General features: G+C 46.9%; 39 protein-coding genes and 1 riboswitch (2 of these 40 cut by a window edge). Of the genes, 21 read left to right on the top strand and 18 right to left on the bottom strand.

The window, feature by feature from the left end:
• Nucleotides 1-9,317: the 5' portion of a retention module-containing protein gene (locus LRP50_RS08130; RefSeq protein WP_274163961.1), read on the bottom strand. Its footprint begins 982 nt before the window's first position; 9,317 of the gene's 10,299 nt are visible here — the first part of the coding sequence; its start codon is at nucleotides 9,315-9,317; its stop codon lies off the left edge, out of view.
• 478 nt (nucleotides 9,318-9,795) lie between these two features.
• On the opposite strand from LRP50_RS08130, the gene LRP50_RS08125 reads away from it, so the two are divergent.
• Both LRP50_RS08125 and LRP50_RS08120 read left to right on the top strand, forming a co-directional pair.
• Nucleotides 9,796-11,187 (top strand): TolC family outer membrane protein, encoded by a 1,392-nt coding sequence (locus LRP50_RS08125; RefSeq protein ID WP_274163960.1) that lies wholly within the window; start codon nucleotides 9,796-9,798, stop codon nucleotides 11,185-11,187.
• Nucleotides 11,184-11,861, top strand: a complete 678-nt coding sequence (locus LRP50_RS08120; protein ID WP_274163959.1) for an OmpA family protein — start codon at nucleotides 11,184-11,186, stop codon at nucleotides 11,859-11,861. The genes LRP50_RS08125 and LRP50_RS08120 overlap by 4 nt, the downstream gene beginning before the upstream one ends.
• Nucleotides 11,862-12,217: 356 nt before the next feature.
• Here the strand turns inward: LRP50_RS08120 and LRP50_RS08115 are convergent, their stop codons facing one another.
• Nucleotides 12,218-12,553, bottom strand: a complete 336-nt coding sequence (locus tag LRP50_RS08115) for a hypothetical protein (protein ID WP_028025427.1) — start codon at nucleotides 12,551-12,553, stop codon at nucleotides 12,218-12,220.
• A gap of 474 nt (nucleotides 12,554-13,027) precedes the next feature.
• Here LRP50_RS08115 and LRP50_RS08110 point away from each other — a divergent pair, with 474 nt between their 5' ends.
• Complete coding sequence (locus tag LRP50_RS08110; protein ID WP_274163958.1) at nucleotides 13,028-14,311, top strand: DASH family cryptochrome; 1,284 nt, start codon at nucleotides 13,028-13,030, stop codon at nucleotides 14,309-14,311.
• A gap of 68 nt (nucleotides 14,312-14,379) precedes the next feature.
• Here LRP50_RS08110 and LRP50_RS08105 read toward each other — a convergent pair whose 3' ends face one another.
• Nucleotides 14,380-14,973 carry an alpha/beta fold hydrolase gene (locus LRP50_RS08105; protein WP_274163957.1) on the bottom strand — a complete coding sequence of 198 codons (594 nt, stop codon included), beginning with the start codon at nucleotides 14,971-14,973 and terminating at the stop codon, nucleotides 14,380-14,382.
• 229 nt (nucleotides 14,974-15,202) lie between these two features.
• Here LRP50_RS08105 and LRP50_RS08100 point away from each other — a divergent pair, with 229 nt between their 5' ends.
• Nucleotides 15,203-15,436, top strand: a complete 234-nt coding sequence (locus tag LRP50_RS08100) for a hypothetical protein (RefSeq protein ID WP_274163956.1) — start codon at nucleotides 15,203-15,205, stop codon at nucleotides 15,434-15,436.
• Between the two features lie 138 nt (nucleotides 15,437-15,574).
• Here the strand turns inward: LRP50_RS08100 and LRP50_RS08095 are convergent, their stop codons facing one another.
• Entirely contained in the window at nucleotides 15,575-16,945 is a 1,371-nt protein-coding gene (locus tag LRP50_RS08095; RefSeq protein WP_420791207.1) for a YjiH family protein, read from the bottom strand.
• Between the two features lie 294 nt (nucleotides 16,946-17,239).
• Nucleotides 17,240-18,037, bottom strand: coding sequence for a hypothetical protein (locus LRP50_RS08090; RefSeq protein WP_274163955.1), 798 nt, complete (start codon nucleotides 18,035-18,037; stop codon nucleotides 17,240-17,242).
• A 575-nt stretch (nucleotides 18,038-18,612) separates the two neighbouring features.
• Between LRP50_RS08090 and LRP50_RS08085 the strand changes: the two genes are divergently transcribed.
• Nucleotides 18,613-18,933 (top strand): HI1450 family dsDNA-mimic protein, encoded by a 321-nt coding sequence (locus tag LRP50_RS08085; protein ID WP_081796366.1) that lies wholly within the window; start codon nucleotides 18,613-18,615, stop codon nucleotides 18,931-18,933.
• A 79-nt stretch (nucleotides 18,934-19,012) separates the two neighbouring features.
• Here LRP50_RS08085 and napC read toward each other — a convergent pair whose 3' ends face one another.
• From napC to napF, 5 genes are all read right to left on the bottom strand, one after another.
• Nucleotides 19,013-19,624, bottom strand: coding sequence for a cytochrome c-type protein NapC (napC, locus tag LRP50_RS08080; protein WP_274163954.1), 612 nt, complete (start codon nucleotides 19,622-19,624; stop codon nucleotides 19,013-19,015).
• Nucleotides 19,625-19,633: 9 nt separating this feature from the next.
• Nucleotides 19,634-20,068 carry a nitrate reductase cytochrome c-type subunit gene (locus LRP50_RS08075; RefSeq protein ID WP_274163953.1) on the bottom strand — a complete coding sequence of 145 codons (435 nt, stop codon included), beginning with the start codon at nucleotides 20,066-20,068 and terminating at the stop codon, nucleotides 19,634-19,636.
• A gap of 98 nt (nucleotides 20,069-20,166) precedes the next feature.
• The gene (napA, locus tag LRP50_RS08070; protein WP_274163952.1) at nucleotides 20,167-22,653 is read right to left on the bottom strand and encodes a nitrate reductase catalytic subunit NapA; all 2,487 of its coding nucleotides are present in this window, start codon (nucleotides 22,651-22,653) and stop codon (nucleotides 20,167-20,169) included.
• A complete protein-coding gene (locus LRP50_RS08065; protein ID WP_274163951.1) occupies nucleotides 22,650-22,925 on the bottom strand; it encodes a chaperone NapD in 276 nt (91 codons plus the stop codon). Before LRP50_RS08065 ends, napA begins: the two co-directional genes overlap by 4 nt.
• On the bottom strand, nucleotides 22,922-23,404 hold the full coding sequence (gene napF, locus LRP50_RS08060) for a ferredoxin-type protein NapF (RefSeq protein ID WP_274163950.1): 483 nt from the start codon (nucleotides 23,402-23,404) through the stop codon (nucleotides 22,922-22,924). Before napF ends, LRP50_RS08065 begins: the two co-directional genes overlap by 4 nt.
• Nucleotides 23,405-23,588: 184 nt before the next feature.
• Between napF and narQ the strand changes: the two genes are divergently transcribed.
• Both narQ and LRP50_RS08050 read left to right on the top strand, forming a co-directional pair.
• Nucleotides 23,589-25,292: a nitrate/nitrite two-component system sensor histidine kinase NarQ gene (gene narQ, locus LRP50_RS08055; RefSeq protein WP_274163949.1), complete on the top strand. Its 1,704-nt coding sequence runs from the start codon at nucleotides 23,589-23,591 to the stop codon at nucleotides 25,290-25,292.
• A gap of 9 nt (nucleotides 25,293-25,301) precedes the next feature.
• Nucleotides 25,302-25,931: a response regulator gene (locus tag LRP50_RS08050; RefSeq protein WP_274163948.1), complete on the top strand. Its 630-nt coding sequence runs from the start codon at nucleotides 25,302-25,304 to the stop codon at nucleotides 25,929-25,931.
• Between the two features lie 139 nt (nucleotides 25,932-26,070).
• On the opposite strand, the gene LRP50_RS08045 is transcribed toward LRP50_RS08050, so the two are convergent.
• From LRP50_RS08045 to cydH, 7 genes are all read right to left on the bottom strand, one after another.
• A complete protein-coding gene (locus LRP50_RS08045; protein ID WP_274163947.1) occupies nucleotides 26,071-28,746 on the bottom strand; it encodes a calcium-binding protein in 2,676 nt (891 codons plus the stop codon).
• A gap of 30 nt (nucleotides 28,747-28,776) precedes the next feature.
• Nucleotides 28,777-28,868: riboswitch (cyclic di-GMP riboswitch) on the bottom strand.
• 346 nt (nucleotides 28,869-29,214) lie between these two features.
• Entirely contained in the window at nucleotides 29,215-30,609 is a 1,395-nt protein-coding gene (locus LRP50_RS08040; protein ID WP_274163946.1) for a peptide MFS transporter, read from the bottom strand.
• A 235-nt stretch (nucleotides 30,610-30,844) separates the two neighbouring features.
• Nucleotides 30,845-32,047, bottom strand: a complete 1,203-nt coding sequence (gene emrD, locus LRP50_RS08035) for a multidrug efflux MFS transporter EmrD (RefSeq protein WP_274163945.1) — start codon at nucleotides 32,045-32,047, stop codon at nucleotides 30,845-30,847.
• A 327-nt stretch (nucleotides 32,048-32,374) separates the two neighbouring features.
• Complete coding sequence (locus tag LRP50_RS08030; RefSeq protein WP_274163944.1) at nucleotides 32,375-32,974, bottom strand: GTP cyclohydrolase II; 600 nt, start codon at nucleotides 32,972-32,974, stop codon at nucleotides 32,375-32,377.
• A 145-nt stretch (nucleotides 32,975-33,119) separates the two neighbouring features.
• A complete protein-coding gene (locus tag LRP50_RS08025; protein ID WP_274163943.1) occupies nucleotides 33,120-33,677 on the bottom strand; it encodes a DapH/DapD/GlmU-related protein in 558 nt (185 codons plus the stop codon).
• Between the two features lie 95 nt (nucleotides 33,678-33,772).
• On the bottom strand, nucleotides 33,773-34,990 hold the full coding sequence (locus LRP50_RS08020) for a patatin-like phospholipase family protein (RefSeq protein ID WP_274163942.1): 1,218 nt from the start codon (nucleotides 34,988-34,990) through the stop codon (nucleotides 33,773-33,775).
• A 229-nt stretch (nucleotides 34,991-35,219) separates the two neighbouring features.
• Nucleotides 35,220-35,312, bottom strand: coding sequence for a cytochrome bd-I oxidase subunit CydH (gene cydH, locus LRP50_RS08015; RefSeq protein WP_274163941.1), 93 nt, complete (start codon nucleotides 35,310-35,312; stop codon nucleotides 35,220-35,222).
• A gap of 929 nt (nucleotides 35,313-36,241) precedes the next feature.
• On the opposite strand from cydH, the gene LRP50_RS08010 reads away from it, so the two are divergent.
• Nucleotides 36,242-37,741: a sodium-dependent transporter gene (locus tag LRP50_RS08010; RefSeq protein WP_274163940.1), complete on the top strand. Its 1,500-nt coding sequence runs from the start codon at nucleotides 36,242-36,244 to the stop codon at nucleotides 37,739-37,741.
• Complete coding sequence (locus LRP50_RS08005; RefSeq protein WP_155859041.1) at nucleotides 37,738-37,836, top strand: MetS family NSS transporter small subunit; 99 nt, start codon at nucleotides 37,738-37,740, stop codon at nucleotides 37,834-37,836. The genes LRP50_RS08010 and LRP50_RS08005 overlap by 4 nt, the downstream gene beginning before the upstream one ends.
• Nucleotides 37,837-37,959: 123 nt before the next feature.
• On the opposite strand, the gene LRP50_RS08000 is transcribed toward LRP50_RS08005, so the two are convergent.
• Nucleotides 37,960-42,669: a calcium-binding protein gene (locus LRP50_RS08000; RefSeq protein ID WP_274163939.1), complete on the bottom strand. Its 4,710-nt coding sequence runs from the start codon at nucleotides 42,667-42,669 to the stop codon at nucleotides 37,960-37,962.
• A gap of 570 nt (nucleotides 42,670-43,239) precedes the next feature.
• Between LRP50_RS08000 and LRP50_RS07995 the strand changes: the two genes are divergently transcribed.
• The 12 genes from LRP50_RS07995 to LRP50_RS07940 form a co-directional block, all read left to right on the top strand.
• On the top strand, nucleotides 43,240-43,962 hold the full coding sequence (locus LRP50_RS07995; protein WP_274163938.1) for a response regulator: 723 nt from the start codon (nucleotides 43,240-43,242) through the stop codon (nucleotides 43,960-43,962).
• Entirely contained in the window at nucleotides 43,952-45,394 is a 1,443-nt protein-coding gene (locus LRP50_RS07990; protein ID WP_274163937.1) for an ATP-binding protein, read from the top strand. Before LRP50_RS07995 ends, LRP50_RS07990 begins: the two co-directional genes overlap by 11 nt.
• A gap of 10 nt (nucleotides 45,395-45,404) precedes the next feature.
• The gene (locus tag LRP50_RS07985; protein ID WP_274163936.1) at nucleotides 45,405-46,688 is read left to right on the top strand and encodes an ABC transporter substrate-binding protein; all 1,284 of its coding nucleotides are present in this window, start codon (nucleotides 45,405-45,407) and stop codon (nucleotides 46,686-46,688) included.
• 328 nt (nucleotides 46,689-47,016) lie between these two features.
• Nucleotides 47,017-48,321, top strand: a complete 1,305-nt coding sequence (ugpB, locus tag LRP50_RS07980) for a sn-glycerol-3-phosphate ABC transporter substrate-binding protein UgpB (RefSeq protein WP_274163935.1) — start codon at nucleotides 47,017-47,019, stop codon at nucleotides 48,319-48,321.
• A gap of 115 nt (nucleotides 48,322-48,436) precedes the next feature.
• A complete protein-coding gene (ugpA, locus tag LRP50_RS07975) occupies nucleotides 48,437-49,318 on the top strand; it encodes a sn-glycerol-3-phosphate ABC transporter permease UgpA (RefSeq protein ID WP_017009427.1) in 882 nt (293 codons plus the stop codon).
• Complete coding sequence (gene ugpE, locus LRP50_RS07970) at nucleotides 49,318-50,166, top strand: sn-glycerol-3-phosphate ABC transporter permease UgpE (protein ID WP_129492878.1); 849 nt, start codon at nucleotides 49,318-49,320, stop codon at nucleotides 50,164-50,166. Before ugpA ends, ugpE begins: the two co-directional genes overlap by 1 nt.
• 48 nt (nucleotides 50,167-50,214) lie before the next feature.
• Nucleotides 50,215-51,282, top strand: a complete 1,068-nt coding sequence (locus LRP50_RS07965) for a sn-glycerol-3-phosphate import ATP-binding protein UgpC (protein ID WP_274163934.1) — start codon at nucleotides 50,215-50,217, stop codon at nucleotides 51,280-51,282.
• Nucleotides 51,283-51,614: 332 nt separating this feature from the next.
• The gene (locus tag LRP50_RS07960; protein ID WP_274163933.1) at nucleotides 51,615-52,151 is read left to right on the top strand and encodes a hypothetical protein; all 537 of its coding nucleotides are present in this window, start codon (nucleotides 51,615-51,617) and stop codon (nucleotides 52,149-52,151) included.
• Between the two features lie 185 nt (nucleotides 52,152-52,336).
• Nucleotides 52,337-54,016 (top strand): pyridoxal-dependent aspartate 1-decarboxylase PanP, encoded by a 1,680-nt coding sequence (gene panP / locus LRP50_RS07955; protein ID WP_274163932.1) that lies wholly within the window; start codon nucleotides 52,337-52,339, stop codon nucleotides 54,014-54,016.
• Nucleotides 54,017-54,153: 137 nt separating this feature from the next.
• Nucleotides 54,154-55,137, top strand: coding sequence for a LysR family transcriptional regulator (locus LRP50_RS07950; protein WP_274163931.1), 984 nt, complete (start codon nucleotides 54,154-54,156; stop codon nucleotides 55,135-55,137).
• Between the two features lie 216 nt (nucleotides 55,138-55,353).
• Nucleotides 55,354-56,724: a glutamine synthetase family protein gene (locus LRP50_RS07945; protein WP_274163930.1), complete on the top strand. Its 1,371-nt coding sequence runs from the start codon at nucleotides 55,354-55,356 to the stop codon at nucleotides 56,722-56,724.
• Nucleotides 56,725-56,733: 9 nt separating this feature from the next.
• Nucleotides 56,734-57,671, top strand: the 5' portion of a protein-coding gene (locus LRP50_RS07940) for an aldehyde dehydrogenase family protein (RefSeq protein ID WP_274163929.1). It continues 448 nt past the right edge of the window; the window shows 938 of its 1,386 coding nt (coding positions 1-938); it begins with the start codon at nucleotides 56,734-56,736; its stop codon lies beyond the right edge, outside the window.

Below are 57,671 nucleotides of genomic sequence, written 5' to 3'. Positions count from 1 at the left end.
GGCCCATCTGCAGGGTCAACCACGTTTATCGACACGCTTAAGCTTGCAGATTCAGCACTTTCTCCAAGTGTTGTGGTTGAAATGGCAACAATATCAATGTTCGACGCTGATGCCGCGCCCCCAATCACATGCAACTGGCTTAGCTCATCCGCTGTCAGTGTGAGCACGCCCCCAGACGGGCCAATACCTATTGCTGAGCCTTCCGAATCAACGAATGTCAAAGACGAAGGAATATTTCTAATTTCTATTGCGAGCGTTTCAGAAGGGTCAGTCAACGCAGCGGCTAGCCCTAACAGAGGAATGATCGTAGACAGGCTACCAGCGACCGATGCCGTTTGCGCCGTATTCAGTATGAGAGTTGGGATATCAGGTTTCGGCTGAACGTTCACTGTTATTGACTCAGTATCCGTGAGTGCCCCACCGCTGCCGGTGTTTCCGTTATCATTCACCGTCACAGTAATGTTGTCTTGCCCCGAGAAGTTGGTGTCTCCCGTGTAGGTGATATGCGTAGCAAGTACTTGGTTAATCGCGGTAATGTCACCCTTCAACGTCATGCTGCCAGATCCAGCCCCCGTGATGGTCACGCCTGATGGAATGGGAGATGACAGAGACAGATTGATGGTGCCATTTTCTGCACTTAGTCGAACAGTGATCTCACTGCCGCTTGCATCGTTAACATCGACATCTTTGACTTGGATGGACTCAATCAATACCGGTATTTCTTCTTCAGCATGCTGAATAGATGCGGGAACTGTCAGGTCAGGGGAATCATTGACTGGCGATACTGACACGTCGATCACTTGGTTAACCCACAGTCCACTTTCCGCCTCAACGCCGTTATCAACAGCCCGTATGGATACTTCAAGTTGTCCATTCCAATTCAATTCGTTGGCATCACCAGGCGTAAACGTCAAACTCGATAACGTCGTTTGATCAGCAATAACCACCCAACTTCCATCAGGTTGCTTTTGTACCGAACTACCCGTTGATACCCCAGATGGCAAACTAATTGTTGAGCTATCAGGGACATTAGTCAGAACCACCTTGATGGTCTCTGGCGCATTTTCAGTCACAGATAAACCTGTACCATCATACGTACCCGCATTGTCGATAACGCTGATATCGAGCGGAAGAAGGATGTTCTCATCCTCACTGCCAGATACGGACGTGGTGATATCAGCATCGATGCCATCACCAATGGGATTTACGTCAACCGTGACAGTGGTTGAATGCATTTTGGGTATCGTTAATTCATCTTCTTTAGCGTACACCTCAAGTACGACGGTCATTGAGCCGCTAAAATTTTTCGGCGGAACAAAGACTATCTGGTCAAAATCGAGAGATGTACTTCCTGCAGGAACACTGACCGTCCACTCTCCGTTCCCACTGTTCTGTACAAGCTGACTGCCCGTCGAAATCAATTTAAAGTCATCAGGCACACCGATTAACTTCGCTGAGACTATCTGCTCAGAACCGTCTGTATCGTTAAGTTCGGCAATCACACCCGTCAACGGAATATTTTCATCTTCCGTCCCAGAAATAGGTTCGCTAACGCCATCAAAGGTCACAGGATCGTTCACAGGCAATACCTTGAAAGATACCTGTGTAGTGATGGTATCGGTAGCCGTTGAATCCGCTCCCCCCGTATCGTCATTTTCCACAGTATCGATAACCGTGGTATCCATGGTCACAGTGACTTGCCCACTAAAATCTTCGACGGGTTTGAAGTGAATGCTGCCAAGATCGTCCCTGCTCACCGTAATACTACTTTGCGGGTTAGTGCCGTCTGCGTTGACGAAAAAGCCAACATCGGTGTCGACCTTCAACACCACATTGCTGATAGTTTCAACGCCTTTAGTCGGGTCAGTATCCGTATCGACAAGCTGGGTGGAAAAATCCAATTCGATAATGCCATCTTCCAATGCTTGATTTTCAACAGGCACCCACTCAGCACTTTCACTAACAGGTTGCTTATCGCTATTTAACCCATTGGTTTCAATAACGTCGACTGAGGTTGTAATACCGTCCACGACGGGAGTGACCAACACTGAAAGACTGGCATCGGTTTCTTGGGTATCGCCGCTCACTTTGTCCGTGGTTACCAGCTTCACAGGCAGCACAAAATCCCCTGCAAAGTGTTTCGGAAGATTCAGAGCAATACCCGACAAATCCACGGTACCGTCTGCTGCAACATCTACATTGGCGACGTATTCGCTGGTTTCGTAGTTGAATTCCATACCAGAAACCGTTGCGCCCGCCCCAGACAATGCGGCGCTACTGATGACCAATGTCAGTTCATCCGACCCTGCATTCGCCGGCGCGACTTGAATCAAAGACTCAAGCTGTGTGCCGAGGTTTATCTGGGTATCCTCAATACCCGTGATAGGTTGGTCAGTCACCGAAATAACGCCTGCTTCTTGAGCGCTTGCTACACTCCCTGTGAAGTCCATCTCAATGACAATAGGGCTTTGCTCAACTTGACGACTCACATCGTTTTCCCCTGCGTCACCTTGGTCTTGTACCAACGCTGTGACGCTGATAAATACGGGGGAAGTAATGGGTTTGGTCGTTGAGATCGCCAAGTTATCAAGATCACTTTTAGGGATAGTCCAACTGCCATCCCCATTGTTGATACCACCTTGAATGTAGAACTGATCGAAGTAGGCTTGGTCTGCGGCGGTAAATGGTGTGCCGTTCGCATCTTGAACAAAACTTATCACGACTTGCGTAATCACCTCGGCACTCGTTCCGTCGGTGTTAATACCTTCTGGCGTAACAAACGCTAGCCTATGATCATCGGACGCTAGAGAGATAGTACCACTGCCATTATCAGTAATGGGCTGAACGACGGGCTCATTGCCATCGAGCAAGGTCACCTTACCATCGTCTTCTACCGCGGCAACAATACGAACATCCAGCGTACCCGTGATCGTGGCGGAATCCGTCGCACTCGAGTCACTATCCGATTGCTCAACCGTTAACGTAACGGACAAATTCAGATTTTCATCTTCATCAACATTCTCTGGCGCTTTCAAGAATAAATCTGCACCACTCAATAATGCTGCAATTTGCGATGTGTTCAAAACCGCACTTCCACCAGAAAACGTTAGCGGTGACGTGTCGCCCGCAATGGTTAAGGTGTAACCCGCAGTGAGTGCTTCTGATGCAATGTTAAACGTGATGCCGGTGATGGCTTCGTTATTATCAGTAAAACCCTGATCGACCTCGGGGCGCCAATTCACGACAATGTTTGTGTCTTCAGTCCCTTGGCTGTCCAACGTATAATTAACGGCGTCAATCTTTGGCTCTATATGAACGATCACATCTTTGTCGACAGCACGAGAATCCCCATCGTCTTCTGTCACCACAACCGTCACGGTCAATGTTATGTCGTCTGTACTGCCTTTAGGTGGAACCAGTTTTATGTCAGACAATCCATCAACTTTAGCTTGGTACTGGGGTTGTCCATTGTCATCCACCCCCGCATAAACAAGGTTAATCGCATTATTGTTGGTGTCTAGGAGGGTGACGCCTTCAGGAATATTCGTCACCAAAGACGTTAACGTCTCGGAATTATCCCCGGGTAATGATGTCCCATCTTCTCCGGACGCAAGCGTGAATGACAGCGCCACTGAACTGTCTTCTTCAATGGTTGTTTCGATACCCGTATCCACGCCATTTTCAATGATGGGATGCCAAATATCACCCAAATCGGCACTGATCACCGGCACATCAGCGACCCCTTTCAATGCAATCGGCAGTGTTTTAGCACCGGTTTCGAATAACTCGATTTCTGTCTGCGTGACGCCTTGGGCGTTAGTGACAATGGCGGTATCTTTGACAACCCCAGTGACGCTTAGGGAAAAATCGACGTTACTCTGCGGTGGTGGCAATAAGCGCAATCCACCGATATCGTTGTACGCAATTTCGTAAACACCCTCTTGGTCATCGACTTCTGTATCATCAGCAAGCAAAAGTTTGGCACCAATTGGAAGGCCACTAATTCGAACAAACAAGGCTTCAGAGCCATCTAAATCAACCGTACTTGTCAGGCTAATGTGTGAAGACAAGTTAATTAGCTCATCTTCTTCACCGCTGACGCGAGTGATTTTTAACGTCGTGCTATCAGCAACTGGACTCACCGCGATAGTTACCGTTTGTGACACAGATTCTGCTGTTTGTTTAGCGTTAACAAAATTGGCCGTTTCTACGCTTTGAGCCGTCACAGTCAGAGTGATGTCTCCTGAAAAGTTTACATTTGGCTTCACCACGACGTCATTAATGTCTGCCGATGACACCTCATACTGACCATTGTTGGCGGAAAGCGTCTCCCCATTAAGGACTAGAGAACCTTGCCCACTTTCAAACGACAAAAAATAGCGTAATGTTTCAGAACCATCCGTGTCTTGCAGTTCAGCATTCAGACTTAGTGCCGCACCGTCGCTGTCTTCTTCAATGGCGTAGTAGAGCACGGTACTTTCATCCCACTGCGGAACATCTGCAATACCTTCTACGGTGATGGTAAACGTTTGACTCGCTAACTGTCGCTCGGTACCGTCCGTGTTTTCCACATAACCCGTCGCCGTAAACGTGGGCACGCCAGATGAAGCCGAATAGTCTTGATCGGGCACAAATGTCACGCCATTTAATGTCCAAATCTGACTATTTGTATCAGGCACAAACACGTTGCTCGGCAAAACGATTTGGTTCCCCGTGACAGCCAAAATCGTTCCGTTTGCATAGAAGCTACCGTGAGCGTTGGCGGGTAGCTTGACCACAACCCGACTAACACCCTCACCTTGATCGCTATCTCCAATATCAATAGACATCTCGATTGGGATTCCATCAGCGGGATTGGCAACAACATCATCATCAGGGTCACCTTGTCGCCCTTGGTCTTCAATTCCGGCGGCATTGTTTACGACCAACTGCGGCGAACCATCAAGAACAGTGATTTCGGTTGACCCAATGACAACATCGCCATCGCCGTCGACAATTTCATAGGTAAACGTTTCAGTGATCCGATTGTTTTCCGCTCCACTGTGATCCACGTCTTCTGCTGCGGAGAACCTCATGTTACCGTTACTTTGTACCTCTAAGGTGCCAAGTACCTGACCACCCACGCCCTGCGTCACCGTAAAGAAATTCTTAACACCCGGTGTCAATTCATGTTGCTCGCCATTCACCGTGACGGTCTCAACGGTGGCACCATCAGCACCGCGATTTCGTAACGGAATGACTGCCACCTTCCTCGAAGCATCGCCTTCAGTCGTCACCAGCTCCGCACCACCCACACCGACGCCATCAGTTTCAAGCGAGAGAGGAACATCGTCCAACACACTCACCATGATATTACTGGCAGCAGTATCGCCATCACTGTCGGTCACGACAAAAGGAAAGCTGATGGCGAGGCTGTTATTTCCCTCGCCACGAGGGTGATCGAGCGCGCCGAGTAGCGCAAAGGTGTACGTACCATCAGCAAATACGGTCAAGGTAAACACGGGGCGTGATTCAGCCGAGCCGGAATATATTTTGGTGCCATTGCTGTCACTGGCTAACGAGAGAACGACCGGCTCACCGTGGGAACTCAGAGGGATATTGTTGCCTGAAGAATCCTGACTATTATTGCTATTTTGTGATGAGAACGCCGAGATATCCAATGATATATCTTTGATGCTATCACTGCCGGAATCAAGCACGAGCGTTCCTGTCGCAGTATCTTGATCGTTTCCTATGCCGCCAGGGGTTGTGCCCGCATTGTTCTTATTTTCATCCGATCCATTGGTATTGATATCGCTCTCTTCGACTGACAAAGGCGGAGCTTCTGTGATGGAAGGTGACTCACCATCAGTGATCACAAACTCGATAGAACCCAACGAGTGCAACGTGTCGCCATCTGTGTCATTGGTTTGAAGTTCAACCGTGAAGATGATCTTATCGCCGCTAAATTCGACAAAATCGTTAGCTTTGTCGTCAGGAAGATGATCTAAGGGCTTATAAAGCGTCAACAGCGTTGTGACGTCGACAGAGAATCCATCGCTGTTTTGCACCCCAGTTAGCGATATCGTCATGACCAATTCATTATTGGCTTTGCCTGTCAGCGTAGCGGTTGATTCGTCATAGGTGAACACGACCGAGTCACCACTGCTAGTGAGCACGGCATTGAGGTCAGATATCAGTTTAGCGACCACAAGGCTGTCAATTTGAACGTCAGAAGGCAAGAGCCTATCATCCGTCGCCGTCAGCTTTACCGTCACCGAGGACTCATCTGGGTAACCAACTTCCACCCCTTCGGGTGTTAAATCTGGCTCGGTCATTTCCACCGTGCCTAGCACGTCTGCTGAACCTGCAACGCCATCGCTATCATTCAAGGTCACGGTAAATTCACCCGACACACTATCGTTATCAGTGTCGACCACACGTACGCCTATCGGCAGAACAATTGCGCCGTCGCCTTGGTCAATGGCGTAGCGCTGTTCAACGGTATAATTGCCGGTAAGCTCACCTTCTGCGTTCACATCCAAGGTGATAATCAATATGTCAGTATCATTGGCTGGCGTTGACGTACTGGACAAGGAAGGGTCATCGAAGTACACCCGAATGGTGTCAATATCTCCAGAAAAAGGGCTGGGCGAATAAGCGGTTTGATAGCCGCTAGCAGTCAAGCTCTCAAGTAACGCCTCTAGCCCGGGAGGTGCGAATAACGCTATCGATTTAACGGCGTCTGAGCCTTGTGTTAGGCCAAGACTCACCTGTTGAGATTGATTTAGTTCCCCAATAACGGGATCAGTCATGCTGACGTTATCGGGGGAAAGACTAGGCACGTTACCGTCGAGAATGGTGACTTTGAACGTACCTACCACTGAATCGCCATCAGAATCAGTGACTCTTGCTCCCAAAGTGAGCGCAACAGTTTCGCTATCAGGCTGGTCGATCGCTTGTGACAACGTCACGGAATACTGTTCTGTGTTGGGTGTGAATGCTATGGCTAGAACCGTCACGAATTCATCATTGTCATTTTGATAGCCCACAACAATGTCATTCGATGTGCCATTGATATCCGACGGTTCTGACTGTAACGTCAATTCATTGCCGTTGCTGGTCAGCGACGCAATGCTGTTAAAGAACGCTGTCGGTAATTCCCAAACAACTGATTGAATACGGTCACTGCCAGTTTCAAGGCCGAGCTCTCCCATCACAGTGTTTGCCGGTGCATCAAAGCTCGGGTCTGTCACATCTACATCCGTGACTTTGATCGTTGGAGATTGACCATCAACCACTGAATACGTCACATCGATCGGTGCTTCAAGTAAATCGTTATCTGAATCCCGCATTTGAAGTTCAAATTGAATTTCAAAGGACTCCACCAACTCAGATTGTTCGTTGGTGGAAGAAACCAACTTTACCCATTTCGTATTGCTAAACACCGCTTGGTTCGTTTCATCTAGCGGCTGAAACACCTCCAATGAAGAACGAACGTTAATGCCTGTCGCCCCTGCCCCTGCTTCCGAGTCAGCTGTTAAGGTAAATGTCACAACATCTAAGATGCCATTGGGTTCAGTAGAGTCTGGTTGCGTGCCTCGAAGCACAATCACATTGGGCTCAGTACCTGCCTGAATAGCAAAGTTGATCGGTTCACCGTTTGAGCTGAGAAGGTTCAACTCACTGAGTAGCCCCAACACGCCATCGGTGTCTTCCAAATTTGCGATAAACATGGTTGAGGGAATCAGTTTGTCTGAGCCCGCTTCGAGTGTAATTGAACCGCTAGCAACTTGACCTTCCGTGCCTGCATTGCCCTCCACTACCTCAAAGTCCCCAGATATTACCGCCGCCTTTCCACTAGCATTAGTTCCATCATTCAAACTTACAGTGAACTGGCCTGTTGTAGTATCGCCATCTCGATCAACAGCAATAACAGACACAGGAATAACCTCTGAATCTGACGCTGACAATTGGTCGATCGACGCACTCTGTGTCAGCACGTAGCCGTAGCGACTAATATTGTCTGCTGAGCTAGGGAGCGCCACCAGATCAATGGCGAATACAACCTGGGTAGGATCCGAATCTAGCGTGACTGAGATTCGCGAAGCACTAATTGTATAATTTGTTCCCTCCCCATTACTTGTGATGCTTTCAAGTTGCGCAACTAGCTCAGGCGTGGAAATAAAACTCACGCTTGCTAACAGATCGCTATTGGTACCCACATTGAGTGGAATTGGCTCTGAAACATAGTCCAAAAAGTTTTCATTGTGGGTAGTGTTATCAGGGTTAACCGCTGGATTTGCACCATCTTCAATAGCGATATTCACTGTGATGGGTTCGTCCAAGGGTCTGCCTGCAGCATCTTCACCCTGCACAGGCACAGAAATGTCGATGGTATTGCCGCTGATGGTGACCAAGCCACTGTCGTTGCCCGCAATATGATCGAGTGGCCCGTCAAGCGTGATAGTGACGGTTAATTCAACGTTACGGCCAGAAGATTCGGCGGACACTGCAATGGTCACAATCGCGACGCCATCCACCTCGCCCACAATGGTTTTCCCGTCATCAGACACCCGATAACTTATTGCTTTCCCATTGCTTGTTGTGTCGTTGGCTAGTTCAGCAACAAGGGCCGAAAGTGCGTCAGATTCAATAACAAAACTGTCAGCCAAAAGTGGTAAAGAACTAGCGGGGATCAACACAGACGAGGTTGCCGTGGTGGGGTAACCGCTTATTGAATCAACGGGTGTAAGGTCGCCCTCGGCAATGGTTAAGCGAATACTTTCACCACCAACTGGAGGCACGTTGGGAGGATTGTCTTCTTGGAGCAGTATTTCAGAAGGTGGTGTGTAGCTCGTAGCAAAGCCAGCTTCAACTAACACACTGGTGTAGTCGTACTGAATGACAGCAAATCCACCAATGGACGAGCTCAATGCGCCCCCTGCTGCTGGTTCTTCGAAACTCTGTGATGGATCCGCACCCGCTAAAATGGCTTGTTGCAGCGCTGAAATCTCGTCCTCTAACAACGCAATGGCCTGGGTGTTCTGTTGAACATTGATGTTACCAATCAAACCAACTACATCAACGCCACGGTCGTTAATTAGTGTGCACGTGGAACAGGGTTCGTGAACCAATACTGGCTCTCCGTTAACCATCATAACGTATGATGCTTTAGGCTCAGCAAGAATGATATCTCCAGATCCCGCCGTTTCCGAAACCGGTGTAGGAATCGCTACGCCATTTTTAATGACGTAAACTTGGCCACCAGTAACAGAAAGCTGGACATTTTCACCATCAGAGCCAATAACTCGGCTCTCCCTTACTTTTTCTGCCATATCTCACCACCTGAACCATATATAGCGGGCACTTCAGAGTCAGAGAGCCAACATCTTCACTATTGAATAGGAAAGGCGCCTTAACGTGAAAAACAAACAAGGAAAATAGCCTTTGAACAAAGCAATACATACGGATGCATTGATTTAAGACCGTTCTTATCAAAATCGCGTATTTAAGAGAGTTTGGTTGTTAGTTACTTGTCTCCACCTGTCTCATTTGCAATATAAATGCGATAAAACCACCCTTTGGGGGTCAAATTACCTCCAACATGCCCTATTTTTGACTTTACGAGAAAACACTTTATTTCTCGCTACTTGTAATGAAGAAGACAGCCAATCTTTTAGAGCAATCGTGGTGCTCAGTCTGTTAGCAAAATTGGATTTCTGTCTCCAAGGTAAATGCTTTTCCACGACATTTACCCATTGCCTTTTTTACCGATTTATTGACGGTCTCAAACGCTTTTTTGAGGAAACATTCATGAAGCAACGTATCAGTGATAAGTGTTCGCCAACTATTCACACTGCTCAATCCGCGGCTAAAGTGACGACATCAAAAATTCATTTGCTGCTTGTGGCAGCAACCGCATTGAGTGCACCTCAATTTGTACAAGCTCAATCTCTAGAACAAGCTGTCGCAGCGACGCTGTCTCAAAATCCCGTCATCAGGGAGGCATACAACGAATTCAAAACTCGCGAAGCAGATATCGATGCTTCGCAAGGAGAATATTTACCCTCTGTTGACCTTGAAGCAGGGATTGGATATTCGGATTATGACAGTGACAACACAAAGGGGACGTTCCATCCTCGAGACGTTCGAATTAACTTGCGTCAATTGATTTGGGATGGCGCAATCACCTATAACGACATTAAGCGGACCAAATCTGAAGCTGAGGCACAACGTTTTCAACTGCTTGCAGATGCTCAAGATACTGCGTTAAGTGTGACTGAGGCCTATCTGGAGGTCATTCGGACAGAAGCCATATTGGATCTGTCTAAGCGCAACGTTGAAACCCTTGAAGATATACATGCTGACATTAAGCGCCGAACGGACTCAGGCATTAGCTCGACCGCCGATTTGTCTCAAGCAGAAGGACGTGTTGCACAAGCTCACACTAACTTACTTTCCGCCCAAAGCAATCACGATGACACAATCATTGAGTTCGAACGCATTGTTGGTGAATCGCCCCAAGGGCTCGTCACCCCCGAGATAGATACGCTGTTTGTTCCTGGCTCTCTGGTTGAAGCACTAAAAATCGCTAAAGAGAACAACCCAGTCATTAAAGTGGCTGTTAATGACGTCGACGCCGCACGCTCCCAATATGAGCAAGCCAAAGGAGATTTCTACCCTACATTCACCATTGAAGCCTCTCAAGAGTGGGGGGAAGAACTCGATGGAACACCCGGTGACACTGATGAGTTCCAAGCCATGTTGCGAATGCGTTATAACCTGTTCAACGGCGGTACGGATGCTGCCCAGTCTCGCAGCGCTGCCTATCAAATCAACAAAGCAAAGAGCATCAGAAACAACGCCCATCGGCTACTCGATGAAAGCACCCGCCTGGCTTGGACAGCAAAAGAACTATCTGAAAACCAAACCAAGTTTTTAGAGCAGCATGTTGACTCAGCAGCTAAAACACTCAATGCGTATGAAAAACAATATTTGATCGGCCGCCGAACATTGCTTGATCTGTTGAATACAGAAAACGAATTGTTCGATGCTAGGAAATCTTACATTGATGCAAAATATACAGGGATCTTCGCGAAGTACCGCGTGCTCAATGCTACCGGCTTACTGCTTTCTGAGATGCGTGTAGCAACCCCTGAAGAATGGCAAACGTCCGTCTACGGTAAGGAAGGAGAGGATAAATGATGAACGTTGTATGGCCGAGAAAGGCCAAGTTCGCCGAACAGTTAAGCTTCAAACAATTGAGTGCTAAATTAATGGTTAAGGTCGCCCTTTTTGCGACCATAAGTGTAGGTGGTTTACTGTCAGGATGCTCAACATCAGCCCCCCAGCCTCCAGTTGCAGAGCAAAACGCCGACCTTTTTGATATGGACAGCGATGGTGTCATCAATGCACGAGATGAGTGTGAATCAACACCACAAGGCGCGATAATCAATAATGTAGGATGCTCTGAATTCATAGAAACAGAAGCTAGAGATGATTTACACGTTCTTTTTTCTAACAACTCAGTGAAAATCCCACCTAGCTTTGATGGCGAAGTAACAGAGCTCGCCCGTTTTATGACGACGTTTCCTCACACTTTAGTTCAGTTAAAAGGCTATGCCAGCCCGTCAGGGAGTGATGAACTTAACTTGGCGTTGTCAACAAAGCGAGCGCAAAGCATAAAAGCGGCACTTGTGAGAAAAGGCATTGCCAGCTCCCGAATCACTATCACAGGGTTTGGTGAAAATAACCCCATATCCGCCCCCTCTGTACAACAAACCGAAATACTCAGTCGGCGTGTCACTGCAAGTGTCACCAACACTGAAATGCGCGTTATCAACAAGTGGACTATCTATACGTCTTCGCCAGCAAAATAACCAAACGCTGGTACTCCGACGCCATAGGTAAAAAGAGTAAGGGTGTCGTGTCGGTATAAGATTTTTAAGCAACAAGAGTAAACCCCAGAGCGAACTGTCTTTGGGGTATATTTCAACGTCTAACCATTGGGCTTTCGAATCAGCACCATAGCTCGAAGCGAACTCAGTCCGGTGGAACCAGCATCGTTAAGCTGTTTGGGTATTTGTGGTGCGGGAAGCATAGAAAAACAGAAATAGCGCACGAGAAGAGTTTGTCAGTCATGTAAAGTCGTTGAGAGGGAAATTAATCATCTCCCGTCCATTACCACCAAAGAAAAATGTCTCTGTTTATAACACAACCGAACATTCACTAATGTCTAGTGAAAAACGATCGGATCAACAGTTCCTTGATTCGTTGGTAATACCAATAACAGCCAAAAGTCGATATCCGTTTCAGTACATTTTTCGGCAGACACACTGATCACGCCTTTGCACCTTTTCCCTCCGGGCTGTTCCAGTTTAGCGCCGGGTAGCTTCATCGCTTGCTGTAAGCATTCTTGACCCACAACAAACTGCAAACCTTCTGTATCGACAATGCTAAACAACCTGCCATGCTGATAGAAATACACTTTTTCATTATCGACTTCTTCACGAATGCCTGACATGCCTAACAATGCATGTCGCACTGAGTTTGATAACTGATCGACGCTCACGATAATACCTCTGCCCGTTTGCCTTGACTCAATACTAAAGAAAGCAGCCTCATATTTAAGCCCATGACTAATACATTAGGTCTAAAACCGTAAAAAAGGCTGACAACCAACTTGAACAAGACTTATACATTGCCTCATATTTATAAGCAGCGGCAGGAAAAAGGTAGTAAGCCTAAGCATTAGTCTGGCGACTCTGTATGCAGTACAAATAGATAGTTATGCCCAACCAAAGCACCATGCTTACTAGGCTCGGCAACTTGATCTCGCACACATTTCATTTCTTAGTTTGTTTGACTTTAGGGATGCTGCACTACGCTTTAGTAATGAGACAGATTTATCGTGTGTAATCCTAGCCGGTTAATTTTGTTTCACATGACCATTTCCAAGTTCATCATTTCACCGGGAGGTGCCTGACCTAACTTAATCATTCGCCAAACTTGTTCGAATCCATCATCGTTTTTAAGGAGAAACGACATGAAAGGGCTCATTTGGTTCAGAAACGACTTACGACTGGCAGATAACCCCGCATTGGTCGCACTCTCCCGGCGCTGCACGCATGCGCTAATGGTCTATGTAATAGATCCCGCTTGGTTAAAACCATCACGATACCAATCACGGCACTTAGGAAGATTCAGAGAGGAATTTCTGTATCAGTCTTTGCGAGCACTGGAAAGGGAACTCAAAAAACGTAAGCAACGTCTCGTCGTGAAAGTAGGTAATCCTTTAGAGGTTATCCCAGCATTGTGTAAACAACACCAAATTGACTACGTCGGAATCACCGATCACCCCGGCGTATATGAAAGGCAACAAGCCGCCTATTTACAACAGACCCTTCGTTGTGAAGTCAGTGTGAGTGAGAGTTTCACCCTACTCCTTCGTAATCAACTGCCTTTCGAAAAAGCCAATTTCCCTGCGTCATTCTCCCAGTTCCGAAAACACCTAGAACAGCAAAATACCTTACCGTGCATTCCAATCTGCGCGCCAGAATCATTACCGGCAGTCATTCAAGAGCGACGGGATATTTGGGGAGGTCAGGAATTTGTTTATGACCTCACGCCCTACCATGGCGGTGAAGACTCAGCGATGGTGCAACTTAATCAATACTTTTGGAAATCTCAAGGTCTTAAAAATTATAGGAAGACACGTAACGGCTTAGACGGGTGGCAGTTTTCTTCTCGACTTTCAGCATGGCTTGCCAATGGATCTATTTCTGCTCGCATGGTGGCAGCTGAACTTGATAATTATGAATATCGACATGGCCGAGATGAATCCTCTCAAACCATGTTTGCCGAATTGCTCTGGCGGGAATATTTCCAGTGGATGATGCACTACCACGGTGCCCGCATGTTCGCGTTTGATGGCATCCAGAAAAAACGCCCACTCACCACTTTCTACTGTGAGAAGTACAAATCTTGGGAACAGGGAACCACTGACTACCCCATCGTCAATGCCTGCATGAGACAGCTTAATCAAACCGGATATATGTCAAACAGAGGACGTCAAATCGTTGCTAGCTGCCTAGTTAACGAACTTGGGGTAGATTGGCGATTTGGAGCAGCGTATTTTGAGCAGCAACTCATTGATTTTGATGTCGCAGCCAATTATGGAAATTGGCAATATCTGGCAGGCGTCGGCGCTGATCCGCGCGGACAACGCCACTTCAACTTAGAAGAACAAACCAAAGCCTATGACCCGGATGGCAGTTTTGTTTCTCGCTGGGCAGAATCCTCTCCATCAGAAAGCCTGCTTAAATTTTAGTTAAAGTGTCACATGGGCTCATTCGACCATGCTTAACTCCCTTTGTTTTACAAAGAGAGTTAAGCGAATCATTCAAGGATCTCAATCACCCTATCACTCACACGTTCAGAAAAGATCAGTGAGGTGTGCGTCAACGGGAAGATTTCGTGGCTTGTCATGCCTTCAATCTTTGTTTCTTCCAACAGCACCGTACCGTCTGATGGTTGTCCGTGTAGCAATATTGTCGCAGGGCCAATCGACAAGTCACCCGCCAGGCTATATAGCGCGGCTTTTGATGACCAAGATGGTATCTCGTCAGGCAATAAATATTTGGTTGCCTGATCAAACATCACATCACCTACCCCAATGTTTTTAAAGAATGCGGCAACTTGAGATCCGTTATGTGGTGTCCCTAACGTGACCACCGTTTTAACATGATGGCTCATTTCGCTCTGACATTCTAAGTAGGTTCTCGCCATCACTCCCCCCATAGAATGAGCAACAATGGCAACGTCATCGCCATCAATATAAGCATCGATAGCTTTAAACATCTCTTCCAAATCAGGCGCGACAGTTCTATAGCCAAGATTCAGAACCTCATGCCCTGCACGCTCAAGTCTTTTTTCCAGCGGAAGCATGACCACGTTATGCATATAGAGGCCATGTAATAAAATGATTTTCATATAAAAACATTTCCTTATTGGGACTTCGTCGCTCGATGCTCATCATAAACTATCTTCTCATTTCAAAGATGAGACGTACTCTACAGCGATTGAATGCTTATTTTTAATGCGTGCTGTATGTCTATACCCAAGCACATCTCTCTGAATCCTGCATCTTCAGGAGACTTGGGTATACGAACAATCGAATAAACTCGACCTATTCGCTATTCACTCAGCTAGGAGAATATGCATGTCCATGACCAAAGCACTGATCGTTCTTTTCATCCCAGTCCTTTTCGCTCTGAACGCCACCGCTGAAGATATTACCGATGCCACTGCAGGCCAAAAGGCCGAAATTGTCGAAAAAGCCAGAGTACAAGAGATTAAAGATGCCGCTACCGACGTTGAAAATGAAGCGGTTTTATTGGTAGACGAGGCGAAAAAGAAACTCGACAGCGAAGAGGCTGATGATACCAAGAAATAATGCGTAACTAAGGCCAGAGATCACAGGGGTTTAGCCTTGCATATTGAACCTAGCGTTGAGTGGTTTCCTCGTACAAACAACGCTAGTAAAAAAATAGCGACCCACAGGTCGCTATTTTGTCAAAACAAAAACGATGACTTAGAAGATCATATGCGCCACACCAGCAATAACAGGCAGTGTCACCAGAGTACGTAGAATGAAGATCATCACCAGTTCCCAAGCTTTAACTGGGATCTTACTGCCTAATAGAAGCGCACCCACCTCTGACATGTAAATCAACTGCGTCACAGACAAGGTTGCCACCACGAAACGCGTCATTTCATTGTCGATATTTGCAGCCAGTACCGCAGGGAGAAACATGTCTGCAATACCTACCAGCATGGTTTCAGACGCAGCTACCGCTTCTGGGATTTGCAGCAGTTCAAGCAAAGGAACAAACGGCATACCAAGGATGGTGAAGATTGGCGTGTACTCAGCGATAATAAGCGCCGAAGTACCAATTGCCATAACTACCGGCAGCACACCAAGGACCATATCTGCCGCGTTCTGAAGACCTTCTTTCAATACGTCGCTCAGTGAACGAATGTGAGAAGCACGTTCAACTGCTGATTTCATACCGTAAGAAAACAGCGTTTCACCTTCTGGCAATGCTTCGTGCTCAAGCACTTTCTCTTCGCCGTTAATTAGCGTGTTCTTTTTCCAACATAGTGGTGGTAAACGAGGTACCACGATAGCTGCCACAAATCCTGCCAAACAAACAGTGATGTAGAAAGGAACGAACATGTGTTCCAGATTCACCTGTGCAATCACAACCAAACTGAAGCTAATTGACACCACAGAGAAGGTAGTTCCCACCACTGCTGCTTCACGCTCAGTATAGTAACCTTGTTCATACTGCTTACTAGACATCAATATCGCGACACTGCCATCCCCCAACCATGAGCTTGCGCAGTCAACCGCAGAACGACCAGGAAGACCAAACAACGGACGCATAATACGCGTCATGAATGTACCAATCAGTTCCAATAAACCGAAGTTGGTCAGTAATGGTAGAAACAAACCCGCAAATACAAACACGGACAACAATGTTGGAAGTAAATCGCCCATCACAAAGCCGCCGGTTGCACCACCGATGACATGCTCTGGACCAAACCCAAAGAACGCCATGGTGACAAAGGTTGCACCAAGCAAGCGTACGACTAGCCAAAAAGGGGTCGGTAAGAATAGGCCAGTAAGAAATTTAGATTTCGTCACAAATGTAGGTTTTATCGCAAGAGCCAGCAATGAACCGAACGCGCTAATGAGAATAATTGACGTCACAACAATCGGAGCAGATTGGCCCAACAGACCCAGCATTGATTTTGCCAATACCGCGATAGGAATGGTAAACCCACCGTTGATCATCACGGGTGTCATAAAGAGAAGGACACCAAGGAGTGAAGGAATTAGGAACATCAACAGATTCCGTGTCGATGAAGATGTTGTTGGCAAGTCTTGAGTTTTCTGCATGGCGATACTTCCTGAGCGATGCGATGAACGAAATAGATATTCACAATATGTGACTAATTGAGCGCAAGATTAATTTAACTCCTCACGCATGTAAACCATAATTAGTCACTTATATTGAATAAATCATCCAAATTAGCTCAATTGACCAAACATCATCCAATTTCTGTGTGTTTTTAGTCTCCATATTGTTAAATGAATGTGAAATGCACTATAAGGCCAAGAGGTAATATCAACGAGTTAACGGGAAATAGAGTGGTGTTTTGGAGAGAGGCACATGAACACATTAATGAATAACTATCCAATCTTTCGATCGATACGGGCATATTCAGACAGCACCCATTGTCCGAAATCATCCATTAAGGCAACCACGGCACGTTTCTTTACAGGTTTTCGTTGTATGAGATAGAAAAGACGTTCAATTTCCACGTTTTTCTCGGGATAAGAAACCAGAAACACATCAGCACAAATCTGCAGATCATGTTCCCATCGCCCCTCTTTACTGGCGACCAGCCCAAACGCAGCCTTTATCAGTCGCTTCGCGGCTTCTTCAGCGGCATCGAGTTGCGAGCCCCACTTGGTTGCGACCGCCACTTTTTGGCGGAGATCTTTGAGCTTTCCAGCAAGATCATCATTCATCGCCTTAGACACTTCCCAACTGACCTCAAAATGACCAAAGCTATCTGCAAGGTTGTCGCCACTCATGCAAAGCGCACAGTGTTTGAGAAAGAAGCCCCACTTGAATATATTCACAAGCGCCGTAACATCTTTCAAAGGAACGACGTCAAACTCTACTCGCTTTACAACGTCACTAGACTGCTCAATACGCCAACGAATCGTATTCAACGATGTGTATTCTTGTACATTTAGCGCTCGAGATGTCACCAAGGTAAATTCAAAGTCTGCACTGCTACCGGCACAACGTTGCGCTACATCGCCAGAGATATAAATGCTATGCAGCGTATGACCAAGTAAACCGCCAATCTGACGCACAGCCGCCGCTATTGGTTCAACATAGTCTGTTTGCAATGGCGTTTTTCTGTCTATCTCTGCCAGCAGTCCACTGCGCGGTTTTACCTTGTACAAGCCAATCACCTTTTTTACTTATCTAGTAAAGCTATTTTAGAACGAGTTCCTTTCCCATGCACCTTGAAACATAGCCATGTTCAGCGTTAATTTCCCATAAAAACTGAATCTTAGAACGATTTTTGAGCAACCATCCCAACAAGTTGGGCATGTCGATATGTACACCGTCCCCTTTCTATCAATCACCGCCTCCCTGTCAATCAATCACCGCTGCCATTCAATAATCACTACCGTTCTCACGATGCAGTGAATTTACGCCAGCAAACTCAAGGTCCTTATTCAGTGAGAATAAGGAGGATTCACGCGCGGCAGTATTTTGAATACATCATCACTCGAGGTTTACAATAGTCATCATTACATGGCAGCCAACAAAACCCACCTTTTGGTAGTCTCTGAATCCTGCATTTTCAGAGGCCATCAGTGCGAGTTTACTGACGCCATGCTCGGTGTTATCCCTTTTTGATGGAGATCACTACATCGGCAAAGGGACGCCTAGATCATAACGTCCGTAAACCTCGCTGAATCCTGCATTTTCAGGTTGTTTGGGTATACAATGCTGCCGTTACTATTATTTTGGAATAACTATGACCGCTTCCCTTCTTTCTATCGACGAAACACTAGAAACCGCGTTCGACATTTTCTATGAAATGGCTGAAGACAACCTAGATTACGACGATCTTCTCGCCTATCAAGAACGCTTTGATGAAGATGGCGCAGCCATTGTGGTTGAAGCAAGTTCTGATTGGGAAGAACAGGTCGGTTTTGACGTTGACCGAGAAGCCTTTGTCGAAGTGCGTATTGGCCTTGCCAATGAAGATGAACTTAATGATGTATTGGTTCGAATGCTTGTTAGCCGAGACCCTGAACAAAAGTTCTGTCACCTGCTATGGAAGCGCGCTGCATAATTTCAGGCAGCGAATACGCAAGAAATAAGGCCTGCATTGCAGGCCTTATTTACTCATATTACATTCAATTCAACACAACTCAGTGTGGAGACGCAGGGAATTTGAATTCTTTACCTGCATCGAAGTTACGCGGTAATTTGTGCGCGATCCCTTTGTGGCAATCAATACAAGTTTGACCCGCCTCTTCCGCTCGATCATGAACTGACGCTGCGACTGTTTTCTGAGAGCTAAAATCCATGAATTCGAAGTTATGACAGTTTCGACATTCTTGAGAGTCATTGGCTTTCATTCGGTTCCACTCGCGCGTTGCCATTTCAAGTCGATGATCTTCAAATTTTTGCGGTGTCGCGACAATACCAAATGCCTTCGCATACAATTCCTTACTCGCCTGAATCTTACGAATCATCTTCGGCCCCCATTCCTTCGGAACGTGGCAATCAGGGCAAGTGGCTCTTACGCCACTTCGGTTAGTGTAGTGAATAGTACCGACATACTCTTGGTACACGTTGTCTTGCATTTCATGACAACCAATACAGAATTCTTCTCTGTTGGTCATTTCCATGCCGGTGTTGAAGCCACCCCAGAAGATAATGCCCGAAACAAAGCCCAAAATAAGGATGGTACCGATAGCAAAATGACTCGGTGTTCTGAACCATTTCCAACTTTTTGTAATGAACCCCGGTAGTTTCATTGGCTCCCCCTACTGACCGAACTTGCCAGCAGGAACAAAATCGTTCTCCACCAACGCTTCAGTCTGTGCCTGTGGTACATGGCACTGAAGACAGAAATAACGACGTGCTGACACTTGAGTCAGTACCTTGTTGTCACGATCCATAAAGTGCGTAGGGCTCACGCGAGGCGCACCAGTTTTACGGTAAACATCCACATCGTGGCACTGCAAGCATGCATTATTAGATTGGTTAATCTGATAACCATCCACTGCGTGAGGAACCATAGGTGGCTGATTGACATAGTTCAAAGCAAAGCGGTCTTGATTTTTCGGTACCACTTTAATTTTCGGCAAACTGTTGTTTTCACCGATATCTTGGTCGCCTCGCAATGACGTGACCTGTGCAAACGCCATGGTGCTCACGAATGCAGCGAGTAACAGTGACAAGGTGATTTTCTTTTTCATGTTCGGATCCTTTCGAATCAAATCATTCTGCTCATTGCGTGTTGCTAGCTATCCACCAACAACACGCGCTATTTTGGCTTATTAGACAGCGTCGCCAATCAGGCTTTAACGATCTTAACTGCGCACTTTTTGTAGTCGGTTTCTTTTGATAATGGGTCAGTCGCATCGAGCGTTAGCTTGTTCACGAGTTGTCCAGCATCAAAGAACGGCATAAACACCAAACCTTCTGGTACGCGGTTACGACCACGAGTTTCTACATGCGTTGTCACTTCACCACGGCGTGATACCACTTTCACCGCATCACCTCTGCGAAGGCCACGTTTCTTCGCATCCAATGGGTGCATAAACACCACCGCATCAGGGAAAGCTTTGTATAACTCAGGAACACGACGAGTCATTGTGCCTGTGTGCCAATGCTCAAGAACACGCCCAGTTGATAGCCAAAGATCAAAGTCTGCATCCGGCTCTTCCGCTGCGGGCTCGTAAGGCAGTGCAAATATCACCGCTTTCTTGTCAGGCTTACCGTAGAACGAGAACCCTTCACCCGCTTTCACATACGGGTCGTGCCCTTCGGCATAGCGCCACAATGTTTCTTTGCCATCTACAACAGGCCAACGAAGGCCACGTTCTTTGTGGTAAGTTTCGAAAGGTGCAAGGTCATGCGCTTTACCGCGACCAAATGCTGCATATTCTTCGAACAGACCTTTTTGGATGTAGAAACCCGCGGCCTCTGCATCGTCATTCAAGCGGCCTTCAGGGATTTCATCCAAGCCGAATTCATTAACTTGTCCATTGGCGAACAAAATGTCGAACAAGGTCTTATCTTGGAAATCAGGTTGTTTCGCCAACAAGTCTGCTGGCCATACATCTGCAACCTTGATGCGTCGAGAAAGCTCAACCAATTGCCATAGATCAGACTTCGCTTCACCTGGCGCTTTCACTTGTTGATACCAAAACTGAGTACGACGCTCTGCGTTACCGTAAGCCCCTTCTTTCTCAACCCACATTGCGGTCGGCAGAATCAAATCTGATGCCATCGCCGTGACAGTTGGGTAAGGGTCTGACGTAATGATGAAGTTTCGAGGGTCTCGGTAACCCGGTAAACGTTCTTCGTTAATGTTCGGGCCAGCTTGCATGTTGTTGTTACACATCACCCAATACACATTGAGTTTGCCGTCTTTCAACATACGATCTTGTAGTACCGCGTGATAACCCGGCTTCGGTGGAATGGTGCCTTCAGGCAGTTTCCATTTCGTTTCTGCAAACTCTCGGTGTTTAGGGTTCATCACCACCATGTCTGCTGGCAAACGGTGTGCAAATGTGCCCACTTCACGCGCTGTACCGCAGGCTGAAGGTTGGCCTGTTAACGAGAACGGACCACAGCCCGGCTTTGAAATCTTGCCCGTGAGCAAGTGAATGTTGTAGCAAAGGTTGTTAGCCCAAACACCACGAGTGTGCTGGTTAAAGCCCATTGTCCAGTAGGAAACCACATTCACTTTTGGATCGGCGTACAACTCGGCAAGCGCTACAAGCTGGTCTTCTGGAACACCAGAGAGCTTGGAGACGGATTCCACATCATAATCCGCTACGAACTTCGCAAATGCATCGAAGTCGATAGGATCCGACGCACCACTTCCCGCATTCTTGGCATTTTGCTCAAGAGGGTTTGTCGGGCGCAAACCATAACCAATGTCAGTGGCACCTTGGCGGAAGTTAACGTGTTTCGCGATAAAGTCTTTGTCGACTTTGTCGTTTTGAATGATGTAGTTCGCGATGTAGTTCAGAATCGCCAAATCGGTTTGCGGCGTGAAAATAATGCCGTTGTCAGCAAGTTCAAAACTGCGATGTTCATAAGTAGAAAGCACAGCGACTTTAACATGCTCAGCAGACAATCGGCGGTCAGCCAAGCGCGACCACAAGATTGGGTGCATTTCTGCCATGTTTGAGCCCCAAAGCACGAACGCGTCAGCTTGCTCAAGGTCATCGTAACAGCCCATTGGCTCATCCATACCAAAGGTACGCATGAAGCCAACGACCGCAGATGCCATACAGTGACGCGCATTCGGGTCGATGTTATTGGTCAGAAAACCCGCTTTCATTAATTTGGCAGCGGCGTAGCCCTCCCACACTGTCCATTGGCCTGAACCAAACATACCTACTGTCGTGGGGCCATTTTCTTGAATAGCCGTCGTGAATTTTTCCGCCATCAAATCGAGCGCTTCATCCCAGCTTACTGGCGTAAATTCACCTTCTTTGTCATAAACGCCGTCTTTCTTACGCAGCAAAGGCTGAGTCAGACGATCTTTGCCATACATGATTTTTGGAAGAAAGTAGCCTTTAACGCAGCTCAAACCGCGGTTAACCGGTGCTTCAGGGTCACCCTGAGACGCTACAATGCGTCCATTTTGCGTACCCAGTAAAATGCCACACCCTGTACCACAAAAACGACACGGTGCTTTGTCCCACGTGACTTCAGCATCCTTACCTGCAGCGTGTGCAACTGCCGCTGGAAGCGTGATACCAGCAGCACTAGCAGCTGCAGCTGCCGCATTCGCTTTCAGAAACTTTCTGCGTGTCAGTTTCATTCTTCGACTCCTTCAACACTATGTTCAGGTGATTCATTTTCAACCTGATGAAAAACCAAGGTTGCCGCGAGCACTCCCGGCAACCCCTTAATCTGTTCAAAAATATCTAGCAGCGCCCCGCGACTTTCGCCTTCTACCACCACGACCAACTTTCCCGTCTCATTGGTGGCAGGCACTTCGGTACCAGGCAAAGCTTCAATGCTGGTTTTCACTGTTGCAGTCTGATCTGCCGCTGCGTGAACAACGAGGCTAGTAACGTGATATTCATTCATGCTTGTTGTTGCTCCATGGTGATTGCATTGGTTGGGCAAGGCGCAATACACGCACCACATCCCGTGCAATCTTTAACGTTAATTTCTGGTTGGGCGACGCTTCCTAATCGGTGCTGAAAGCGAATGGCGCGTTCGTCACAGGCATCGTGGCAGCTGCGACATTCAATGTTCTTTTGCGCTAAACAGTTTTCATCAATAGAAACATACTGCTGCCATGGGGGTTCAGTGTTGGGATGAAACAAACCCTCGGGGCATGAGTCAGCACAAGCAAAGCAAAATGTGCACTCTCCGTGATTAAAGTCGATCGTTGGGAACCCGCCATCTCCTGAAACAATAATTTGTTCTTCACAAGCGCGCTCACACTCACCACATCGCGTACAATGGTCAGTAAACGCTCCTATGTCTTTGATCCAAGGGAGCGATTGTTGTTGAGCCATTTTTGCGCTTCGGAGAAAAAAGCGTCGTCGTTGATCGACCATCCAAGTGTTCCGCAAATGTTACATGCAGTGACTATAGCCACAATCTGATGCTTTCACGGTAAAGAATTAAGTGAAGGGGTCACATACCTCTAAGGGGGTAGATCGGGGGTAGGATTGCGCTAGATCAATTATTTCATGGTGCACACGTCACATTATTAAGCTCGGGTAGGAAAATAGACTTATCATGACGAACAGCAATAAAGAGATTGAAGTGAAACAGTCAGTTACCACCACAGTAGCACGTGCTCTGTTGGTCATATTGCTGTTAGCCGTCCTCATTACTGGTTTTTCTATCATTACGCTAGCGTCTAGCCTCAATGATGCCTCAGCCATTAACACGGCAGGCTCCTTGCGAATGCAAAGCTATCGCGTTGCCTATGACATTGTGGTGGATTCACCTTTACTGCCAGAGCATGTTCAATCCTTCGAGTATTCCTTACTCTCTCCAGAACTTTTACTATTGGACAACCCGGCGGTTCCCACAAGCATTCGACAGCAATACGATGAGTTGATTACACGCTGGATGCAACTGAGACCCGAGCTGTTAGGATCAGACCGTGCGTTCTATCTTGAACAGGTAGGTCTATTTGTTAACAACATAGACAGATTCGTATTTGAACTTCAGAAGCACTCAGAGGACAAGCTTCAAGCTTTGGCAATTTCGGGTAGCATTGGTTTAGGGTTAATACTCGCCACCGTCTTGTTTTTAATTCAATACACGCAACGCCGTATCGTTCAACCCCTAAATACACTTGTTAGAGCTAGCCAACAAATACAACGCAGAGATTTCGACGTTGTCTTACCTCCCACTCGAAGCAACGAACTTGGTGTGTTATCAAACAGCTTCTCGTCAATGGCAAGTGAGCTCAAAAATTTGTATGCCGATCTCGAATCAAAAATTGAATCGAAAACGCAAAAATTAACCAAAGCTAATCTTTCTTTGAATGTTCTTTATAAGTGCTCGACACTACTTTCATCTAGCCAGCTAACTCGCACTATCTTCGAAAACATTTTGGAGACTTCCTTGAACGCAGGCGGAATGACAGCACTAAAACTGGATGTTCACCATCCAAATGAATCCCATTGGGGCGTTTCAGTGGGCGATGCCAAAGAGACTGCATGGCACACATTGCCTCTGCTGCATGACAACGAAGTTCTCGGTTCACTGGATTGGCAAGGTGATAACACCTTAGTAGATAGCGCATTGCTGGAGAGCATCGCAGCAATATTGGCTCGCGGTGTGCGATATAAACATGCGCAGAAGCAAGCAATGCATTTAGCTGTCATGGAAGAACGTGCGACCTTGGCTCGTGAACTACACGACTCCATTGCTCAATCGCTCTCTTATCTGAAAATTCAAACCAGCATACTCAAACGACATCTAAAAAATGCTAACGCACCAGATTGCGAACCTATCGCTGATGACATCAGTGAACAATTGCGAGTGACTTATGACCAACTGAGGGAGTTGCTCACGGCATTTAGGTTATCGTTATCAAACAGTGACTTTCGCCTTGCGCTGGAAGAAATGATATCAACTCTGCAAGGTCAGACAACAGCGAGTATCAACGTCTCGTCTTCTATTGACACCGTTTCCATGACGGTTGAGTATCAGATGCATGTGTTACAGATCATTCGTGAAGCCTGTGTCAATGCGATTAAGCACGCCAATGCCACCACTATCACCGTACAATGTCGACAAATGGGTCAGCGAGTTTATGTCGAGATATCAGATAATGGCATTGGTTTTGATCTTCAAGAAGAAAAGCCAAATCATTATGGCCTACAAATCATGCAAGAACGCTCAAAAATGTTATGTGGTGATATAGAATTCCTTTCTGCGCCTGCACAAGGATGCCGTGTATTACTTAGTTTTAACCAGATCTAGGGGATAAAGATGTCTGAGTGGAACGTGCTGCTCGTGGATGACCACCCGCTAATGCGCAAGGGCATATCACAGCTACTCAAGTTTGAGCCTGAATTTTCCAACATTACAGAGGCAAGTAATGGCGCGGATGCCATTGCAGAAGTGTCTCGGTGTGAACCTGATTTAATTGTCCTAGATCTCAACATGAAAGGGTTATCAGGCTTGGACACATTGAAAGCCCTGAGATCGGAAGGATGCACAGCAACGATCATCATTCTCACCGTATCAGACAACCCCAATGATATTCACGCCATCGTAGAAGCAGGCGGTGACGGGTATTTGCTCAAAGACAGTGAACCTGAAGAGTTGATTGATAAGCTAAAAGCGGCAATGACGGGACAAAAAGCATTTAGTGAACAAGTCACAGCATTACTCTCAAGCAGTAAAGAACATGTGTCACCTTTTCAGCAACTGACAGAACGTGAACTAGAAATATTGCAACAAGTGGCAAAAGGGTTTCGAAACAAGCAAATTGGTGAAAACCTCTATATTTCGGAATCAACAGTGAAGGTTCACCTGAAAAATTTGCTTAAAAAGCTAGGTGTCGATTCTAGGGTCGCCGCCACCGTTTTGTATTTAGAGAATGAAGCGCAAAGTTGACCATTTTGGGTCAGCCGCGCTCATCTATGAGTGTTTAGTACTTTCATTGCGTATTTCACACAAAAGGGAGAAGCACATGTGCTTCTCCCTTTTTCATCGTAAAACGATTCGCGACTATAACTATAGCGACTAAACGTTGTTAAAAAATATCTACGCCATTTATTGTCACGTCTTCCGCGTCTGTCCAAATGGTGATCGTACGGTCAAGGGTATCGTGTTCAATCACAAACGCATTTAATTCGCCAACTTCAGCCGCTGACAAACCCAATGTACTGATCATATCAGCACTGATTGGCGCATTGACGGTACCTGTCGCATTGTAGCTCCAAGGGACACCAGAAAGGTTTAAGGTGTCGTTGCCACCACCAAGGTGTGCGATAAATCCGTCCCAATCATCAGGTGTACCTAAATCTTCACCAAATGGGATATCAGACTCAGCCCAAATTGCATTGGGATTAATGGTGACGGTTTGGTCTCCCTCATCCCCAATCACAGCTTCAATTTGTGCCATCACGTTACCCGTGATTGATGAATCCGTTTGGTATGCAACGCCAGTGAAGTCTACGTGAGTGTCACCAGTGACCAACATTTGATCAAAACCTTGGTCTCCCAGATACATTTGCTTGTTGACCATTTCTCCACTGCTGTTTTCTACCGATAGGCCAACGAAGTCATCTTCACCGAAGATAAATACATCATCACCTTTGCTTCCACGATATTCATCAACACCAGTACCACCGTCGATTCTCACGTCACTGCCTGGACCACCATTTAAGAAGTCATCACCAGCATCGCCGTAAAGTTCATCTTTACCTGGGCCACCAAAAATAGTGTCATTACCGTCACCACCATGAACAACGTCATCACCCTTTTGGCCGTAAAGAATATCGTCACCTACGCCGCCAAAAATAGTGTCATTGTCATCGCCACCAAAGATGGTGTCGTTACCTTCTTCACCATAGATGGTGTCAGCATCACTTTCTTCAACAACTTGTGTTGCGTTCACTTTCATGACGACATCGTTGTAGTCTTTGTCGCCAAGACACCACAAATCTTCCCAGCAAGAATTTTCACCCGAGTTAATTTCATGATCCAAACGGTCGCCATTTTTACCCGTTTCGGATACATAGCCCGCAGATGTGAGGCTGCCCTGGCTAAAGACTGGGCTACCGCTAGCAAAGCTCAATGTAACCTCGCCTTCGTTAAAGCCTGCGGTGTCGCCATCTGGAATAATGAATAGACCAATGCGCGCTGCGCCATCAACATCAATGACAGCTTGTGCCGCTGAGTCCAACTTAGCGTTATCAGCCATCACATAGGCAGCTAGGACGTTGCCACTGGCATCCAACACGTAGTAACCCACGCTGTTGCTGTATGCTGCACTCGAAGTAATACTTGATAGGTCTAGCGTGACAGCGTCACCATTACTCACATCCCAGTAACCATCAGCACCACGATCTAGCTCGATGGTCTGACTCGCGATTTTACCACCATAAATCGTGTCATCGCCGGTGCCGCCATGAATTTCATCATCGCCCCACTGACCATGGATGGTGTCGTTACCCGCACCACCATCAATGTAGTCTTCGTCATTATTGACCTGCGTAGTCTCTTCAGAGATCTCTGAATAATCAAGACCATTGATGTTGGCATAAGAATTCGGCACAAGAGACAATTGCGTTGATTCCGTAATTTCAGGACCACTCAATTGCAACAACAGGTTGCCGTTCTCACTGAGGTTATTGTAATGATGTCCGTTACCATCAAGGTCAACATCAATAATGGCAAACTCATAAATATTGCCGTCGGTATCGCAATACTTCAGGGTGTAATCAAGATTAACAGGATACTCAACACCATCGATCGTCACAGTCTGCGTGCTATCGTCAGAATACTCGTTGCAATAGTTGTCGCCATTCAATGTGCCGTCATCATCTTGGAACGTCACCTTGGTAGAACTACCATCGAACGACAAGTTAGGAGGGAAGCAGAAAGTGTGGAACTCACCACCTGAAGGCATGGTGAAGTCATTCCCCATCTGAAATACGTTAACACAAGGGTCATCATTGAAATTCGGGGATGCCGTATTACCGTAGATCACGTCATCACCGTCACCACCGTGAAGTGAATCTTGACCATTGTTACCTTCGATATAGTCATCACCACCTTGACCATACACGGTATCATCACCGTCGCCGCCATAGATCTCATCATCACCACCCTCGCTCGGATCAACGGTCTCTGGTGATGTGAAAGACGAATAATCTAGGCTACTGATGTTGTGATAAGAGTTGGGAACGAGTGAAAGCTGAGTGCTACTTGTGATCTCTGGGCCATCCAATTGGATTAAGATCTTGCCGTTTTCACCAACATTGTTGTAGTGGTTACCCGTGTTGTCTTCATCGATATCGACCACGGCAAACGTGTAAATATTGCCTGAAGAGTCAGTGTATTTAAGGCCATAGTCCACGTTAACACCGACTTCCTGACCACCAATTTCCACAGTTTGGGTTTGGTCATCAGAATACTCATTACAATTGTCATCGCCATTAAGTTGGCCATCATTATCGTTAAAGGTAACGTTGGTGGTAGAACCTTCGAAGTTTAGCGTAGGGGGGAAACAGAACGTATGAAACTCGCCACTCGAAGCCGTAAAGTCTTCACCTAAAACGAACACAGCCCCTGTTGAACCGTTTCCGTTAGAAGAACCTACATCACCATATATGACATCGTCGCCACCTCTACCTTCGATATAATCATCTCCCAAGGTGCCGTTGAGTGTGTCAGCGTTGCCAGTACCTATGATATTTGCCATTGTTTTGTCCTCTATGTGCTCACCAAAGCTAGAGGCAGCTCAGCCATCTCTTTTACTGTTGAGAGCAATAGAGATCCGAAACTTTCCGTCCCTGCCTCACAACAGGTTTGGCTTTTTTCTCCGAAATTGTTGTAGTAATAACTGCTCGTTAAGTGGCGCATACAGCATCTACGATGGCAATAGAACCTCGGGATAACGCCGCCTTAATACTCTCCCAGATTCCTAGATTGGTTGCACAGGAGCAATACCGCATACGGTATTTAATGGGAATATCAGGCCACGTTTTGGGCAGAATCTAACTAGGACTTAAAAAAAGATGGGATAGTATGAGAAACAGACGAGTTGAGATGCAGTACTGATGACTGATTTGAGCATGAATGGGGCCTATTTTTGTGGCCTTTTCTTCTTTTACCGTACAGCATGTTTTTGAGAGGGCTATGTCAGATAGCCCTCTCCATGCCTAGTAGTTTATGCAATAACCGCCGGTTTTTCTGTCAGCGTTTCGTCAATTTGCTGTGAACCTTCTGCACCATGCATCCAGCTTACAAGCTTATTGGAGCAAAGGATTAACATCAAACCAGCAACCGCTGATGTGATCGCAATGCCACTGAAAATGGCCAATGGACCAGCGTCACCAACGTGACTGCCAACAAAGCCCGCTACATAGTTAGCCACGGCATTTGCACAGAACCAAGTCCCCATCATCACCGACATCAAACGCAGTGGCGCAAGTTTAGTAATGAGAGACAAACCAATCGGTGACAAACAAAGCTCACCCAACGTATGGAAGAAGTATGCACCAACCAGCCACCACATGGACGCCTTGACGGACATATCACCACCTTGTTGAAGTGCCGCACCCACCATGCAGACAAAGCCTAGTGATAAAAAGCCCATAGCCATAGCAAACTTAATCGGAGACCCTGGTTCACTTGCGCCTAGTCGACGCCAGAAAACGGCCAGCAAAGGCGCCATAATAATAATGAACATTGGGTTCAAAGACTGGAACCAAGCCGCAGGTACTTCAAAGCTACCTAGCATGCGGTTCGTGTAGTCCTGAGAATATATATTCATCAGGCCGCCCGCTTGCTCAAATCCCGCCCAGAAAATGATCACAAACAAGCTCATCACAACAATGACTTTAAGACGATCACGCTCAATCTTGGTTAAAGGTTGCTTTTCGGTCGATCCCGATTGGCGGCGTTGTTTAACCGCCGCTGGCTCAACACCAATAGCGCCTAGAAGGCGATTTGCAAACAGCAATTGCACGACCAGCGACAGCAGCATACCGATACCGGCACACAGGAAACCTGCTTTCCAGCCATAATGGATAGATGCCGTGCCTGCAATAATACCCGCCAACAATGAACCTAAGTTGATACCCATGTAGAAGATAGTGAATGCACCGTCTCGTCGGTTGTCACCTTCCCCGTACAATTGACCCACCATGGTAGAAATGTTCGGTTTGAACAAGCCGTTACCCACGATCAAGAAACCCAAACCAACATAAAATGCTTGCAACTCAAATGGATCAATAACGCTATTCGGCAATGCCAGTGTGAACTGACCGATAGCCATCAATGCACCACCGATGATGATTGATCGACGTTGACCAAGAAAATTATCAGCAAGCCACCCACCCAAAACAGGTGTCAGGTAAACCAAGCCTGTATAGATGCCGTAAAGGTTCAGTGCGTCTTGCGTTGTCCAACCCAAACCGCCATTGATTGTTTTATCAGTGAGGTAAAGCACCAAGATGGCGCGCATTGCGTAGAAAGAGAAACGTTCCCATAATTCTGTGCCGCACAGAAGGAACAAGCCGCGAGGATGACCCAGCCAATCTGACTGTCTGTTTGAATTCATTGAGTGTTTACCGCCTATCTGATTATCTCAGCGGGAGTGAATATGGATCTCCTTTTCCTCTCAGACTCCGCTACAGGGCGTACAGACTGCACCAATTTGACATGTGTCGCAATAATTCATGAAAAATATTTCACGCTACAGTGTGTGGACATTAACGGACAGTTGAATCTAAACGTAAAAAAACAGGACATCCAATAAGATGTCCCGCCTTAAAATTCAAAAAGTTACATTATAGCTAAGCCGTAACAGGTAAGTCGGGAACCACTGTTCTATTGCGGCACAAGAGAAGGCCTAGTCCTGATAACACTGCCATTGTGAGTAGTATTGCACCAAGTGAAAACTGGTCGTTGACGTTCATCTTCGCTGCCAACAACGTAAAGAACCCTGCTGCCATGTTTTGCACACCACCTAACACTGCACCAGCAGTTCCGGCATGTCTAGGAAACGGAGACAATGCCCCCGTGGTTGCGGCAGGAAACAAAAGTCCCGCTCCCATGAAATAGACAGACGCACCACCAATCAGGCTTTCAACAGTCACTGAGCCGTCATAACCCGGCACAAAAACAACCAATGCGCCGATCATCAAAATCACTGATCCTACAATCAACACCGCTCCGGCTGACAAGCGACGTTCAATCACGGTAGATAACCAGGAGCCGAGCATAAATCCAGGTAATGGTAAGACAAACAACAAACTCACCGTTGTTGCACTAAGCCCTAGCGTACTTCCAAGCAGTACACCTGCCGCAGCTTCGAACACAGCAATACCCGAAAATACCGCAATCAAACAAATCAGGTACCCCTGAAACTTTCGATTGCTCATCACGTAGTGGTAGCTCTTCAGCACAGAATCGTTACGACGGGCTTCAGGAGGTAATGTTTCTTGAAAACTCACAGACATGATGAGGAACACGACTGCCGCTAACACAAAAAGAAACACATAGCTGGCCTGCCACTGGAAGTACACGCTCAAATAGCCTCCCAACACGGGGGCGATTAATGGCGAAAATATGAGACCAACGCTGACCAAGCTGTTTGCGCGGTGAAGACGACTACCTTCGAAACAATCTCGAGTGAGAGTTCGTGCCATCGCGCCACCACTGCCAATACCTGCACCTTGAATCACACTGCCCACGAGGAACCAGTGAAAACTCGGTGCCGCTAGCGTAACAACCGTACCCACCAGATAAATGGCCAACCCCATTAGAATAATCGGCTTACGTCCGAAGCGATCAGATAGAGGGCCATAAACAAACTGTGAAAGACCATAAGGGATCAGATAACACGCCATCACGGCCTGAAGCATAGCCGGAGACACTTGAAAATCTTCAGCCATCAATGCCATTGACGGAATGTACATAGTTTGTGTCATTTGACCGACGGCAGCCAAAATGATCACCATCAGTAGAATTTTTGATATAGGTGTTGTCGCAGACATTACCCACTTCCCCTAGCAAGCTAAATAAACAAGTTTCTTTAATGCGAACCAGAGAACTAAAAGATGATATTTCGGAAGAAATTCAGAGGATCTAGGCGCTGTCGCTATTTTTTTGCAGATAGTAGTCGCGACAGACACATGAAACAATATAAATAACGTGTTTCACACACGATAAGAAATTATCTTAAGGATTAGTTTTTCTAATGTTAGTTTCTTTTTTAACCAGCCTTCTGTTTTGCCCTGCTTAGAAATTAAATATAAAAAAGCAGCGCGATGCGCTGCTCTTCTTTGCCAGACTGGTCTCGACAACCAGGCTATATCTACATATCAATCAATCGATAATTTATGCTGTCCATGTGACACTTTGGCTTTCAAGTACTTCTTATTGCCGTCTTTAAGATGCGCTTGTGTACCAATCACTGCTTCTAACGAGATCCCGTAATCTTGTATCTCTTTAATTTTTTTAGGGTTGTTAGTAATCAAACGAATGGTCATGACATCCAACGCTTTCAGCATGTCTGCCGCATCTTCAAAGTTACGTAAATCATCAGCAAAACCCAGATGATTATTGGCTTCATAAGTATTCATACCTTGGCTTTGCAGCTCATAAGCATCCAACTTATTATAAAGACCAATACCGCGACCTTCTTGGCGAAGATAAAGCAGTACACCGCCTTGTTCGCCCATTTTTTGGATTGTCTCTTCAAGTTGTTCGCCGCAATCGCAGCGCGAAGAATGAAACACATCACCCGTGAGACATTCTGAGTGCATGCGTACAAGCGGCGCACCTTGCTGCTGATCGACACTATTGAAGATAATCGCGACGTGCTCTTGATTTGAGTTCAAACCATCAAATGACAGGATTTCAGCGGGAATATTGCTCCCAACACCAACATTCAGTGGGACTCTTGCTCTAATTTTTGCCATCGACTGTAATTCTCTGTTTTTCCGACATTAGCGGAATATGTACTACCCTATACAATGACATCGATCTCCATGAATTGTTATAATGTAACATTGCTATCGATGAAACGGGCAATCGTAACAGATGTGCTACGAATCTGCCAATACCTCAGCGCAGACGCCTGATTACGACCGCCGGGTTTCCCGCCACTACAGCAAAAGGTTCAATATCACCATCAACAACAGAACCCGATTCAACCACCACGCCCTCTCCGATTGAAACACCCGCTTTGATCACACTATTGCCACCGATAACAACGTTGTTACCAATAATGATAGGTAACGAAATTTCGTGTTCCCCATTTTGGACGTCAAGAGGCAACAAACTTTGCGTAATCGAATAGATACCAACCCCTGGCCCTATCAACACGTTGTTGCCAATTTCAATGTGTCCGCTGTCGATAAGCGTGCAATTAGGACCAAAGGCGACATTACTCCCTACTCGGACGTTCATGCCGTATGTGCAAGTAAAAGGCGCTTCTACCGCAACGCCTTGGCCGCGTTGAGCAAACAGCTTAGTCACCACCATGTCTTGGGCTTTGTCGTCAGCAGGGTCAATCATATTGAGTTGCTGACAGAGCCGACGTGACGCGTAGCGAAATTGTGTTAGCTCTGCATCGGCGGGACTGTAGGGCTTGCCTTGCTGCATTTTTTCAAATTCGGTCAATCGTTCATCCTTGATATCGGCAGAGTCTTTTCACTCAGACCCCGAGTTAACAGATACTTCCGTTTAGGCAATACCGATCTGTGTATTCCTTTACTTTAGCCGTTCACAGACGAAACATCATTCAGTACAGCCGCATATTCATCAATAAAACGACGCCCTGCGACCAAACCATCTTGATAGTCATGCTCTAGTTGATAGGGCTTGCTTAACAATGGGCTACTCAAAAGTGGTTCGCTGGGAGAAATCTGAATTAACTCGGCCCGATGTGGCGGATGGGACATAAACTGAATAGCGTCCTGATAACTGTGAAAATGCTTAGTCATCATTTCTAAAACGTCACTGGATAGCTTTTGACCCGACATGGCGTGCAAACGATAGATTGTGTCTCCGCCGTAAAGCCATCGTCCCCCATTACGATGCGTCGTCTTGGGCATCATCTCTTTGATTTTTTCCCAAAGTGGCTCTGGGGTATTTTCTTTGTAACGCTGTTTAACTTCTTCTAACCGTTGAGAGAGTTGTTGATGGAACTCAGACAATCGCTCAAATCGATCATCCATGTTTAAACGCGCCAAGTATTCTGGTAAACGCGTTTCCACACGGCCTCGAATGTTCTCGATAATGGTTGAACTAATGTGTGATTTATCCTGAACAACGGGCTCCGTTCTGATCACGACAATCACATCGGCGCCACGGTTAAAAGCTTCTCTCGCTGGAATTGCGCTACTGACGCCACCATCTACATAATATTGATCGCCAAGTTTTACACTGTTTGGGTAAAGCATGGGGATTGCACACGTCGCGGTGAGTACGTCCATCCAATCGTTTTCAAACAAACGAAAATAGTCTGGCTCTAAAGTCTGAGTATTGGTGGCGCACGCGTAAGCATGTCGATTGACGAGTACATTCTTCGCTTTCTCGATATCTAATCCGAGAGAATGTGTTGGCCCCATAATCTCTAGCGCCCAATCGAGATCCATAAACTGTTGACGCCTGACGTATTTCAACAAGTTAAAGAAACGATCTTGCGTCGTATACTCTGTGATAAATCTACGCCCAAAGCCGCGCTGTCGAGTGAGATAGGATGAAATATTCAGTGCACCCGCAGAGGTACCGATATACATTTCAAATGGGTCAAAACCCGCATCAAGAAAGCTATCAAGCACACCTGAAGTATATATGCCACGCTGGCCTCCACCTTGGGCAACAAGCGCAACTCGGCGCTTTCTGCCAGAGGAATGCACTGCATGACAAAGGTTAGATTCTGAGGAAGAATGAAGAAATGACGGTAACGGGTTGTCTTTAGGGATCTGCACAATAACCTCTGAAAAGAAGTTTTATACCCACACGATAAGAAGTGATAAAAACGATGATAGCGCTAGTACGATGAAATCCCTCGGTTTAACTCAGATTAGAGATATACTTTCATTCTAACGCCCGTTGCGCTCGCTTAACACGACGGCACTCGCTTGTTTGGATATATTCAAGTAGTGCAATTATACCTAGCCCCAATGCCACAGGGCTAACTATTTCTGGGACGAGTGGCTAGGAAAAGACGATTGCTACTGTGGCAAACGTGATGATTCCGGCCAGTGCAGTGAATGCAGTCGCCAATGCAATTTTAAGGTTAATATCCATTCTGCTTCTCCTTGCCAACATGAATTCCGATAACACATGCTTTACACATTTTTAATGTATTCAGTTTAACAGCGCAACCCAGAATATTCACAACCCCATCTCAGATCGTCTTTCATTTGTGTCAATTGTTTCAATTTGTGACGCATTGCAAAGTACTGCCGTTAAAAGCCTGAGCAGCATATATCTCTAAAAGCAGCCACCGCAATCAGACCCGATGAAACATTTCGTGACACACAGTGTGATTGAATATTCATTCATTTAAGGAAGCATATATGTTGGGCAAAAATCGATTTTGACCCATGATAAAACACCAAAACCATTAACATCGTATTAACTGATAGTTTTCTTAAAGCATAGCGATGACACTGACCTTTAATTGCTTTTATATGAAGTGATTAAATCGATTACATCGCAATAAATTTAAAGTAACTCACCACTAATATTGCCAAAAAATGGCATTTAAACTTGTTATTTAACCAAACAGGAAACAAATACGAGCCAAACCTCAATTTTTGTTCAAAATTACGCCAATCAAACCAGTTCACCAAATCGCAACTTTCTACTAACAGTGGCTTTAACTGCAGTTTAATACACTGCCAATACATTAGTTACATTATCGATAAGACCAATCAACACATACTATTCCACACTATTGAGTGCATATCAGAACAAACATAACCGATCTGCTCTATTGATTTACCTATTACCAGTGCTTAATCTGCCAATAACCGAGCCAGCAGATGATTGTTTTGCATAGAGCCGCGGGATACAAACACAATATCGTTGAAACACCAGTGCTGAGACCTTGGGCTTACAACGAAGAGAAAACCCAAAGGTAACAGCACGTAAAACACCGCCTCCAAACGTTAAGGTCAACCTTAGCGCAACGAGGATAGATGGACGGGTGTTTTCAACAACAAGGAGATGTTATGAAAAGAGAACAATGGGGTTCACGCGCAGGTTTTATCCTTGCGGCTGTGGGCTCAGCAATCGGATTAGGGAACATTTGGCGCTTCCCATACATGGCTTATGAAAACGGCGGTGGCGCATTTTTTGTTCCTTACCTTTTTGCCATGCTGACCGCTGGTATTCCGTTTATGATCATGGAGTTTGGCCTTGGTCATAAGCTTCGTGGTTCATCTCCGGTGGTTTTTTCAAAGCTAAACACTAAGTTTGAATGGCTAGGTTGGTTCCAAGTAGGTATTGCAGCAACGATCGCGGTTTACTATGTCGCGGTAATAGGCTGGGCGATGTCCTATGTTGGCTTTGCAGTTGACCAAAGCTGGGGCACAGACACCAACGCCTTCTTCTTTAGCGAATACTTAAAACTAGGTGACAACTCTCCAAGTAACCTAGGCGACTGGCAGCTTCACATCGCACTTCCAATGGCACTCGCGTGGGCAATCACCTTCGCCGCTGTGTTTACCGGTGTTAAGGGCGGCATTGAGCGTGCAAGCAAGATCATGATGCCCTTGCTGTTTATCATGGTGCTACTACTTGTCGCTCGCGTTGCATTCCTGCCTGGTGCCGTTGACGGTCTGAACTACTTGTTTACGCCTGATTTCAGCAAGCTAACTGATGCCAAAGTATGGTCTGCGGCTTATGGCCAGATTTTCTTCACACTCTCTGTCGGCTTCGCAATCATGCTGGCCTACTCGAGCTACCTACCGAAAAAATCTGATGTCACCAACAACGCCTTCATGACGGTATTAATCAACTGTGGTTTCTCTATCCTTGCGGGTGTGTTGATCTTCTCTATCTTAGGTTACATGGCGCTAGAGCAAGGGAAAGCGGTCACTGAAGTGGTTAGTGGTGGTGTTGGCTTGGCGTTCGTAACGTTGCCACAAGCGATTAACCTCCTTCCTGTTCCATATATCCTAGGCCCTGTATTCTTCTTGGCGTTGGTAGTTGCAGGTCTGAGCTCGCACATCTCGATCATTGAAGCGGTAACTTCAGCCATCATCGACAAACTGAATGTTAGCCGCAAAGTTGCAGCAACGGCTGTATGTGGTATTGGTGCATTTGTTTCGATGGCATTCGCAACAAATGGCGGCCTATTACTACTGGACCTCGTTGATTACTTCATGAACAACGTTGCCTTGCTGGCAAGCTGCTTGATTGAGTTAGTCATTATCGGCTGGCTGATCAAAGTCTCTGACATTCGAGCATACGTGAATAAAGTCTCTGAATTCTCAGTGGGCGCTTGGTTAGAAGTGTGTGTTCGCTTTATTAGCCCGTTAATGCTGGCTTGGATTGTAGGCACAAACTTGGTGAACACTTTCAACGAAGGGTACGGCGGCTACGCTCAAAGCGATTTGTTGATGCTTGGATGGGGTTTGACTGCATTGTTAGCTGTCATCGGTATCATCATCAATGTTGTTTCATCACCAGCTAAGGACACTGCAGAAGCACAGGAGGCTAACGCATGACGACAAGTGCAATCATTATGATGCTAATTGGTTTTGGCATCACTTGGGGTGGTGCTGCTTATTGTATTCGAATAGCAATGAAAGCAGATAAATAACCCCCTCTTAGAATAAACAAAACCCGGCTGATGCCGGGTTTTTTATTTATCTCTACTTGGGTCACTTCTTGGGTTTCGATGGAGCATTTCGCGCTTGTCTGTTTAACACGCGCCAAGACCAACTTAGAAACTATTGATGATGATCTTATTCTCCTCAAGCATATTGCTAAGCACATCCTGACCAGTAGAGCTCACAGGCATGTCAAATGCGCCTGCCAAATCGGCCAAAGACATATTGCTAAAGGTGACTTGTTGATCGACCGCCTCACCCTCTGATGCTAATGACAATGTCGCTTCGTTCTCTTCATTATTTTCGAGAGAAACTAGGTAGCTGCCGAGATCTTCGCTTTCAACCGTATCTAGCAAGTCACTGAAGTCCAACAAATCGAGTGATGGTGAGTAGTCCATAATGACATCGACAGTGCCTTCGCCTGCATGCTCTTTCAAGAACACAAAGGTATCTGAACCCTCTCCGCCAAACATATCATCAGACCCCGCGCCGCCTGATACCAAATCATCGCCCAGACCAGCATCAATCAAGTCGTTGCCACCAAACCCATAGATTTCATTGTCGTCACTATGACCAACGAGAACATTGTCTCCAGCTGTTCCCTCAATGACGTTATCGCCCGTTAAGTCATGGAGGTTATCGTCCACCTCTTCACCGGCCAAGATATCGAAAGAAGCATCTGCGACATCACCTATGTCGTTTTCAAGCTTCAGGTCAAAATGCTCTAAGGCTTCGTCCACTGCTGCCCCAGTCGTGAGGTGGTAAGCGTATTCACCTTCACTATGACGTTCGTCATCTTGACCAAACACCGTCAGTTCACCGTGCTCAGTTTGAATCACCACCGTCGAATTAGAAATTTCATAAATGGTGTCATCAATCTCTATTGTCTTAATATGCCAATGACCAACGGTATTTTCTTCGCTAAGTAGGTTACCCGTGGCAAGAAAACCACCATCAAGTTGCGCCACAATACCTTGCTCTTCTACCGCCATGACATTGTCGACACTCAACATATCGTCGAAATCGTCGTCACTCACAAACTCAAGGTTGCTCTCGGTGATATCTCCCACATCAACGTTTTGTAAGCGAAGTGAGTTACCCCCGATTGACAACACGGCATCAGCACCGTCTTGCGTCAACCCTAACGCAGCCAGAGACAACATCCCGAGCGAACGAGGGATAACAATCTTGTCATCTCGCGTGCTGAAGTCGATGACGGTGTCATTACCTTTGCCGTCATAAACGACGGTGTTATTCCCGCTACCCAATTCAATGCTGTTCGTCCCTTCGCCACCATACGCAATATCACTGCCGCTGCTGCCGTAGAGTACATCGTCACCATTGCCACCGAGCATCAAATCGTCACCGCTGCCGCCATTGATATTGTCACGACCATTACCGCCCACCAGCGTGTCGTTATCGTTAGCACCGGACAATGTGTCATTTCCATCCCCGCCGAAGACGACGTCATCGCCATTGCTACCAGACAATGTGTCATTGCCTTTTCCGCCTTTAACGATGTCGTTTCCTTCACCGCCATAGGCAACATCGTTACCGTCACCACCGAGAATGTTATCGTTGCCTTCGGCACCATATAACGTATCAGCACCAACGCCACCTTTCAGGGTATCGTTGCCTTCTCCGCCTTGGAGTTCATCGTTTCCTTGGCCACCAAACAAGATGTCATTACCGTCATCACCATGCAGCACATCACGCCCTGCACCGCCATACAGTATGTCACTACCCTCACCGCCATCGAGATCATCAGCACCACGACCGCCAAACAGGGTGTCGTTACCCGCTTCGCCTTCTAAATCATCACTGCCCGCTGCGCCATACAGACTATCATTCCCTGTTCCGCCTCTGAGATGATCGTTGCCAAGTCCACCATATAAAGCGTCATCACCAGCATCTCCTTTGACATAATCATCGCCTTTGCCGCCGTATACGCTGTCGTCGTCCGAACCGCCGTACATTTTATCGGCACCATTGCCGCCATACAGCTGATCGTTTCCACTACCGCCATACACTTTATCAGCGCCTGAACCGCCATAAGCGACGTCTTCACCGTTACCGCCTTGCAGAATATCGCTACCGATACCGCCGTAAAGGGAGTCGTCATCTGAGCCGCCGTTGAGTTCGTCATTGCCGCGACCACCAGTGAGGGTGTCGTTACCCGTTTCACCGTTTAGAACGTCGCTACCTTTGCCGCCCGTTAATGCGTCGTCACCCTTACCACCGCTGATTTGGTCGTTACCTAAACCACCGAACAGAGAATCGTTTCCATCATCACCGGATAACGAGTCGTGACCTTTGCCACCATAAAGCGTATCGTCGTCATCGCCGCCATTGAGCGTGTCAGCACCAATTCCACCGTTTAGTACGTCGCTGCCTTCACCACCTTGCAATTGGTCATTGCCACGACCGCCAATAAGCTCGTCGTCACCAATACCGCCATCCAGCACATCAGCGCCTTTACCGCCGTTTAATACGTCGCTGCCTTCGCCGCCTTGCAGTTGGTCATTGCCACGACCGCCGATAAGTTCGTCGTCCCCAATACCACCATCAAGTACATCAGCGCCTTTGCCGCCGTTTAATACATCACTACCTTCGCCGCCCTGCAGTTGGTCGTTGCCAAAGCCGCCAAACAGTTCATCATCTCCATCGCCGCCTTCGAGCACGTCTGCGCCTTTGCCGCCATTTAAGACATCATTATCGTCTCCGCCATTGAGGGTATCCGCACCCAAACCACCGTTTAGGACGTCTCGACCTTCTCCACCTTGCAGTTCGTCATTGCCACGACCACCATTGAGTTGATCGTCGCCAACACCACCATCAAGGACATCAGCACCAAAGCCGCCGTTCAATACATCGTTGCCAGCGCCGCCTTGCAACTCATCATTGCCGCGTCCACCACCCAAGGTGTCATCGCCTAAGCCACCATCAAGATAATCAGCGCCTTTTCCACCGTTAAGTTGATCGTCGCCCGTCTCACCATAAATAGTGTCATTGCCTTTGCCGCCATGAATGACATCGGCATTGCCGGTAAATTCGTATTCAACACCATCGACACTTACCGTTTCGTAAACTTGTGTAATCGAAACGCTATCAATCAATGCGCCGAAACTGTCCGACTTCCCTTCGCCTTGCAAGGTAACCGTTATATCGTCAGTGCCTTCCGGAACCACGAACAAGGCATCAAAAGACAAGTAACTCTCGTTAGACTGGTTGTTGTCGAAATATTGGGTATAGATGACGTTATCATCTTGATCTGTGATGGTCACAGAGAAAGGGCTAGTTTCGGTATCACCGCCTTTGTAGCGGTTTGCGTAGTCGAAACTTAACTCAAGAGGCGTATCTTGATTTTCCGCCACTGGTGTTACGTTGATCGTTTGTTGAACCGTCGCATTTTGTGTGGAATCCAGTTCCATAACAGTGTTGCTGTTAGAGTTGGCTGGACCACCACCGAAGCCACCTTGCTGAAGTTCAACTTTGACATTGTCAGGTGTCGTCCATCCAGCCGCTTCGTCAAACAGTCCCCATCGAGCACGAGAGTCATCACCCCATGCTTCGAAATCACCGTTAAATGTCATATTTTCTCCGCGGGTAGCACTATCGCCTTTATCCCCGTAGAGAACATCATTCCCGTTGCCACCGTTTATGGTGTCGTTTCCTAAACCACCTTTGGCTTCGTCTGCACCATTGCCACCGAACAGTGAATCATCGCCAGCATCGCCTTTGAGGTAGTCGTTTCCTTTACCACCAATAACGGTATCGTTACCATCACCACCAAACAATTGGTCGGCACCTTTGCCACCATTTAACGTATCTTCACCTTCTGCGCCATATAGGCTGTCTTGGCCTTTGCCACCAATGAGGGAGTCATTACCTTCTCCGCCTTGCAGCAAATCATTACCTGAACCGCCGTTTAGCAAGTCGTCGCCATCACCGCCATAAAGACTGTCTGCACCGCTGCCGCCGTATAGCGAATCTTCGCCGGTGCCACCTTGCAGTTCATCATTTCCTCGACCGCCTCTCAGAACATCGTCGCCGCTGCCGCCATTGAGATCATCGTCTCCGCGTGCGCCGATTAAGGTGTCGTCACCTTCTTCGCCATAAATGGTGTCATCGCCTTGGCCACCATTTAGAGTGTCATTGTCTGTACTCACCACAGTTTGAACCGCAGAAACCGTCAACAGCACGTCGTCGTAATCACGATCGCCAAGTCCCCAAAGGTCTTCCCAACCGGAGGTTTCACCATCGAAGCGTTCGTGGTCTCCGCCATCACCATTTAGCCCTTCGTTCGATACAAAAACATTGGTGCTCACACCATCTTGAACGACTTGTGGAGGACTAGACACTAAATCGAGCTCAACGGGACCGTTGTCATAGCCTCGATTAAAACCATTGGGCACAAGGAACAGCCCAACGGAAGTGGCATTCAAGGCTGGCGTAATAGACACGGAGGCTTCGGACACCTCTTTTACGTTATCAGCGAGAATCTGGGCTTCAATAACCAAACCATTGTCATCGACCACGTAATAGCCCAAGCTACTTTTGAACCCCGCTGAACTAGCGATATTGCTGAGTTCGAGCTTTATGGGACCATCACCTTGAACATTAAACAAGCTACTGTCTGCTTCGTGAGTTAAAGCAATATCAGATGACGAAGGGCTATTGCCGCTTCCATTCCCCATGATGACGTCATCACCCTTACCGCCAGTGATAACATCATTACCTAGACCGCCATTTATTGTGTCATTGGACGCAGTACCCTGAATCACATCATCGGTCTGTGTTCCGTTTACAACTTCATCTGCCATTGAAACCACCTAAATCTCACCACAACACTTTCTCGCTGTGTAAAACCTAGTCGCATTGTACAAATGTTCCAAATATGCAATATGAGTCTTAATTTAGGGACTGGATAAGGAATGACGATCTAACAAAATAGCCACTTTAACCAATTGAAATATATTTACATTTCAAGATTTAAATCTGGCGTATCGATAGCTGGTCAGACAACATGTAAGATTTTAGACAGACAAATTCATATTCGGACCGTCAGTAAAATAGACAATATTCGGATTTATCCAGACACGTTGTCAGTGTCATTAACCGTTGAACCAGTCAATAGAGAGACGCTTCTCTTCTGTATCGGAAGAATTATGATAATGGAATTAGATTTCTCACCGTAATTGCACTTAATCAGCTCTTGATTAACGATACCCAAACTACTGACTAAACAATGCAGGGCTCAATGAGTGCAATCTATGCTCATCAGGGAATTTGATACCCTTTACCCCATCAAATTCGGCGTTTGACGCTAGCGCTAATCCTTATTCTCTAAGATAATATTGGGCTTATATAGAAGAATAAGAGGAATGACTTTCATGGTTAATCAGAAGCGGATTTTAGTGGTGGATGACGATTTAGAAATCCGCGAACTGCTTCAGGAGTATTTGTCCAAATCCGGTTATAACGTCACGACGGCGCAAAATGGACAAGAAATGAAAGCCAAGCTCGCTGTTCAATACCCCGATCTTATCCTTCTTGACGTCATGCTACCGGGAGATGACGGCTTTACGCTTTGCAAATATGTTCGTCAAGACTCGAGCGTACCTATCATCATGCTGACGGCAGTGTCTGATGAAACCGATCAAATTATCGGCTTAGAACTCGGTGCCGATGACTATATCGCTAAACCTTTTAGCCCAAGACAGCTAATAGCAAGGATCCGCGCCCTACTTCGTCGTACACAGCAGCTACAAGAAACGACTATGTCAAAACCCAAAGCGATTCGCTTTGCGCAATGGCGTCTCGACCCCGTCACTCAGCGACTAAATCACCAAGTCACTGGTCAAGATGTAGAAATGACCTCGGCTGATTTTGCCCTACTTATGCTGTTCATTGAAAACCCTAATGCCATGCTTGATCGCAATGCAATTTCCAATGCGACACGCGGGCGAGAGGCGCAACCACAAGAGCGTGGTATCGATGTGCAGGTGAGCCGACTTCGTCAGCGCCTCAAAGATAACGGACGCCAGTCCACCATTATCAAGACAGTGCGCGGAACAGGCTATATTTTCGTCGCAGATATTACCTATGAATCTTAAGCAATATTTCTGGCCGCGTTCGCTATTGTCGCGAACGCTAATTTTGACTGTTCTATCTGTGATCCTTGCGCAGAGTATTGCCAGTTTTTTTTGGTATACCCAATCAAAGCAGCGGGAAGTTGACGGATTGAAAGCCGCGTCAGAAAGCATGGCGCAAATGTTCGCTTCAACGACGACGTTCTTCCAATCTTTGCCTGTTGAATATCGTCATATCGCATTGGATCAATTGCGGAACATGGGTGGCGCTCGCTTTTTCGTTTCATTTAATACAGAAGAAATCGACATTGAGCCTGTCGAAGAAAGTCTGGCAAAAAGAGAAGCCGTAAAGACTATCCAAACCGTACTACAAAAAGAGCTACCCACAGTTGACGCTATTCACGTAGAGTTTTCTCGTCCTGAAACACTTCGCGTGTTAAATAACAGCTTACTGCTCTCTGATCTTCCAAAGTCTTGGGCGCATCATACGTTGAGCCTAGAACCGCTAAACCCTCCCATTTTGGTCGTACAAATCGAGTTGGATGAATCGCAGTGGGTTTACATTGCCGCTGTTTTACCTGCCCCATACATTACGTTAGAAAATGATTTGGTGAATGCCGATCAAATCGTATTCCTGTTTGCAATTACCACCCTATTGCTGGTGTTTACCTTCACTTTAATACGCAATCAGACCCGCCCGCTTAAACGCCTCGCGCAAGCGGCGAACAGACTCAGCACCGATATTGAGCAGCCAGAATTAGTCGAAGAAGGGGCAAGCGAAATCACCACAGTGACTCGTGCGTTCAACCTGATGCAAATGCGATTGCAACGCTACATGCATGATAGAGAAAAGCTGTTTGGCGCTATTTCTCATGATTTGAAGACACCGATCACTCGGCTACGACTCCGCGCAGAATTAATCGACGACGAAGTTCAAGCAGCCAAAATCAATAAGGATTTGGATGAGCTAGAAATCATGGTTAAAGGCGCATTACAGACGGTAAAAGATACCGATATTCACGAGAACGTCACCCAAATTGATGTATTGCAAATCATCACCAGTATCGCGGAAATCCACAATCAACAACGCCAACGCGTGATCATTCGCGGCGAGCAAAGTCGACCATTTAGTTGCAAACCACTCGCTTTTAAACGATGCCTGACTAACCTCATCGATAACGGCGTGAAATATGGCGACGAAGTCCTTGTCTATATTCATGACAGCGAAAAATCTCTCGATATTACGCTAATGGACAACGGTCCCGGTATCCCAACTGAATACTTAAAGAAAGTGTTCGATCCCTACTTCCGTCTTCATACTGATTTACATGGAACAGGATTAGGTTTGGGTATCGCCAAGAACATCATTCGCGCCCACGGTGGCGAATTGATTTTATCTAACAGAAACATTGGGGGGCTTCAAATTGACATTGCGTTCCCTAAAGTCGATCAATAAAAGTGACGCTATGAACATTGTATCCATTTTGCTCTCGCTGAGCTTAAGCGTCCCAGTGTTTGCCATTGCAGCAGACACTCAAAGCACAAGCGAAAACACAAACGGTAGTGAAATCGAGGTCCTTCACTGGTGGACCAGCGGTGGTGAAGCCCTAGCCGTCAAAGAACTAAAAGACATGATGAAAGAGCAAGGCCACAACTGGAAGGACTTCGCCGTTCCAGGACGTGCAGGAGCAAGTGCGATCAATACCCTTCGAATTCGCACACTTTCAGGCAACCCGCCCGATGTAGCACAAATAAAAGGTCCTGAAATTCAAGAATGGGGCGCTCAGGGTTTTCTCACCAATATCGATGACGTTGCTGAACAGCAAAGCTGGAGCGAATTACTTCCTCGCCGAGTATCGGACTATCTCAAAGTCGATGGTCACTATGTTGCTGTCCCTTTCAATATTCACCGAGTCAATTGGCTATGGGCAAATCGCAAGGTGTTTGAAGAAGTAGGCGCAGCGCTGCCACAAACGCTAGATGAATTCTTTGTCGCCGCTGAAAAAATCAAAGCTGCTGGCTATATCCCTCTCGCGCTAGGCAACGAAGCTTGGCAAGAAGCGACGTTATTTGAATCCATTGCACTTGCCATCATGGGTACCGATGATTTTCGACGCGCATTTTCCGAGCATAATTCCGAACTGCTTACTGGCTCTAAAATGCGTGAAACCTTGCTAACGCTTCGGAGAATGAAGCAATACACAGATGCAAACAGTCCTGGTAGAAGCTGGAGTGACACCACTTCGCTCGTTATCGAAGGTAAGGCTGCCATGCAGATAATGGGTGATTGGGCAAAGGGCGAGTTTTTAGCAGCCGACAAAATCGCAGGAAAAGATTTCGTCTGTTTGCCGGCGCCTGGAACCGCTAATCAGTTTTCATTCAATATCGACAGCTTCGTATTTTTTAACAAAGACAACCCACAAACCATTGCCTCTCAAAAAGAGTTAGCGACGCTAATCCTTGATCCGGAGTTTCAGAGAGAATTTAACCAAAACAAAGGGTCAATTCCTGTACGTGTTGATATCGACATGCAGAACTTCGATGATTGTGCACAAGACGCCATGCAAGCCTTCCTGCGTGCCGCTGCGACCGACAACCTTGTTGCAAGTCTTTCGCACAACATGGCCATTGGGCGCGCTTCCCAAATCGCGCTCTTTGATGTCATCTCCCGCTTTTACAACAACGACAACGTCGATATCGACGAAACGCTTCGCCACGTTCGCGCTGCTGTTCTTGCTGACAAACTATAACGAATTCCTTCACTGTCGCAGACATCACCTCGGTGTCTGCCATCCGTTCTCGTTGTATACCCAATCAACCTGGAGATGCAGGATTAAGGTTGTTTGGGTGTATATCTCTTTACCTAACTAAGCTTCCAAATTTTGAGAAAGCCTTCTTATCTGATGTAAATTTAATCTGTTGTGTGGTTTGCGATCATGACACTCCGCCTTTCGAGTGCTATAACAAAATTGCAACAATTTGCTCGTATGCTCACCTATTACTGCTCGTTCGAGCAGTCAGGACGTTAATACAGATAGAACAAGAATTGCAACTATTCCGACAGACAAGGAGTTCTACATGAAGTTAAGTCAATTGGCAGCATTCACCTCTGTTTCACTCATGCTCGCTGCCCCATCCTATGCAGCAACTGAGATTGAATGGTGGCACGCAATGGGCGGAAACCTAGGCGAAAAAGTGAATGAGATTGCTGACAAATTTAACGCAAGCCAAACGGAATTCGTGGTTAAGCCAGTTTACAAAGGCAACTACACAGAAACCATGACGGGCGCAGTTGCGGCATTTCGTGCCAAACAACAACCTGAAATCGTGCAGGTGTTTGAAGTGGGTACGGCGACAATGATGTCGGCCAAAGGGGCAATTTACCCAGTATACGAACTGATGAAAGACACAGAAACGCCGTTCGATTCATCCGAATACCTTTCATCCGTAGCAGGTTATTACACAGACACCGATGGCAACATGCTATCTATGCCATTTAACAGCTCGACCCCTGTGCTTTATTACAACAAAGATTTGTTTGCTAAAGCCGGTGTCACCCCGCCAAAAACGTGGGAAGAGATGGGCGACGTTGCTAAAAAGCTACGTGATAACGGCGTAACGTGTGGCTTCACCACAGGTTGGCAATCATGGGTTCAAATCGAAAACTTCGGTGCGCGCCACAACCAACCTATTGCCACTGCAGACAACGGTTTCAGCAGCACTGATGCAAAACTGCAGATCAACAACAAGCCGTTTGTTAAGCACATCAACCAATTGGCTGAATGGCAAAAAGACGGCACGTTCAAATACGGTGGCCGCCGTTCAGACAGCGCACCATTGTTCTACAGCGGCGAATGTGCAATGTACATGAACTCGTCAGCGTCTTACGCGGGTATCAAGGGTAACGTTGATGGCTTCGAATTTGGCGTATCGCAACTGCCTTACTACGAATCTGAAATCAAGAACCCTCAAAACTCCATCATTGGCGGCGCGACCTTGTGGGTATTACAAGGCCACGACAAGAAAGACTATGAAGGCGTAGCGGAATTCTTCAAGTTCATGTCGAGCAGTGATATTCAGGCTGATTGGCACCAATTCACGGGTTACCTACCAATCACGCATGCTGCTTACAAGCAAAGCAAGAAAGAAGGGTTCTACGACAAAAACCCAGGTACCGACGTCGCCATCACGCAGATGACATCTGTCGAGCCTACGCCAGCATCGAAAGGTATCCGTCTTGGTAACTTCGTACAAATCCGTGATGTGATCAACGAAGAACTCGAGAACGTTTGGTCTGGCGAAGCAACGGCGCAAGAAGCCTTAGACAAAGCAGTACAGCGCAGTAATGTATTACTCGCTAAGTTTGCTAAAGCAAACAAATAATCCTCGAACGTAACGCTGAACTCATAACAGCGTCAGTTCTTAACTTGGCTAGTTAAAGTAATCAGACGGAGGGCGGGTCCGCCCCCCTCCTTCATGGAAGAGATGCAGATAGCTTATGGATAACAAACCCGTTTTCCAAAACACCCTACTGCCACTCATGCTCCTCGCTCCACAATTAATCATCACCTTTGTGTTCTTTTTGTGGCCGGCAGGACAAGCAGTTTGGCAATCAACCTTGCTAGAAGACCCTTTTGGTTTAAACACTGAATTTGTTGGGCTTAGTAATTTCTTCGAACTGTTTGAAGACAGCACGTATTTTGAAACCTTTGGCACCACACTATTCTTCAGCTTCGCTGTCGCCGTGCTCGCGCTAAGTGTCTCTTTGTTGCTGGCCGTGATGGCTGACCATGTCATCAAAGGCGCAACGACCTATAAAACCCTATTAATTTGGCCTTACGCGGTCGCCCCAGCCGTTGCTGGTGTCCTTTGGTTGTTCATGTTCAACCCTACCGTTGGCGTGCTTGCCCATGCGCTTTCTGCCATGGGGGTGGAATGGAACCCCTTCATCAATGGCAGTCACGGCATGACCATGGTGGTTATCGCCGCAACATGGAAGCAGATCAGTTACAACTTCTTGTTTTTCTTGGCTGGCCTTCAATCCATTCCTCGCTCACTGATTGAAGCGGGTGCGATTGACGGTGCAGGCCCAGCGAAACGCTTCTTCACCATTATTTTTCCACTGCTATCTCCAACATCGTTCTTCTTGTTGGTTATCAATTTGGTTTACGCCTTCTTCGATACCTTTGGCGTTATCCACGCGATGACACAAGGCGGCCCAGGCAGTTCAACCACCACCTTGGTCTATAAGGTGTACTCAGATGGCTTTGTTGGCTTGAACTTAGGTTCTTCAGCGGCACAGTCTGTTCTGCTCATGATCTTGGTGGGTATTTTGACCGTGATTCAGTTCCGTTACGTTGAGAAGAAGGTGGCTTACTGATGGTAGAAAGACGACCCCTACTCACCTTTTTCAGCCACTTTGTGCTGATTGCTGGCGTGCTGATTGTTGCGCTGCCCGTTTGGTTGGCACTGACCGCTGCAACGCACGACAGTAAAGAATTCGTCAGTGGCATGACACCGCTATGGTTTGGCGACCGTGGCCTTGATGTGTTCATTGAAGTCTTCACCGAAGGCACATCGCGTGAGCTTGATATCACGGTTGCGGGCATGTTGTGGAACTCGACCTTAATGGCGCTGGGCATTGCCTTCGGCAAGTTGTCGATCTCCATCCTGTCAGCCTATGCCGTGGTGTATTTCCGCTTTCCTGGCCGTATGTTGGCGTTTTGGGTGATTTTCATGACCCTCATGCTGCCTGTTGAAGTACGGATCATGCCGACATTTCAGGTCATTGCTGATCTCAGCATGCTTAACACCATGTCAGGACTCACCATACCTTTGATTGCGAGTGCTACCGCTACCTTCTTGTTCCGCCAGTTCTTTTTGACCGTGCCTGGTGAACTGCTCGAAGCGGCGCGAATTGACGGCGCAGGCCCTATCAAGTTCTTCTTTGATATTTTGCTTCCGCTTTCACGCACTAACATCGCAGCCTTGTTTGTTATCACCTTTATCTACGGTTGGAACCAGTACCTCTGGCCACTGTTGATCACCACTGATGATAACTACTACACCATCGTAATGAGTATTCAGCGCATGTTGGCGGTGGGCGATGGCGAAGTGGAATGGAACAGAGTGATGGCAACCACCTTGATGGCGATGGTGCCCCCCGTATTAGTGGTACTTGGTATGCAAAGACTCTTCGTGAAAGGTCTTGTAGAAACAGAAAAATAAACACCAATTATCCGGTAGATAGAAATCTTTCACACAGAGGATGCGTGAATGGCAACAGTAACACTCGATCAAATAAGCAAAGTTTACCCAAACGGGTTCAAAGCAATTCATGGCGTGGACTTAGCCATCAATGATGGTGAGATGATTGTCCTCGTCGGCCCAAGTGGTTGTGGAAAATCAACCCTACTACGCATGATTGCAGGCTTAGAAACCATTTCTGGCGGTACGCTTTCCATTGATGAACAACGCGTGAATGAGCGGGAACCGGGCGAGCGAGATATCGCCATGGTGTTCCAAAACTACGCATTGTACCCACACATGACCGTCTTCAATAACATGGCCTATGGCTTGCGTAACCGTGGTGTACCGAAAGATGAAATTGAAAAGACAGTCAACGACGTTGCACAGATGCTCGAACTCGACCACCTACTAAAACGACGACCTTCCCAGTTGTCTGGTGGTCAACGTCAACGTGTCGCTATGGGGCGTGCGATTGTTCGTCGTCCAAAGGCTTTCTTGTTCGATGAGCCACTGTCGAACCTTGATGCCAAGCTACGTGTTCAAATGCGCCTTGAAATCAAAAAGCTTCAGCGCAACCTCAATACCACGGCGGTATACGTTACGCACGATCAGGTTGAAGCCATGACATTGGCTGATCGCCTCGTTGTGCTTAATGGTGGTGACGTTGAACAAATCGGAACACCGCTTGAGGTCTACGATAAGCCCGCGTCTCTGTTCGTGGCGACATTTATTGGCAGCCCATCAATGAATATTGTGCCCGGCGCAATCAAAGACGGGCAGCTTGTATTTGAGAATGGCGATTGCGTGAAACCACTGGACGTCGCTGATAGAGAATTGCTCATCGGTTTACGCCCTGAGCATCTTCAAATTGCTGATAATCCAGCGAATAAACAACTGTCTATGGATGTCATTCTGACAGAGTCTTTAGGTGCTGACTTACTGGTTTACGGCAATGTATCTGGTACTGAGCATCAAATCACACTGCGAGTGGAAGGACATATTGTGGTTGAAGATGGCGCTACGCTGCCGTTAACCATAGATTCACACAATGTGCACCTGTTCGACAAAGACACTGAGAAAGCACTCAGAGTGTAATCTTTTTTCAGTCCATATAACGGATTGTAATCACTCAGCCTAGGCGCGTTCATCCTCTGAATCGTCTAGGCTGAAACGAAAATTCGTAACCTCCAAGCGCCCACTCTCTCGATGTCATAACCGTTTTACCTTCAATCTGAGCTTCCTGAGGTCAATGACTCTGATCTGATGACAATTTCCCTTTAAAACCTCGTCAAAGCCATGGGTTAATCACGATTTTTTCTCAGTGAAACATGCACCTTGAGGTCATTTGGGTATACCATTACCATAACAACAATAAAAATATGCCGTTCTGCAATGGCTATATACTTCGATCAAAAAGGATTTGCGATATGAGTCGTTCTGCCCTGCTTCTTCTTGCCACTCTTCTTCCCGGCATTGCCGTCGCCAAAGACATCAATCAAATTGATCCTGCATGTGCGACTCAGAAATATGAAAACTACGTCAACGCGTCGATTTCTTGGTACGAAAACTTGGTAGATTTAACCATTAAGAAAGACCCAAGTTTAGAAGGCGTTGCTAACTGGTTTCTTGAAGGCCGACGCAATCACTTTACCCTGAATAACGAAGCGTTTGATTACTACATTGCAAACGACCCGAGTAAACTAAACCTCGACGCACCCGTTGAATCGTGGTTGAACTTGACGCAAGAAGACATAAAAGCACTGAGCCACTCACAAGGTGAACTTGCCGAAGCGGCAAAGAAAGTGTTTGAGTTCCGTCAAAGCAAAGCCCATGAAGGTAACTATGACCTGCGTTCTGCACTCGCTGATCTACTCAGTCATCCAAAAGAAATTGAAGTACCGCTAGAACGTTATAACAGTGAGATGCAAGCATTGTCCCAGACTCAATGTGACAAAAAAGCATAGTCGCTATCGCCAACAGGCAGTTCGGCACGGACTGCCTTAGTTTTTGACGATCGCGACCTCATCTACCTACTGACAACTAGAAAGAACAATCTCCAAGTTGCATGACTCTCGTCGTGTCTCATCGATACATATTGTTCGGCGTCGCGTAAGCTAACCCCACCCAACTTCGAGAAAGCATTCCTGATATGGTCATTGAGACAAAGAAGGCAAAAGCATCACTAGAAAGCCTTCACCGTATTTTTACTGTACCTGAAGCCCCAAACTCCACTTTGGGAACGATTGAACAGGCGATCTCGCAGAACTTAAATCGTTTCCTGCAAGACCACATCATTGCCACCGAATATTCACTGACGGAAATAGAAAAAGACTTCTGTAACGCCAACGTACCAGAACAGCCGTCTTTTGTTTCTGACCACACAGAGTTTTTACTCGACAAACTGGTCGCGCAATCTGTACACACTTCTTCGCCGCGATTTATTGGGCACATGACCTCAGCATTACCCTACTTTTTGATGCCACTCTCTAAGATCATGATTGCGCTCAATCAGAACACGGTGAAAATCGAAACATCAAAAGCATTCACGCCTCTAGAGCGTCAAGTGTTGGGCATGCTTCATAACCTTATTTATCAGCAAGATGATGCATTCTATGATAGCTGGATGCACAGTGCTGAGCACTCGCTTGGCGCATTCTGCTCTGGCGGCACCATCGCAAACATTACTGCGCTTTGGGTCGCTCGAAATGCTGCCCTAAAATCAGATGGCGCTTTTAAAGGTGTCGCTGAGGAAGGATTGTTTCGCGCCATGAAACATTATGGTTACGAGGATCTCGCCATTCTTGTCTCCGAACGCGGGCATTATTCGTTAAAGAAATCTGCCGATGTTCTGGGCATTGGTCGTGAATCTCTTATTGCGATTCCTACCGACGAAAACAACCGTATTCGTATCGATAAGCTTGAAGAAACTGTCGCATTACTCAAGAAGAAAAACATCAAGCCATTTGCGCTAATTGGTGTTGCTGGAACAACTGAAACGGGCAACATTGACCCGCTAGATGCCATGGCAGATATCGCCGAACGCGAAGGTATGCACTTTCACGTTGATGCCGCTTGGGGAGGAGCAAGCCTGCTTTCGAACACGCAACGTCCAAAGCTCAAAGGCATTGAGCGTGCAGACTCCGTCACCATTGACGCTCACAAACAAATGTATGTGCCCATGGGTGCTGGCATGGTGATATTCAAAGACCCATCGTTGGTTTCAGCTATTGAGCATCACGCTGATTACATTTTACGTAAGGGCTCAAAAGATCTCGGCAGCCATACCCTTGAGGGGTCACGTGGTGGCATGGCAATGCTGCTGTTTGCAAGCCTCAACATCATTGGTCGTCAAGGTTACGAATTGTTGATTGACCAAAGCGTCGAAAAAGCCGAGTACTTTTCCAACCTAGTCTCGCAGCAGTCTGATTTTGAGATCATCAGCAAACCCGAGTTGTGCTTACTGACCTATCGCTACGTTCCTGAATCTGTAAAGCAAGCCTACGCCATTGCCACATCAAACCAAAAAGATACGCTTCATGAACAATTGAATGCGTTGACGGTTTTCATTCAAAAACGACAGCGAGAAGCGGGTCAGAACTTTGTATCACGTACCACATTAACGCCCACTCATCTTGATGGGCGGTCGACGCATGTATTCCGTGTGGTACTCGCCAACCCGCTTACCACAAAAGACATTTTGCAAGATGTGCTTGATGAGCAACGTTGTATCGCGAAGCAAAGTACTCTTGTCTATCCCGAGCTGATGGCGTTAGCAAATAGCATTCTCCTCGCTGACGCCCCTATAACTCAGGCACTAACCACTGAGTAAAATACCAAGCCCCAAGAAACTGCTATTCGCAGTTTCTTGGTTTTGCGATTGTTAACTCACTGAAATAACATCCCAATATTCGCCTGGTTGCTACGCTTAAACACGACAGTGTTTAAGCAACAGATGATGAGGTGACAATGCCAGCATTGGGATTTGAATTAAAAGCGTTAGATGTTTTCGTCGCAACGGCAAAGATTGGCAATATGACTGCCGCCGCCGCACAGCTCAATATGTCCCAATCCGCTGTTTCTCAGATCCTTTCACAACTTGAATCCAACCTCGGAGTCAAACTGCTCGACCGCAGCGTTCGCCCCGTCGAACTCACCGTGGCAGGGCGTTACTTCTATGACCAATCCGTTCATTTACTCGATCAGGCATACAAAACTCAGCATGAGGTGACGAAAGGGAGTTTTGATCGCCTTCATTTGGTAAGAATTGCCATGGTGGACTCACTCGCCGCAACTGTCGGGCAGCCTCTGATTGAGGTAGTGAAAAAGCACACCGAGAATTGGACCATGATGACGGGCTACTCACATCTCCACCAGCAAGGGTTACTGAGTCGTAGTATTGATATTATCATTTCTGATGATGTACTCGAAAAACAAGATAACCTTAGGCGCTGCCAAATACTCAAAGAGCCCTTCGTACTTGTCATTCCTCGTGGCTTCCACGAGAGATTCCCAGATTTATGCACGTCATTACCCGCTCTTAGCAGACATTTAGACATGGTTAGATACAGTCAACAAAGTCTTATTAGTCAGTCAATTGAGACTTATCTTCACCAGCAGGGCTTGGATGTGCCGGACCGCATGCAACTCGACAACACCTATGCGGTGCTATCTGCAGTGGCACAAGGTTTAGGTTGGGCTCTCACTACGCCATTGTGCCTCATGCAAGGTGAGTTGTTTCGTCAGCAAATCACCTGTCTGCCACTTCCTGAAAAAGACACATTTTTCCGCTACTTAACACTCATCGCTCGACGCAATGAGCTGGGTGATTTACCGGAAACGCTTGCCCACGACAGCTGCAAAATACTCAGAGACCACTACTTAAATAAAATACGCCAAGCTCATCCATGGTTGGATGGGAAAATCCGCATCGGGCGTTACTCTGCAGTGTGATCACGATCGTTACTATTAGCAATCCTTATAGTATTGCCTCACTTTCCGTGATTGTTGTGGCAGTTTTTTTGCTTCATCTCCTACCTTAATTTCATTAGATCGTTACCGAACGCCAGACTATGAAACTGGAAACGGTGCTTCTGGGTGCGTCAACTATCGTTGATCAGTGAATGTTATTTAGTGCGATAGCCAAAGGTTTCAATACAAGGAGCGGCAATGGAAGCGCGGGAAGTAAAATCAGCCGAGGATGCAAAGCGCATTGTTGAAGAAAGAAAGCTGACTCATGTGAAAGTGGGAGTGTTTGACAACGATGGTGTCATGCGTGGCAAGTACATGTCTAAAGACAAGTTCTTTTCCTCTCTAGATGGCGGCTTCGCCTTCTGCGATGTGGTGCTGGGCTGGGATGTCAAAGACCAATTGTATGACAATGTGAAATTCACAGGCTGGCACACAGGATACCCTGATGCCCCTGCTCGAATTTTGCCAGAAACGTGTCGTGATGTGCTGGACGAAGATGGCATGGTGATGTTCATTGCCGAGTTTGCAGGTGCAGCTGAAGCAGTTTGCCCACGCGCCACACTGCGACGCGTACTCGATAAAGCCTCTGAAATGGGATTTGATGCGTTTGCGGCCCTAGAATACGAATTTTTTATCTTCGACGAAACGCCACACTCCGCACGAGAGAAAGGGTACCGTAACCTCAAAACCATTACGCCAGATTGGTTTGGCTATTCCATGATCCGCAACTCCACCTATTCTGGGTTGTATAAAGCTATTCTCGCCATGAGCGAATCCATGGACTTTCCCATTGAGGGCATCCACTCCGAGACGGGCCCTGGTGTAATTGAAGCCGCGTTAGCCTATGACTCAGCGCTCAATGCCGCTGACAAAGCAGCCCTGTTTAAAACTTACATGAAAGTGCTCGCACAGAAAAACGACATGATGGCGACCTTCATGGCGAAATGGAGCAATGACTACCCCGGCCAAAGCGGGCACATTCACGTCTCTTTACGTGACAAACAAACAGGAAAGAATGCATTTTATGCGCCAGACGCAGAGCTGAACATGAGCGACATACAGCGTCATTTCCTCGCAGGTCAGCAACGTCTCATGCCACAGTTTTTGTGCATGATTGCGCCATCAATTAACAGTTATTCCCGAATGATCCCCGGCTTCTGGGCGCCGACTGATGCTACGTGGGGTGTGGAAAATCGCACCACATCACTTCGCGTTATCCCAGGATCTGAAAAATCTCAACGTATTGAATATCGCCTCGGTGCGGCAGATGCTAACCCCTACCTCGCCCTTGCTGCTGCGCTGGCTTCAGGTCTTTACGGTATCGAGCACAAACTCGAACCTCATGACCGAATCATCGGTAACGCATACGAAATGACGCATCCCGAGGAGCTTCAACTGCCTCGCACCTTGTGGGAGGCCGCACAATCGTTCAAACAATCCGAAGCCGCGAAGGCCATGCTCGGTGATGCTTTTGTTGAACACTATGCCGCATCAAGAGAATGGGAAGAACGAGAGTTCCGTAAGCATGTGACGGATTGGGAATTAGACCGCTACTTCGAAATTATTTAGGTGGGAAACATGGAACGTTTTCAAACAATCACACCCGTTGATGGTTCAGTGTATGTCGAGCGTCCTTACGCGACAGCCAACGTCATCAATCTTACGCTGGAAAAAGCACAGACCGCGCAAACACATTGGCAAGCATTGCCTCTTGAAGCACGCCAAGCCATTTGCACAAAGGCCGTGGAATGTTTCGTGGCAAACCAAGATGCCATTGGTGAAGAAGTCACATGGATGATGGGCCGACCAATGGCTTACACCAAAGGAGAAGTCGCTGGTTTTGTAGAGCGTGCTACACACATGATTAATATTGCGCCCGAGGCGCTAGCACCAATCATGTTACCCGAGAAACAAGGTTTTCGCCGATACATCAAACGTGTTCCCCTTGGAACTGTCTTCGTCGTTGCGCCTTGGAACTACCCATACCTTACTGCCGTGAATGCCATCGTTCCTGCATTGTTGGCGGGCAATACAGTGATCCTCAAACATTCTGCTCAAACACCACTTTGCGCAGAACGTATGGTTGCTGCCTTTGTTGAGGCAGGCATTCCAGAGGATGTTTTTCAATATCTGCATTTATCTCATGCAGACACAGAAAGCGTTATGCAACACCACAGCATTCGCCATGTCGCTTTCACAGGGTCAGTTCCTGGCGGTGCAATGGTTGAACGTGCCGTTGCAGGTCGATTTATCGGTACAGGTCTAGAGCTTGGCGGCAAAGACCCTGCGTACATTCGCCAAGACGCTGAGATCAAGAATGCTGTGGAAACCGTCATTGATGGTGCGTTTTTCAATTCAGGGCAGTCTTGTTGTGGCATGGAACGTTTATATGTACATGAAGATGTCTACGACGATGTCGTCAATCAGTCCATTGAACTGGTTAAACAGTACAAACTCGGTCGCCCAGATAATCCAGAGACTTCTTTAGGCCCGCTAGTTCGTACTGCATCTGCAGA

The sequence above is a fragment of the Enterovibrio gelatinilyticus genome, from assembly GCF_028683095.1.
In the GTDB taxonomy this organism is placed as follows: Bacteria; Pseudomonadota; Gammaproteobacteria; order Enterobacterales; family Vibrionaceae; genus Enterovibrio; species Enterovibrio gelatinilyticus.
Note: the sequence above shows the minus strand (reverse complement) of the source record. Positions and strands in the feature narration are given on the sequence as shown.

Bases quoted from the DNA above. Each gene is read 5' to 3' on its own strand.
- LRP50_RS07995 (WP_274163938.1), top strand. From the start codon at position 43,240: ATGGTTAATCAGAAGCGGATTTTAGTGGTGGATGACGATTTAGAAATC.
- LRP50_RS08065 (WP_274163951.1), bottom strand. From the start codon at position 22,925: ATGAATGAATATCACGTTACTAGCCTCGTTGTTCACGCAGCGGCAGAT.
- napF (WP_274163950.1), bottom strand. From the start codon at position 23,404: ATGGTCGATCAACGACGACGCTTTTTTCTCCGAAGCGCAAAAATGGCT.
- LRP50_RS08005 (WP_155859041.1), top strand. From the start codon at position 37,738: ATGACGACAAGTGCAATCATTATGATGCTAATTGGTTTTGGCATCACT.
- LRP50_RS07960 (WP_274163933.1), top strand. From the start codon at position 51,615: ATGAGTCGTTCTGCCCTGCTTCTTCTTGCCACTCTTCTTCCCGGCATT.
- narQ (WP_274163949.1), top strand. From the start codon at position 23,589: ATGACGAACAGCAATAAAGAGATTGAAGTGAAACAGTCAGTTACCACC.
- ugpB (WP_274163935.1), top strand. From the start codon at position 47,017: ATGAAGTTAAGTCAATTGGCAGCATTCACCTCTGTTTCACTCATGCTC.
- LRP50_RS07985 (WP_274163936.1), top strand. From the start codon at position 45,405: ATGAACATTGTATCCATTTTGCTCTCGCTGAGCTTAAGCGTCCCAGTG.
- ugpA (WP_017009427.1), top strand. From the start codon at position 48,437: ATGGATAACAAACCCGTTTTCCAAAACACCCTACTGCCACTCATGCTC.
- LRP50_RS08050 (WP_274163948.1), top strand. From the start codon at position 25,302: ATGTCTGAGTGGAACGTGCTGCTCGTGGATGACCACCCGCTAATGCGC.
- LRP50_RS08110 (WP_274163958.1), top strand. From the start codon at position 13,028: ATGAAAGGGCTCATTTGGTTCAGAAACGACTTACGACTGGCAGATAAC.
- LRP50_RS07965 (WP_274163934.1), top strand. From the start codon at position 50,215: ATGGCAACAGTAACACTCGATCAAATAAGCAAAGTTTACCCAAACGGG.
- LRP50_RS08095 (WP_420791207.1), bottom strand. From the start codon at position 16,945: ATGCAGAAAACTCAAGACTTGCCAACAACATCTTCATCGACACGGAAT.
- LRP50_RS07945 (WP_274163930.1), top strand. From the start codon at position 55,354: ATGGAAGCGCGGGAAGTAAAATCAGCCGAGGATGCAAAGCGCATTGTT.
- LRP50_RS08085 (WP_081796366.1), top strand. From the start codon at position 18,613: ATGACCGCTTCCCTTCTTTCTATCGACGAAACACTAGAAACCGCGTTC.
- emrD (WP_274163945.1), bottom strand. From the start codon at position 32,047: ATGTCTGCGACAACACCTATATCAAAAATTCTACTGATGGTGATCATT.
- LRP50_RS08040 (WP_274163946.1), bottom strand. From the start codon at position 30,609: ATGAATTCAAACAGACAGTCAGATTGGCTGGGTCATCCTCGCGGCTTG.
- LRP50_RS08125 (WP_274163960.1), top strand. From the start codon at position 9,796: ATGAAGCAACGTATCAGTGATAAGTGTTCGCCAACTATTCACACTGCT.
- LRP50_RS08105 (WP_274163957.1), bottom strand. From the start codon at position 14,973: ATGAAAATCATTTTATTACATGGCCTCTATATGCATAACGTGGTCATG.
- napA (WP_274163952.1), bottom strand. From the start codon at position 22,653: ATGAAACTGACACGCAGAAAGTTTCTGAAAGCGAATGCGGCAGCTGCA.
- LRP50_RS08030 (WP_274163944.1), bottom strand. From the start codon at position 32,974: ATGGCAAAAATTAGAGCAAGAGTCCCACTGAATGTTGGTGTTGGGAGC.
- panP (WP_274163932.1), top strand. From the start codon at position 52,337: ATGGTCATTGAGACAAAGAAGGCAAAAGCATCACTAGAAAGCCTTCAC.
- LRP50_RS08075 (WP_274163953.1), bottom strand. From the start codon at position 20,068: ATGAAAAAGAAAATCACCTTGTCACTGTTACTCGCTGCATTCGTGAGC.
- LRP50_RS07950 (WP_274163931.1), top strand. From the start codon at position 54,154: ATGCCAGCATTGGGATTTGAATTAAAAGCGTTAGATGTTTTCGTCGCA.
- ugpE (WP_129492878.1), top strand. From the start codon at position 49,318: ATGGTAGAAAGACGACCCCTACTCACCTTTTTCAGCCACTTTGTGCTG.
- LRP50_RS08010 (WP_274163940.1), top strand. From the start codon at position 36,242: ATGAAAAGAGAACAATGGGGTTCACGCGCAGGTTTTATCCTTGCGGCT.
- cydH (WP_274163941.1), bottom strand. From the start codon at position 35,312: ATGGATATTAACCTTAAAATTGCATTGGCGACTGCATTCACTGCACTG.
- napC (WP_274163954.1), bottom strand. From the start codon at position 19,624: ATGAAACTACCGGGGTTCATTACAAAAAGTTGGAAATGGTTCAGAACA.
- LRP50_RS08000 (WP_274163939.1), bottom strand. From the start codon at position 42,669: ATGGCAGATGAAGTTGTAAACGGAACACAGACCGATGATGTGATTCAG.
- LRP50_RS08045 (WP_274163947.1), bottom strand. From the start codon at position 28,746: ATGGCAAATATCATAGGTACTGGCAACGCTGACACACTCAACGGCACC.
- LRP50_RS08100 (WP_274163956.1), top strand. From the start codon at position 15,203: ATGTCCATGACCAAAGCACTGATCGTTCTTTTCATCCCAGTCCTTTTC.
- LRP50_RS07990 (WP_274163937.1), top strand. From the start codon at position 43,952: ATGAATCTTAAGCAATATTTCTGGCCGCGTTCGCTATTGTCGCGAACG.
- LRP50_RS08120 (WP_274163959.1), top strand. From the start codon at position 11,184: ATGATGAACGTTGTATGGCCGAGAAAGGCCAAGTTCGCCGAACAGTTA.